Here is a 56,259-nt window from a genome sequence, read left to right as displayed (position 1 = left end):
CCTCGACCAGCCCGCGCAACCGGCGCGACGCGACCCATGCCTGGGTGCGTGCCACGCGGCCCGCGGTGCGGCCGGCGGTGGCGCGGCCCGCGCCGCCGACCCCGTCGAAGACCGCGACGAGGCCCCGCCCGGTCGGCCGGTGCAACAGCACGAGCGGGTCCGCGTCCTCGCCGTGCTCGGCGACGCGTTCGGTCCACACCGACAGGCACTGGAGTCCGGGCTCGTCGTGCTGCCACCGGCGCGCCCGGCCGACGCGAAACGGGTACACCTCCATCAGGTCACGCGTCCTCGCGGCGCAGCACACCGCGTACCCGGCTCGGCCGGGCCGGTTTCGGCCCGTCGTCGTTCGGCCCGTCGTTCCTCGCGTCGGCGGGGGCTGGCCTCGACGGCTCGGCCGGCTCCGGCGGCGCGGCGTCGGCCGGCTTGCCCGGCACGACCTCGGCCTCTATGGCGGTGGCGTCCCCGGCCTCGATGGCCTTGCGTTTGCTGCCGATACGGTCCCGGATGCCCGGTCGCTTGCCACCGAACAGTGGTTCGGCGCCGGGAAAGAACTCGCCCATCACCTTGTCGGTGATCCGCGACGCGTTGAACTCCTCCACCTTCTCCGAGTTCATGAGCGCGCTGAGCGCCAGCAGGCTGGCCTTGGTGTTGTTCTCCCGCTCCTCCTGCTCGCGGTCGAGTATCGGTGTCGGGTCGCCGCCCGTGGTGGCCATGACGTGGGCGAGCATCTCCTCGCGGCCGCCGTGTGCCACGGGCCGCATTCCTTCGCGCTTCATCTCCAGCACCCGCAGCTCCCGGTGTGCCGTCACGATCTCGGCCACGTCCTGGGTCGTCACGGTGACGGCGAACCCGGAGAGACGTACGCCGTCCGGCGAGTACGCGCGTTGCAGCGCCGAGGAGATCGCCACCTCGGCGTCGGCGGGGTGGAGGGCGTCGTAGCGCATGCTGATCGGCCTGATTTGCCCGACCAGCCAGCTCCGCAGGGCATCGGCCATGTCCCGTATCCCGTCTCGCACGGTGGCGACGGGATCGGTGACCTGGCACCCGCATGTGACCGTCACGGTGAAGGGGAACGAGGCGTCGGCACTGGGCGTGGTGAAAGTGCACCCGATCCCGCGGTTGGCCACGTCCACGCGGTGCAGGAGCGTGTAGTTGCCGGTGTGCGCGTCGGGAATCCGCTGTCCGGCCGTGACCACCACCGGCTCGCCGTGTGCGCGTTCCAGCACGATCGCGGTGCCCATGACGGGCCCACGCGGCGCGGAGGCACGCAGACGCTTGAGGGAGAGGGACTCCAGGATCGGGTTGTAGGTCTGGTTCACGAGACGAGTTCGCCTTCCTCGACGAGTTCGGAGTGGAAGTGGCGGGCGGAGCTGGACGGCTCGTCCTGGTCCTCGGCCCATTTGTCGAGCAGGTGGCACAGGCGGCGGTAGTCCTGGTCGCCGCGGTCGGCGATGCCGGCGAGCAGGTCGAGCACGTCTTCGGTGAGTGCCGGATCGCGGTCCGTGGCCCGGACCCAGCTCCGCAGCGCCTCGGCCGCCATGTCCCGCACCGGCTCGCAGTCGAGCGCCCGGCCCCAGAGCTCCGGCAGCTCGTCCCGGAGGTCCGCCATCGAGTGCATCAGCACGGGCCGGTCATGGGCGGGCGTACCGGCGGGGCCTTCTTCGCCCGCCACGAAGGCGAACACGGTGAGCGCCTTGACCATCGGGTCGTCGGTGAGCCGCCCGTCGGTCCATTCGAGCAGGGCCTCGATGACGGGGCCGGCACGGCCTGCGGCCAGCAGCTGGTGGGTACTCACCGCGACGGGTTCGAGCAGGTCCCAGCCGCCCTCGTCGACGAGCGTGTGGAACACCCGCAGCGCCCGCGCCGGGTCGGCGACGCCGAGCGCGCCGCCCGCCGCGGTCGCCGCGGTCGCGGGCAGCGCCGGTTCGTCGTCGTAGCGAACCTGTTCGGCCCACAGCTCGACGTACCGCCAGAACTGGTCCGGCCTGCCGCTCACACTGCCCGCCACGTTGAGCCCGGTCGCGGCGCTCTGGCGCAGGATCGGGGAGTTGTTCGCGGCCCAGGGCAGGAAGAAGTGATGGAGGCCGTGCTGGAGGTCACGGGCCGCGAGCAGGCCGGCCGTGGTCGCCGCGCGGGTCCGCACCTCGAGATCGGGGTGGTGGGCGAGTTCGTCGAGCCAGCCGAGGATCTGCTCGCGTGCGCCGTCCAGCTCGTACCAGGTGAGCGCGAGGACCGCGGCACGCAGGCCCGCCTGCCGGAAGTGCACCACGCGCGGCCCGTCGTCGGGCTGCACGACCTCGATCCAGGACCGTTCGGCCAGCAGGCCGCGTAGGTAGCGTGGGGCCTTGGCGGTTCCGGAGCCGCCGAGCCTGCGGTAGAGCGACACCGCGGCGTCGGAAACGGAGAGGTAGCCACAACCTTCGAGTGCCGCGGTGGCCAGCGCGAGTGCGATGTCGGCCGCGTCCGGATCGGCGCCGAGCCATTCACGCACCCGTTCCTCCGGGTCGCGGAACCGGGCGACCACCGTGGACAGCTCCGCGCCGGTACGCAGTGCCTCCCCGATCGCCTTCGCGGCCCGGACGGCGAAGTACGGGTCACCCCGCTCGTCCAGGAGCTCGTCGAGACCGGTGCCGGTCAGGCGCTCGTCCAGCTCGGCCTCGGTCAGCCAGCCGTGTTCTGCGAGCGACCATCGGCGCATGACCTCGCCCGGTGCGGGGAGGTCCAGGTCGGTGATCACGAAGTCCGACCGGTTGGTCGCCGTGGCGAGGCTGCCGCGCACCGGACCGGTCACGATCACCAGATAGCTGCCGTGGGCGCGTGCCTGTTCCGCGGCGTGGGCCAGCCATTTCTCGTCGAGCGACTCGGCCGCGCACCTGCCGCTCGGGCCGGGCAGGTCCCGCACGAGGTAGGCGCTCTCGCGTTGTGGTGGCTGCCAGGCCATGTTGCCGAGCGCCGCGCCGCTCAGCTCGATGAAGGCCGGGGCCATGTTGTTGCGCCGCAACACTTCCACCATCGTGGCGTGTGCGCGTGCGTCGCGACCGGTGCGCGCCCGGTCCGCGATCACGAGCAGGTGGTGGAGGTCGAGCCGCTCGACTCCGGACTCGAAGTCGAGCGGAGGCACATAGCGTTCGTACTCCGCGACGAACTCGCCGGGGTCGCGCCGGATCTTCGCTGACCGCCGGGCCGCGCCCGTGCGGGTTCCCGGCCCGGACGTGAAGTCGCCCGCGACCGTGAAGTCACCGCTGAACAGGTTGACGTGGGTCACGCCGGACGTCCGGGAGATCGCCTCGGCGATGATCTGCTCGACGCGCTTGCTCTGCTCGGCGGCGTCGCCGTGCCGCAGCTTGTTGACCGCCTCGTCCCGGGTCGGCGGTGTCGCCGGTTCCGCGGAGGACGGTTTCGGGCCTGCCGGCGGCTCGTCCGCGCCCTTCGCCTTCTCCTCACTCACTGGGAGTCTCCTGTCCCCAGCGGCCATCCGGGCCCGTGAAAGCTCGGGCCGGCGTGGAAGGTGTCGACGGTGAGGTCACGGATGTCGTAGTGGCTGGCGTGGTCCCGGTAGGTGGCGGTCCGCGTCGGCTCGTTCGCGGGCGCCGGCGGGGTGAGGTCGGCGAGCGCGGGGATGAGCCTGCGCAGCTTGGTCTCCAGCCGGTCCAGATCCGGTCCCGCGGTGCGGAACCGAAGCTCGATGTCCTGGCGCGTGGCGAGCACCCGCAACTCGGGGGGCAGGTCGTCCACGGCGGGGCGCGGAACGCCAAGGCGTACCGGGATGACGTCCTTGCCGAGCCCCAACGCCAGCAGGATCTCGCGCCGGACGTAGTCCTGCGGATCGTCGATCCGCCGCCGGCCCGTTCCGTCCACGGCGGACAGCCAGTGCCGTCCCATGATCACCAGTAGGGCGGTCGAGCGTTCGACGGCGTCCAGCATCTCCTGTTCCCACGCCGCGCCCAACTGAATGGACTTGGAGGCGAAGAACACCGCCTCGGGACCGAATCTGGCCGACAGTTCGTGGTCCAGCATCGCCACCCCGAAGGGTTCGTCGGCGCTCCGGTAGTTGAGAAAGACATGCGTCACTGGCTGTGCACCTCGCGCGGAAGTAATTCATTGGATCGGAGTATTGACTTCGTCACCCATCGATGGGGTGTGACAACGCGTCATCTTTGGCGTGGCGGTCCGGTCTTGGCAACCGCTACTCGGAAGTAATTAGGTGTTTCCTGTTTCCTTCTCACGCTGTCCCGTGAATGTCCCGCGTGCTGTCCCGCGAGACATTCACGGGACAGTCGCACTCCGGATTTCCGGCGCGTACGCGGGTGATTAGTCTTGTCGTCACTCCGGGCCGGCCTGTTTCACTTTTCGTGTCACGCCTCCGACGATGAGCGGCGTCCGGTGACTGGGTGGGAACAAAAGGAACGGACGCAGGCCCGGGTTATCGGTCGTGCGGTGGAAAGGGGGAGTCCGATGGTGCGCGCGCCGGATCTGTTCGGACCTCGGTTGCGGGCGTTGCGTGTCGCGAGACAGCTTTCGTTGACCGAGTTCGCCAGGAGGCTCTACTACAGCAAGGGATATGTGAGCCGGATCGAGACCGGTAAGGCGCGGCCGTCCGTCGAGTTCGCCCGGCGCTGCGACATGGAGCTCGACACCGACGGCGCGCTCGCCACGCTCGTGGCCGCGTCCGCGGCGCAGGAACCCGAACCCGAGCCCGAGGACGACGAAGCCCTGCTCATGACGATGGCGCCCGACTGCGTACGCCCGGTGGGACCGCGGAACACGGTGGCCGGTGCGGCGGAGGTGTTGGCAGGCCGGCCACCGGGCACCTCGTCGGCCGAGACCGGCGCCGAGCAGCTCACCTACCTCACACAGCTCCTCGCCACGATGCGCGGGCTCGGCCAGGTGGCTCGGCCGGAGACGGTTCTGCCCGTGTTGGCGGGGCAGGCGCAGGCACTGCGGCTGCTCGCGAACCGGGCGCGTGGCGTGGACGCCCGCAGGGTCGTCGCACTGTTCGCGCGAACCGCCGAGTTCGCCGGGTGGATGGCCCAGGAAGCCGGGGACGACCGGACGGCGATGTGGTGGACCGGACTGGCGGCAGGCGCCGCGGACGCCGTGGACGACCAGCACACGGCGACCTACGCGTTGGTGCGCAGAGCCTCGATCACTCTCTACCGGGGGGACGCGCGGGCCACCGTCGCTCTTGCCCGTCAGGCACAGGCCGGTTCCGGGATCGCGCCCCGGGTGCGGGGCCTCGCCGCACAACGAGAGGCGCAGGGGCATGCGCTCGCCGGTGACCGTTCCTCGTGCCTCCGTGCGCTCGACGTGGCGCGGCGCCATCTCCTCGCCGCGGACACCGTGGACGACCGGGCGATGGTGATCGGCACCTCGTTCGTGCTGGATCCGGTGACCGCGGTGACCGGGTGGTGCCTCCTCGACCTCGGGCGCCCGGCCGAGGCCGTCGCCGTGCTCGACGAGCAGGTGGCCAGGATCGCGCCCGGTGCGTTTCGGGCACGGGCACGGTTCGGTGTTCGGCTGGCGCTCGCACACGCGGCGACGGGCGAGGTGGAACGGGCCTGCGGTGTCGCGGGAACGATGCTCGAGCACGCCACGGCGATCCGCTCGGCCACCGTGCGCGCGGACGTGGCCCGCCTCTCGACCACGTTGCGGCGTTTCTCACGCCATCCCGCTGTCCGTGCCGTCGCGCCGGCCTTGGCGGTGGTGCTGCACCCGGAGGCCGGCTGAGCCGGCGATGCGTGGTGTGGCCGGTCAGCCCGCCGCGGGGCCGAGCGGCAGGCGGACCGACCGCGCGCCCCGCAGGTCCAGCCACGCGTCGGTCGGCGTGCGGACCAGCCTGGCCAGCACCGCCTCGCAGGTGGCACAGCGGGCCACCACACCGGGTCCCTGGTCGTACACCTGGGCCTGTGCGAACGGGCCGCTGTCGCCGCAGCCCGCGCACGTCAGCACGGCCGTCGTGATGTCGACACCCAGTGCCTCGGCGAACATGCCGGCCGCCCCGTTTCCGTCGATGTGCATCTCATCCTCCGGTCGGGCCGAAACGTTCCGTGCGGATGCTGGCCGGATCCTGGCCCCGGGCCAGCAGCAGGTCCGCCACCGTTTCCACGAAACCCGTCGGGCCACAGACGAACACGCGTGCGCCGGTCGTGTCCGGCAGGTCGGCCGCGGTGATCCGGCCCGCGGGCCGTGTCGAGGTGCCGGCCCTCGTGTACAGCAGCCGGACCGGCACGTCGGAGGCCGCCAGCTCGGCCTCGTAGTACACGTCGGCCGGGCCGCGAACCGAGTACACCAACGTGAACGGGGCGGTGCTGCCCACCCGGGCCCGTTCGCGGAGCATCGCCATCAGCGGGACGATGCCCGAGCCGCCCGCGACCAGCACCACCGGCGCGGTCTCCGCCGCGCGCCAGGTGAACCAGCCGCCGACGGGACCGCGGACCTCCAGCTCGTCGGTCGGCAGCAGCTCGTCGACCAGGTACGGCGAAACCTCACCGTCGATGACGCGCTGCACGGTCAGTTCGATGCGTTCCCCGGACGGGGGAGCCGCGATCGAGTAGCTGCGGTACGCGCTGTACCCGTCGGGCGCCGTGAGCTTCACGTCCACGTGCTGGCCCGCCTCGTGCCCCGGCCAGCCCGGCACGTCGAGGACGATCGTCCTGGCCACCGAGGTCTCCGAGCGCACCGCGAACACCCGGGCGGCCAGCCACGGCGAGCGGCGCCGGACGAGGGGCTCAGTCATCCGTGTAACGCTGCTCGCGCCACGGGTCGCCGTAGTTGTGGTACCCGAGGGTCTCCCAGAAGCCGGGCTCGTCGTCGTGGCGCAGGTCAATGCCGGTCACCCACTTGGCTGACTTCCAGAAGTACAGGTGCGGCACCAGCAACCGGGCCGGGCCGCCGTGCTCGCCGGGCAGATCCTCGCCGTCGTAGCGGTAGGCGAGCCACGCCTTGCCGTCCAGCAGGTCCTCCAGCGGCAGGTTCGTCGTGTAGCCGCCGTAGGACCGGACATACGCGTAGTCCGCGGCCGTCTCGACGCCGGAGAACAAGGTGTCGAGCGAGACGCCCTGCCACGTGGTCGCCAGCTTCGACCATCTCGTGACGCAGTGGATATCCACGGTGGGTCGTTCGCTCGGCAGGGCGAGCATTTCGCGCCACGTCCAGGTGTATTCCGCGCCGACCTCATTGCTGATCGTGAACTTCCACCGGTCGAGATCGATCCGTGGGGTGGGCCCGGCCTGCAGAACGGGAAAGTCCCGGGTCAGGTACTGCCCGGGCGGCAGCTCAGCGGCGGCCGGCTCGCGGCGGCCGTGGAATCCCCTGCTCACGATCACCGCAACGACGCTACCCGGCCGGGGGCGAGGCCACCATATCCAACATCAAGGCGGCATTATGGGCTCGTGCGTACCGTCGACAGGGGTTACCCCAAGGGCCGGATCCGCCGGGAGGACATCCTCACCGCGGCGGTCGCCGTCTACGGCGAGGCCGGGTACCACGGGTCGTCGCTGCGGGAGGTGGCCAAGCGGGCCGGCATCACCCACGCCGGGCTCCTGTACTACTTCCCGACCAAGGAGGCCCTGCTCGCGGCCGTCCTGGAACGGCGGGACGCGGACGACGCCGTGCGGCTGCGGCTCAACGAGCCGCCCGGCCGCGAGGTCCTCCGGCACTGGATCGCGCTGGCGGAGTACAACGTCGCCAACCCCGCCATCGTCGAGCTGTACTCGCGGCTGGCCGCCGAGGCGGTGGCGCCGGACCATCCCGCGCACGACTACTTCGTGCGCCACTACCGGATCGCCCGCCGCTCCGCGTACGAGTCGTTCCGGGTGCTGGCCGAGCGCGGCGAGCTGCGGCAGGGGGTCGACCCGGCCGTCGCCGCGCTGACCTACATGTCGCTGTCGGACGGTCTGCAGGTGCAGTGGCTGACGAAGCCCGACGAGGTGGACCTCGTCGGGGCACTTCGCCACTATCTCGACAGCGTGCTCGTCCAGCCGCTCTAAAGCGTGCTGGCGCGCGGGTCCCAGCCGGCGGGGATCGCCGGTGGGATCGCCACCGTGCTCTCCACCGTGACCCGCTCGCCCGTGTCGATCGACTCGTCGATGGCCAGCATCGCGTCGAGCACGTGGTAGGCCAGCTCACCCGACGCCCGCTCCGGCACCCCGGCCCGGATGGCCCTGGCCAGCTCCACCACGCCGGTGCCACGGGACGACACGTGACCGTCCGCCGGCACCTCCACCAGCTCGTCCGCCCCGATCCGGTGCACGAGCGTCGTCCCGTCGAAGGTGTTCGGGTCCGGCAGCACGGCCGCGCCCTGCGCGCCGGTCACCTCCAGCATGGTCCGCCGTAGCGCCGAGTCGAAGCTCAGCACCAGCTGCGCCGACCCGCCCCGCTCGAAGTCGATCAGCGCGGTCACCGTGGTCGGGACCGTCACGGGGAACTCGGTGCCGGCCCGCGGCCCCGAGCCGATGACCCGGGTCTCGCGGGCCCGGCCACCCGCCCCCGTCACCCGGCGGATCGGGCCGAGCAGCTGCACGAGCGCGGTCAGGTAGTACGGACCCATGTCCAGCAGCGGCCCGCCGCCGGTCTGGAACAGGAACTCCGGCGCGGGATGCCAGCTCTCCGGGCCCGGGGTCTGGAAGATCGCGAGCGCGGTCCGCGCGTCGCCGATCAGGCCGTCCTCGATGGCCCGCCGCGCGGTCTGCATGCCCGGCCCGAGCACCGTGTCCGGCGCGCTCGCGACCCGCAGGCCCTTCTCCGCGGCGGCGGCGAGCAGCTTGCGGCCGCTCTCCCGGTCCAGCGCCAGCGGCTTCTCCGCCCACACGTGCTTGCCGGCGTCGAGCGCCGCGAGCCCGACGTCGACGTGGGCGGCCGGGATCGTCAGGTTCACCACCAGCTCGACCTCCGGGTCGGCCAGCAGCTCGGCAACCGAGCCCGTACTCGGCACGCCGTGCTTCTCGGCCTGTGCCGCCGCCCGTGTCAGGTCCAGGTCGGCGATCCGCAGTACCCGCAGGTCGGGGAACGAGGTGAGGTTGCGCAGGTACTCGTCGCTGATCACGCCCGCGCCGATGAGGCCGACGCCGACCGGCCCCGCGCTCATCGGGCCGCCCCGTTCAGGTAGGCGTAGCTCGCGGCGAGGCCGTCGAAGATGTCGCCGGCGTAGGCGTCGAACTCGATGATCCGCAACGCGTCCGGCGCCGCGGCCAGCACGTCGGCGACCGGCACCCGGCCCTGCCCGGCGGGCACCTGGCCCGACGCGTCAGTGGCGAGGTCGCCGTCCTTGACGTGCAACGCGACCACGCGCTTGCCGAGCCGCTCCAGCAGGGCCGGTGCGTCGGCGCCACCCGCGGCGGCCCAGTACGTGTCGACCTCGATCACGAGCTCGGGGTCGAGCTGGTCGGCGAACGCCTCCAGCGCGGTGCGTCCGCCGATCGTGTTCTTGGCCTCCCACCAGTGGTTGTGGTAGCCGACGGTCAGGCCGTGGTCGGCGGCCTTCCTGGCGGCGGCGTTGAGCGCGGTCGCGATGGCCGCGATGTCCGCCTCGTCCTCCCACTGCTCCGGCGGGGTGAACGGGTCGATGACGGTGCCGACGCCACACGCGACCGCGGCGGCGAACACCTCCTCCTGGTCGACGCCGACCAGCTTGGCGTGGGCGGTCGGCGCGGTCAGCCCGTGGTCGGGCAGCGCCGACCGCAGGACGGCGGCGTGCTCGGCGAGCCCGAACGGTTCGACCTGGGTGAACCCGATGTCTACGAGGCGCGCGAGCGTGCCGGTGGGGTCGGCGGCGAACGCCTCTCGGACGGAGTAAAGCTGCACGGACGTTGTGCTCATGGCCATCTTCTCCCCTGAACGAGTGGACAGCGTGGAAGCGCTCCCACAGAGATTTCTACCATGTGGTAGAAATTGTCGCTACCCTGCCGCCACAGCCGTGCCATGGCTTCGATGATGGACTCCGCCAAGCTCCTCGGCAGAAGGGTCGACCCAAGGCGGACGCATGGGCATGGCAAAGCAGCCGTGCCGGCGGCGTACGCGACTGATAGCGCGCTACGCGGTCATCGACCTGCGCGGGGAAACCCGACCCGGTCGGCGGTGAGGGCGCGGCAGCAGAGCCGGGCCGACGGCGACCAGGGGTGAACGGCGACCAGGGGTGAAGCCCCGCCCGGGCGGGGTGTGGGGGTGAGAAGACCGAGGGAACTCGTGCGAACAAGGCCTCCCCGGCGGCGTGCCCTACCGACGCCAGGAGGTGCGCTGGCGGACGCGGGTGCCGATGAGCACGATGATCAGCAGCGCGCTGATGCCGAGCAGCCACAGGCGCTCGGTCTCGGCGACGTGGTTGCCGACGAACGCCATCGCGACGAACGCGATCACGGTGATCCAACCGCCGATCTCGCGGCCCCGGGGGAAGCGGCCGTGCCAGCCCCATGCCGCCGACGGCTCCTCGTGCGGGTCGACCGCGTTGCTGGGTCGCTTCTCGAGCGCTCCGCCTGCCACGTCCCCTCCTCAACATCAGCTCGGGCCGGGGCTCATGCTCCCACACGCCCCGGAACGGCGTGGTCGAGGGCACTCGGGAACAATGTGCCCCGATGACCAAACGCACCGTGCTCGTACTGGGCTCCACGGGCTCGGTCGGCGTCCAGGCGTTGGACGTCGTCGCGGCCAACCCGGACAGGTTCGACGTCGTCGGCGTGGCCGCCGGGGGCGCCGACCCTGAGGCGCTGGCCGCGCAGGCACTCACCCACCGCGTCCGCGCGCTCGCCGTGTCCAGGGCCACCGCCGCCGAGGACGTGCAGCTCGCGCTGTACGCCGAGGCCCAGCGGCGCGGCTACGACCGGGGTGACTTCGAGCTGCCCCGCATCCTCGCCGGGCCCGAGGCGGTGACCACGCTCATCGCCGAGACCCCGGCCGACATCGTGCTCAACGCCATCACCGGCTCCCGTGGCCTCGCGCCGACGCTGACCGCGCTCGACACCGGCGCCACGCTCGCGCTGGCCAACAAGGAGTCGCTGATCGCGGGCGGCTCGCTCGTGCTCAGGGCCGCCAAGCCGGGCCAGATCGTGCCGGTCGACTCGGAACACTCCGCGATCGCGCAGTGCCTGCGTGGAGGTCACCCACACGAGGTTGCGCGGCTGGTGCTGACCGCGTCCGGCGGGCCGTTCCGCGGCCGGCGGCGGGATGAGCTGGCGAATGTGGGCGTCGAGGCCGCCATGGCGCACCCGACCTGGGACATGGGCCCGGTCATCACGATCAACTCGGCGACGCTCGTCAACAAGGGGCTCGAGCTGATCGAGGCGCACCTGCTGTTCGCCGTCCCGTACGAGCGGATCGACGTGGTCGTGCACCCCCAGTCGATCATTCACTCGATGGTGACGTTCACCGACGGGTCGACGCTTGCCCAGGCCAGCCCGCCGGACATGCGGCTGCCGATCTCGCTGGCGCTCGGGTGGCCGGACCGGGTCCCCGGCGCCGCCCGCCCGTCGACCTTCGGCGAGCCGGCCGCGTGGACGTTCGAACCGCTGGACGACGACACCTTTCCCGCCGTGCGGCTCGCGCGCGCGGCAGGCACGGCGGGCGGTTGCCTGCCGGCGATCTACAACGCCGCGAACGAGGAGGCCGTCACGGCCTTCACGGAAGGACACACGGCCTTCACCAGGATTGTGGACACTGTTCAAGACGTCCTCGACGACGCAGACGGCTGGCGCCATGAGCCGGGCGGCGTCGACGAGGTGCTCGCGGCTGAGGAGTGGGCCCGCGCCCACGCGCGTGAGCTGCTCGCCACAGGAAGGAACTGAACGTCAGTGCTCGCTTGGTTGTTGGGCGTCGTGCTGTTCGCGCTGGGGATCTGCGCGTCCGTGGCACTACACGAGGCTGGGCACATGGTCGCCGCCAAGGCCTTCGGCATGAAGGTGCGGCGGTACTTCATCGGCTTCGGCCCGAAGATCTGGTCCTTCCGGCGCGGCGAGACGGAGTACGGCCTCAAGGCCATCCCGGCCGGCGGCTTCTGCGACATCGCCGGCATGACGGCACTCGACGAGGTGACCCCCGAGGAGGCGCCGCGGGCGATGTGGCGGTTCCCGACGTGGAAGCGCTTCGTCGTGATGGTCGCCGGCTCGGTGACGCACTTCATCCTCGGCTTCATCATCCTGTACCTGCTCGCCGCGACCATGGGCCTGCCGAACGTGGCCGGCACCCCGGTGATCAGCGGCACGAACTGCGCGGCATCGACCCAGAACCCGAAGACCGGGGAGTACGCCGAGTGCGGCTCGAACGACCCGGCGCCGGCCCGCGACGCCGGCCTGCGGCCGGGTGACGAGATCATCAGCGTCGACGGCAAGGCCACCCCGACCTGGTCGGACGTGGTGACGCGGGTGCAGAAGCTGCGGGGCGACCACAGGTTCGTGATCCTGCGGGACGGCGTCGAGCGCACGGTCACCATCGACATCCCGACCGTCAAGCGGCTGGCCCCGGACGCCAAGATCGGCGCGAACGACAACAAGCTGGTCGACGTGGGCGCCATCGGCGTGACCAGCACCCCGATGTACCACTACAACGCGGCCACCGCATTCGGCGGCTCGATCGAGTTCACCGGCACCATGTTCGCCCGCACCTGGGAGGGCATCATCGCCTTCCCACAGAAGATCCCGAAGGTCATCCAGGCCATCGGCGGCGGGGAGCGCGACCCGGACACCCCGGTCAGCGTGGTCGGCGCGAGCATCATCGGCGGCGACGCGGTCGAGCAGGGCGTGTGGGAGCTGTTCCTGCTCCTGCTCGCGACGCTGAACTTCTTCGTCGGCGTGTTCAACCTGCTGCCGCTGCTGCCGCTGGACGGCGGGCACATCGCGATCCTGTTCTACGAGAAGATCCGCGACTGGCTGCGCAGGCTGCGGGGGAAGCCGGCCGGCGGCCCGGTCGACTACACCAAGCTGTCGGCGGTGACCATGGTGGTGATCTTCCTCGGCGGGGCCGTGGTGTTGCTCACTGTGACCGCGGACATCGTGAATCCGATCCGAATAGGGCAGTAGCCGCACCTGAACAGGCCATCGAGGTCACACCCGTGCGTCGGATGGCCAACGATGTGATGGGTAGCCTGGTGTCATGAGCGAAGTGATGCTGGGCATGCCCGACACCCCGCCTCCCGTGCTGGCGGAGCGGCGCAGGACCAGGCAGTTGATGGTCGGTCGGGTGGGCGTCGGCAGTGACTTCCCGATCTCGGTCCAGTCGATGACCACGACGCTGACCGCGGACGTGAACGCGACCCTGCAGCAGATCGCGGAACTGACCGCGGCGGGGTGCGACATCGTGCGGGTGGCGTGCCCGTCCGCCGACGACGCCGAGGCCCTGCCCGCGATCGCCGCGAAGTCGCAGATCCCGGTGATCGCGGACATCCACTTCCAGCCCAGGTATGTGTTCGCCGCGATCGAGGCCGGTTGTGCGGCGGTGCGGGTGAACCCGGGCAACATCAAGAAGTTCGACGACAAGGTCAAGGAGATCGCGGAGGCCGCCCGCGACCACGGCACCCCGATCCGCATCGGGGTGAACGCGGGCTCGCTCGACCCGCGGCTGCTCAAGAAGTACGGCAAGGCGACCCCGGAGGCACTGGCCGAGTCGGCGTTGTGGGAGGCGTCGCTGTTCGCCGAGCACGACTTCCACGACATCAAGATCTCGGTGAAGCACAACGACCCGGTGGTCATGGTGCGGGCGTACGAGCTCCTGGCCGAGCAGTGTGACTATCCGCTGCACCTCGGGGTGACCGAGGCGGGTCCGGCGTTCCAGGGCACGATCAAGTCGGCGGTGGCCTTCGGTGCGCTGTTGCGGCAGGGGATCGGTGACACGATCCGGGTGTCGCTGTCCGCGCCGCCGGTCGAGGAGGTCAAGGTCGGCGCGCAGATCCTGCAGTCGCTGAACCTGCGGCCCCGCAAGCTGGAGATCGTGTCGTGTCCGTCGTGCGGGCGTGCGCAGGTGGACGTGTACAAACTGGCCGACGAGGTGACCGCGGGCCTGGAGGGCATGGAGGTCCCGCTGCGTGTCGCGGTGATGGGCTGTGTGGTGAACGGTCCTGGCGAGGCCCGCGAGGCCGACCTCGGGGTGGCGTCGGGCAACGGCAAGGGCCAGATCTTCGTGCGGGGCCAGGTCATCAAGACCGTGCCGGAGCACCAGATCGTGGAGACCCTCATCGAGGAGGCCATGCGCATCGCCGAGGAGGCCGGCGAGACGGACGGGGCGGGCTCGCCGACCGTCACGGTCGGCTGACCGCACACGGGCATGGCCGACACGCCATCACCCTGACCGGCCGAGCCTCACGACCTCAGGACCGCGTACCGGAGGAGGACCGCGCCGGACGGGAAGGTGCGGTTCTCCGCCAGCTCCAACCTGATCCACCTGTCCAGCGTGGGGAAGTACGGCGTCCCGCCGCCGACGGCGGTCGGGGTGACCACCACGTGGAACTCGTCGACCAGGCCCGCCCGCACCAGCGGCGCCGCCAGCGTCGCGCCGCCGACCTCGATCGGGCCGTCGGTCTCGGCCTTGATCCGGCGTGCGACCTCGACCACGTCACCGCGCTCCAGCCGCGAGTTCCAGTCGACCTTGTCGAGGGTCTTCGAGAACACGACCTTCGGCAGCGCCCGCCACAGCCCGGCGAACTCGGCCTCGACCGGTGCCGCGTCCGGGTCCTGGTCGGCGGTCGGCCAGTACGCCGACATCAGCTCGTACAGCTTGCGCCCGTACAGCGACACCGCGACCTCGCGCGCGCGGTCGTTCCAGTACCGGTGCAGCTCGGGATCGGGTTCGCTCCAGGCGATCCCGCCGTCCTTGTCGGCGACGTAGCCGTCCACCGACACACCGAAGCCGTAGATCAGTCGTCCCATGGCGGTACAGCCTGCCGGACCGACCGGAACTCGTCATGGACCTCGCGGATCTCCACCGTGTCGCTCGGCGCCCGCCTGCCCCACTCCGCGGCGGTCGCGGGGGAGTCGACCTCCACCAGCCAGAAGCCCGCGGTCAGGTCGCCGGACAGCAGCACCCCGGCCCGCACCAGCTCCTCGTGGTAGCGGCCCATGGCCGGGACCTCGGCGGGATCGGCGGGTTCGGTGAGGATGAGGAAGCGCATGGCGTGCTCCGTTCCGGCGAAGAGGACCTCCACCGGCACGTCGAGCCAGATCACGGCATATCGACAGGTCGGGAGCGAATTCCGCGTGTCACGGCCCTCGGCTGTCTTGGCGGGCGCTCATCTGGCACGCTGGTACCCGTGTTGCGGCTTGCGGGTGCACGGCTGCTCGATGAGCGGGATCGGTTGGCCGTGCGTGCGATGCTCATGGCGGATCCCGTCGCGTCCTGCATGGTGGCGTCGCGGATCGAGAACCTCGGCATGGACCCGTGGCGGCTCGGTGGCGAGCTGTGGGGCTGCGAGCCCCGGAGCTTCCGCGGCGGTCGCCTCGACTCGCTGTGCTTCGCAGGTTCGAACCTGATCCCGTTGCAGGGCAGCCGGTCCGCGCTGCGTGCCTTCGCCGACCGGGCGTTGCGCCGGCGGCGCATGTGCTCGTCGGTCGTCGGGCCCGCCGAGCAGGTGCTCGGGCTGTGGTCGGAGCTGGAGCTGGACTGGGGACCCGCCCGCGAGGTCAGGGACGACCAGCCGCTGATGGCCACCGCCAAGGCGCCGGTCATCGAGCCCGACCAGCTGGTGCGGCCGGTGCGTCCCGACGAGCTGGACCGGTACCTCCCGGCCGCGATCGCCATGTTCATCGAGGAGGTCGGCGTCGACCCCCGGGCGGGTGACGGCGGGGCCAGCTACCGGGCCCGCGTCGCCGAGCTGATCGCCGCCGGGCGCGCGTTCGCCCGGTTCGAGGGCGGGGACGTGGTGTTCAAGGCCGAGATCGGCGCGCTGTCGTCGGCCGTCGGGCAGATCCAGGGCGTGTGGGTGCACCCGGACCGGCGCGGGCACGGCCTCGGCTCGACGGGCACGGCCGCGGTGGTCGACCGGCTGGTGCGTGGGCTGGGCCGCACGGCCAGCCTGTACGTGAACGCGTACAACGTGGTCGCCCAGTCCGCCTACAAACGCATCGGATTCACACAGGTCGGGCAGTACGCCACGGTCCTCTTCTAGTTTGCGGCATACTCGCCGCCGTGCGCGTCACCCGTTTGCTCACAGCCCTGACCCTGCTCGTGCCGCTCGCCGCATGTAGCTCCGAGCCGGAACCGGGGGACGCCGCGAACGCGTTCGCCGCCGCGTTCGCGAAGGGCGACCTCAAGGCCGCGTCCGGTCAGACCGACTCACCGGACGCCGCCAGCAAGCAGCTGTCCGCGGTGCGCAAGGCACTCGAGCCGAAGTCGGTGTCGGCCGAGGTCAAGGGCGTCACCCAGGGCGACGGCTCGTCGACGGCCAACGCGACGTACCGGGTCAGCTGGGACCTCGGCGGGAACCGCACCTGGTCCTACGACAGCCATTTCGAGCTGCGCGACGACGACGGCTCGTGGAAGGTGCACTGGAGCCCGACCGTCATCCACCCGAAGCTGGCGCAGCAGCAGGCGATCGCCGTGCAGGGACAGCAGCCGGAGCTCGCGCCCGTGCTCGACCGCGACGGCGGTGCCGTGCTCTCGCCGAGCCGGGTCGTCTCGGTGCTGCTGGACAAGGCCAAGGCGGGCGACGTGAACGCGGTGGCCGGCGCGCTCGCGACCGCGCTGTCCGGCATCGACAACACGATCACCCAGCAGGCGATCCTCGACGGGGCGAACAAGACGCCGGCCGGTCAGCCGTACCAGGTGGCCGCGCTGCGGCAGAGCAACTACGAGACGGTCAAGCCGGCCATCTACGACCTGCCGGGTGTCCGGTTCACGTCCTCGCCCCGGCTGCTGGCCGACGACAAGGCGTTCGCGCCGACCGTGCTCCCGGGGATCCGCAAGGTCGTCGAGGCGGACCTGACCGGCAAGGCCGGCTGGCGGGTGATCACGACCGACTCGACCGGTGCGGAGGTCGAGGAGCTGTACTCGAAGGCCCCCCAGCCGGCGACGGCGGCGACCACGACGTTGAGCATCGGCGTGCAGAACGCGGCGCAGGCGGCGGTCAACACCGAGGCGACGCCGTCGATGATCGTCGCGATGCAGCCGTCGACGGGGGAGCTGCTGGCGGTGGCCCAGAACGCGCCCGCGGACGCGCAGGGCCCGGTCGCGCTGATGGGCCGGTACCCGCCGGGCTCGACGTTCAAGATCGTGACCGCGACGGCGGCGCTGTCGGCGGGCAAGGTCACCGGCGCGTCGCCGGTCGGCTGCCCGGCCACGATCACCATCGACGGCCGGGAGATCCCGAACGCCGGCAAGTTCGACAAGGGCACCATTCCGCTGTCGACGGCGTTCGCGGTCTCGTGCAACACGACGTTCGCGCAGCTGGCGTCGGAGATGGGACCGTCGGACCTGACGAACGCGGCGAAGAACTACGGGCTGGGCGTGGACTTCGTGATGCCGGGCGCCACGACGGTGACGGGCTCGGTGCCGGCGGCGTCCGGGATCGTCGAGCGCGCGGAGGACGGGTTCGGCCAGGGCAAGGTCGTCGCGAGCCCGTTCGGCATGGCGCTGGTGGTGTCGGCCGTGGCGTCGGGCAAGATGCCGGCGCCGTCGCTGCTGCGCGGCTCGTCGACGAAGGCGGACGCCACGGTGCAGCCCGTGTCGCCGCAGGTCCTGGACGGCGTGCGGGCGATGATGCTGGAGATGGCCCGGTCGACGCCGGCGCTGGCGGGGTTCCCGGAGGTGCGGGGCAAGACCGGCACGGCGCAGTTCGGCGACGGGACGCACTCGCACGGGTGGTTTGTCGGGTACCAGGGCGATCTGGCGTTCGCGGTGCTGCTGACCGACGTCGGCACGTCGGCGAAGGCGGTGGCAGCCGCGACCCGGTTCCTTGGCGGGCTGTCCTAGGGTGGAGGCATGCCTGTTCGTGCCCCGTTGAAGCCCGGCGTCCAGTCGCCGCGCCGTCCCGTACCGGCCTCCATCCCGCGGCCGGAGTACGTGGACAAGCCGGCGCCCGTCCGCAACGTCGAGCCGTGGGTGCAGACGGACGAGACGATCGAGGCCATGCGGGTGGCCGGCCGGATCGCGGCGCAGGCACTGGCCGTGGGTGGCGAGGCGGTCAAGCCGGGCGCGGCGACCGACGACATCGACGCGATCGTGCACGAGTTCCTGCTGGACCACCACGCGTACCCGTCGACGCTGGGTTACCGGCACTTCCCCAAGTCGTGCTGCACGTCCCTCAATGAGGTGATCTGTCACGGCATCCCCGACACGACCCGCATCGAAGACGGCGACATCGTGAACATCGACGTGACGGCGTTCATCGGCGGCGTCCACGGCGACACGAACGCGACGTTCCTGGCCGGTGACGTCGACGAGGAGGTCCGCCTCCTGGTCGACCGCACCCGCGAGGCGACGATGCGCGCGATCAAGGCGGTGCGCCCTGGTCGCGCGCTGAACGTGATCGGCCGGGTTATCGAGTCCTACGCGAAGCGGTTCGACTACGGCGTGGTCCGCGACTTCACCGGCCACGGCATAGCCAGGTCCTTCCACAGCGGCCTGGTGATCCTCCACTACGAGGAGCCGAAGGTCGAAACCGTGATCGAAAAAGGCATGACCTTCACGATCGAGCCCATGATCACCCTGGGCGGCATCGACTACGACATCTGGAACGACGGCTGGACCGTCACCACCAAAGACAAAAGCTGGACCGCCCAGTTCGAACACACCCTGGTGGTAACCGACACAGGCGCCGAAATCCTAACCCTCCCCTAACCACCCCAACCCCCGCGAGTCCCGCGAGTCCCGCGTTCAAACACCCCGAGTCCCGCGTTCACGCACCCTGAGTCGCGAGTCCCGCGTTCGTGCATCGCGAGTCCCGCGTTCGCACATACCGAGTCGCGCGTTCGGACATACCGAGTCGCGCGTTCGGACATCGCGTCGCGTTTGAACACCGCGAGTCCCGCGTTCAACCATCGCGAGTCCCGCGTTCGCGCACACCGAGTCGCGCGTTCGCGCATAACGAACTGCGGTTTCGTGCCGATCTTGGCCCGGGCTGGACCGGCCAACCCCCCTCCAGCTCAGCCCAGCCCGGGCTGAGCTGAGCGTGATCGTTGTTCACGGCCGGGCGGTGCTGCGGGCAGCGGACTTCGCCGACGTCCAGGTGACCGTCGAACCAGACTTCGCCACCGAACCAGACTTCGCCACCGAACCAGACTTCGCGGACGCTGACACGCATTCCGTCGAACGAGAGCCGTCCAGCGGGGAACCGTGCACGAAACCGCAGCTCGGTATGCGCGAACGCGGGACTCGGTGTGTTTGGACGCGGGACTCGCGGGTGGTCAGAGGAGGGTGGTTAGGACTTCCAGGATGGCGGTTGCTACGGGGGTCGGGTCGGTGGCTGGGGCCAGGTGGTGGGTGTTGAGGCGGCGGGTTGGCCAGCCTCTTGACTCGGCTTCTGCGGCGTCTTCGGCGTACGGGGGTGAGAGTTGGACGTATCCTGCCGGTCCTGTCCACTCGACCTCGGGGCGTTCCTCCTTCAGGAAGGCGATTGGGACCTCTGGGGCCTCGTCCGCTATCTCTGCCCGTAGGGCCGGGTCCGCAACCAGGGTCTCCAGTGGGTCCGGGTCGAACCAGCGTTGCCACCGCGGCAGCTGGCCCTCGCGGGACGACGCCCGTAGCCCGGCGTACAGCGAGGCCGGCACGGTGTCGCGCCATGAGCGGCCGGGGGTGGGTAGGCCCGCGTCCACGAATACCAACCCGGTGACCACGTCCTCCAGCGAGTCCGCGAAGGCCGGCAGCAGCGGTCCCGCCCCGCTGTGACCGATCAGCACCACCGGGCCCTCCAACAGCTCCTCACCCATCGCGTCCGCGAACGCACCCAGCAGCACCTGGTGCACGGGTGGCGCCACCACCGACGGCCGCAGGTCCAGGAGTACCGCCGGGTGCCCGAGTGCCGCCAGTGCGTCGGCCAGCGGGCGCAGGCTCGCCGGGCCGAGGAACGGGCTGTGCACCAGGACTGCGGTGACGGGGGTGGCGGGCATGACCAGGATGATTGCAGGTAACGGAAGGGGCAATCATGCGGGGAGCGTTGCTCGTCGCCGGCACGTCGTCGGACGCCGGCAAGAGCGTGCTTGTCGCCGGGATCTGCCGGTGGCTCGCGCGCGAGGGGGTGAGGGTCGCGCCGTTCAAGGCGCAGAACATGTCCAACAACTCGGCCGTCACCCCGTCGGGTGGCGAGATCGGGCGCGCACAGGCCATGCAGGCCCGCGCCGCCGGGCTGGAGCCCAGCACCCGCTTCAACCCCGTCCTGCTCAAGCCCGGCTCCGACCACAGCTCCCAGGTCGTCATCCACGGCAAGCCCGCGGGCACCCTGCGTGACTACCGCGAGCGGAACTTCGCGGACACCGTCCTGTCCACTCTGGACGAGCTGCGACGGGACTTCGACGTCGTCATCTGCGAGGGGGCCGGGTCACCCGCCGAGGTCAACCTGCGGGACCGGGACATCGCCAACCTGGGGCTCGCGCGCGCCGCCGACCTGCCCGTCCTCGTCGTCGGGGACATCGACCGCGGCGGCGTGCTCGCCCACCTCTTCGGCACGCTCGCCGTCCTCGACCCCGCCGACCAGGCCATGATCCAGGCCTTCGTCATCAACAAGTTCCGCGGCGACCAGGCCCTCCTGCAACCCGGACTCGACTGGCTCACCGCGCGGACGGGACGTCCCGTCCTCGGTGTCCTGCCCTGGCACGAGGATCTCTGGCTCGACACCGAGGACTCGCTGTCCTACACGGCCGACGGCGCCATCGGCCGGCCGCTGCCGCCCCACGGCGACCAGTGGCTCCGCGTCGCCGTCGTGCGGCTGCCCCGCATCTCCAACGCGACCGACGTCGAGGCGCTCGCCTGTGAACCCGGTGTCGCCGTCCGGTTCGTCACCGAGCCGTCCCGGCTCGCGGACGCCGACCTCATCGTGCTGCCCGGCTCGAAGTCCACTGTGGACGATCTGGAATGGTTGCGGGACAGGGGACTTGCCGACGCGATTGTCAACACGAGCACTCCGGTCCTCGGGATCTGCGGCGGCTACCAGATGCTCGGGCGCAGGATCGTCGACCACGTCGAGTCCCGGCGGGGCGAGGTCGCGGGGCTCGGGCTGGTCGACCTGGAGGTCGAGTTCGCCGTCGAGAAGACCCTGACTCGCCCCACCGGGACCGCCCTCGGTCGTCCCGTGTCCGGGTACGAGATCCATCACGGCCGGGTGGTCCGTCAGCCGCGGTCGCACCTCATCGAGCCGCTCGAAGGAGTGCACACCGATCGAGTGATTGGCACGCACTGGCACGGACTGCTCGACAACGACGACTTTCGCCGGGCGTTCCTGCGCTGGGTCGCGGAGCGCGCCGGCCGCGAGGGATTCCTCCCCGCTCCCGACACCGACGTCGTCGAGGCCCGTGCCGCTCAGCTCGACACCCTCGGCGACCTTGTATCTCGGCACCTGGATCTCGCCGCGATCGAGGCACTGATCGTGGACGGTCCCCGGCGCCGCCCAACCCTCCGAATTGCCGCCAGGTAAGGCCATTCCTGAGAAATTCCATCATTCCACCGACCCGGGCCGGCCATTGATGGTACAGGTCCGACCTGAACTGGGTGTGGTGTGGAAATATCTCTCTGTTACGGTTCCTCCGAACGGGCGATGCCGCTATAGTGCGCCGAGTGTCGCGATCTAGTCACGCTGCGCTGTCGGGGACGAAGGTCAAGTTAGGTTTCGTGAAGCGTGCCGTGTCGACGCTGTCCGGCCTGCGCCATTGGCGTGTGCAATGGAAGCTCGTCGTGGTGGTTCTCGGACCGACCCTCGTCGCGGTCGTCCTCGCGGTGAACAGTGCCTTCAGCTCATGGTCCTCCGTTGCCGACTACGGCAGGGCCTCGGACCTCGTGCGGGTCCACCAGCAGATCGACAACCTGGTCGACGGGCTCCAGCAGGAGCGGGACGTCACGGCGGTCTACGTCTCCTCAGGCCGCGCCCTCAACGAGGACGAGGTCAACGCCGCGCGAGCCGACGTGGACACGGCGATCGACCAGTACCGCGCAGCCATCGGCGGCCTCGACGTCAGCGAGTCGCCCACGCTGGCCGGCGACGTGCGCAGAGCGGACGACGCACTGGACGGCATCGCCTTCGTGCGCAACGCGGTGACCTCCGTGAGCCTCACCGAGGGCGCCATCCGCGCGACCTACACCGACACCATCGGCAAGCTGTTCGCCCTCGTCACGTTCGACCCGGCCGGCACGAACTCGCGGCTGGCCGGCGACCTGCGGGTGCTCGGCGACATCTTCCAGGTCAAGGAGTACGCCAGCCAGTCCCGAGCCGAGCTGGCCGCCATCCTGACCACCGGCGGGTTCGCGGTCGGGCAGCTCCAGAGCTTCACCAGCATCCTGGCCCGCCAGCAGGCCGCGGTCGACGCGTTCCAGGCCGACGCGGCCGACGAGCAGCGCACCCGCTTCGCCAACGCGGTCCAGGGTGTCGCGGTCTCCCAGGTGCAGACCGACCAGACCACGGCCATCGACCAGGCCACCGCGGACCAGCTCCAGATCAACCCGACCGAGTCGTTCACCGCGGCCTCCGAGAAGCTGAAGCTGTTGCGGGACGCGCAGAACCAGCTGCTCAACGGCGCCATCTCGGACCTCGACGCCTTCCACGACGACGCGCTGCTGTCCGCGTGGCTCGCCGTCGGCACGCTCGCGCTGGTCGTGCTGCTCGCGATCGTCGTGTCCACCGCGGTCGCCAGGTCCATGTCCCGCTCGCTGCGCCGCCTGCGGTCCTCCGCGCTGCACGTCGCCGAGAACTGGCTGCCCGAGATCACCCAGCGCCTGCGGTACACGAACGTCGAACAGATGGCCGAGGTGCACGTCGCCAAGGTCGACCTGGACGCCGAGGACGAGATCGGCGAGGTGGCGCGCGCGTTCGACTCGATTGCCGCGGCCTGCGCCCGGCTGGTCCGCGACCAGGTCGAGCTGCGTGTCTCGATGAACTCCGGCTTCATCAACCTGGCCCGCCGCAACCAGCTGTGCGCCGAGCGCATCCTGCGTGCGCTGGACGAGTGGGAACAGGACGAGCTGGACACCGAGCGGCTGCAGAAGCTGTTCGTCATCGACCACCTCGCGACCCGCATGCGCCGCACGGACGACAGCCTCATGGTCATCGCCGGCGCGCAGACGATCACCAAGCGGACCGGGCCGCGGCAGCTCGACGAGGTCGTCGGCGCCGCACTGTCCGAAGTGGAGCACTACACGCGGGTCGTGCGCCGGGTCGCGGGCGAGAACGTGGTCGTGGTCGGGCACGCGGTGCCGGACGTCGTGCACCTGCTGAGCGAGCTGCTGGACAACGCCACGACGTTCTCCCCGCCGACGAGCCAGGTCACCGTCGGGTTCATGCGGACACCGACCTACCCGGGCTCGGTCGTCGTGCTGATCCGCGACCACGGCGTCGGCCTGTCGCCGGAGCGGTTGGCGGAGCTGAACCAGCGGATCACCTCGCCGGAGGCCATCGACGGCTCGATGGTCCGCAGCATGGGCCTGTTCGTGGTCGGCCGGTTGGCCGCGCGGCACAACATCATCGTGCGGCTCGGACCCACCGACGGTGGCGGCGTCACCGCGAGCGTCGTGCTGCCGCAGGGACTCCTGGTCGGCGAGGGACAGCCGGCGCAGGGCTACCAGCAGATGCCGAGGACGGCGCCGGCCAGCCAGTCCCAGCCGCCCCGGAACCAGTCCCAGCAGGTGTCCGAGTACCGGCAGGCCGTGCCACTACCGCCAGGCCATCAGTCACAACCGGGCCAGCAGCCGCCGCCGGCCGGACCGCCGAAGCTTCCCGTGCGCCAGCCGGGGCAGGCCGGCCAGCAGGCGTCGGCGCGAGTCGTGCCGCCACAGCTCACCGGCGGTCAAGCGACACCGGAGCTGACCGGCACCGCCGAGATCGCGCCCCTCGTACCGGGCAAGCCGCTCACCCTCGGTGACGCGATGATCATGCGCCGGCAGCGGCGCCGGCGGTCCGACCTCACCGACAACTGAGCCACATCCACACAGAACTAGGAGACCCTGTGTTTCAGCGTGTGCCGGTCACAAGTCGCCGCGTCCTCGCCGCGGTGGTCGCCGCCGCGATGGTCGCGGTGCCCGCCTGCTCCCCGTCCGACGCGGACTCGGGTGCCTCGGACGTCAGGGAGATCAGGATCGGCACGCCGCTGCCGCTGTCCGGGCCCGACGCCGCGCTCGGCAAGGACGCGTTGCAGGGCGCCGAGTTGGCCGCCGACATCATCAACAACGGCCTGCCCGGCCTGAAGCTGCCGCTCGCCGGCGACAGGGGCGTCCCGAGCCTCGGCCACGCCAAGTTCCGGATCGTCCCGGCGGACACGCAGGGCAAGCCGGAGAACGGTGCCAGCGCGGTCAACCACCTCGTGAACGACGAGAAGGTGGACATCCTGGCCGGCGCGCTCGAGTCCGGCGTCACCAGGACGGCGGCACAGCAGGCCGAGCGGCTCCAGGTTCCGTTCGTCACCAGCATCTCCTCCTCGCCGGCGCTGACCCAGCAGGGCCTGAAGTGGTTCTTCCGCACCGGTCCCACGGACGTCACCTACGCGCAGGCGTTCTTCGGCCTGCTCGACGAGGAGAAGAAGAAGAACGTCTCCGCCGACCGGATAGCCCTGCTGTACATGAACAACACGTTCGGCACGGACGCCGCGACCGTGGGGAAGAACCTGGCGCAGGCCAACGGAAGGCAGATCGTCGCGGACGTGCCGTTCGACCCGGCCGCGACCGACCTGACCTCGCAGGTGCAGCAGGTCCGCGCGGCCAACCCGGACACCGTCTTCGTGGTGGCCTACCCGCCGACGGCGACACTGTTCGTCAACGCGACCGAGCAGCTCGACTACCTGCCGCCGGCCGTGATGGCGTTCGGCGCCGGCTTCATCAACGACGCCTTCATCCAGTCGGCGGGTGACAAGCTCGAGGGCGTGTCCCGGCGGGTGGCGTGGTCGGAGGACCTCGGCAACCGCAACCCGGCGTCGAAGCTCGTCTCGGACGAGTTCAGGAAGCGCAACAAGGCTCCGCTGACCGAGAACTCGGCCCGCGTGTTCACCACGATCATGGCGCTCGCGCAGGTGTTCGACAACGCGAAGTCGGTCGACCCGGAGGCGGTCCGCTCCGCGCTGGTCTCGCTGGACATCCCCGGCCGCGACACGATCATGCCGTGGGACGGCATCAAGTTCGACGACCAGCACCAGAACACCGGCGCCCGCGCGGTCGTGGAGCAGCGGCTCAACGGGCAGTGGAAGGTCGTGTACCCCAAGGACATCCGTTCCCAGGAGATCGTCTGGCCGGCGAGCGACGCCCGTAAGAAGAAGTGACCGACCTGCTCCAGGCGCTGACCAACGGCGTGTTCCTCGGCGCGGTGTTCGCCCTGGCCGCCGTCGGTCTCTCGCTGGTCTTCGGCGTCACCAACATGGTGAACTTCGCGCACGGCGACCTCATCATGGTGGCGATGTACGTCGGGTTCCTGTGCTGGTCGCTGGCCGGGCTGGACCCGCTCCTCGCCATCCCGGTCGCCGCGGTGACGCTGGCACTGGTGGCGTTGCTGATCTACGGCGGGATCATCCGGCCGGTGCTCGGCTCGACCCAGCTCGCGCAGATGGTGGTGACCTTCGGGTTGCTGACGTTCCTGCGCGGGACGGTGCAGTTCGCGTTCACGGCCGACCCGCGGCGGGTCCAGGACCCGATCGTCGGTGACGTCCGGATCGCGGTCGGCGGCGTGGCGGTCACCGGCGCGCAGCTCGCGTCGGCCGCCGGCGCGCTGGTCGCGACCGGCGCGCTCGCCTGGTTCGTGCACCGCACCGAGACCGGTCGCGCGTTGCAGGCGGTGGGGGAGGACCCGGGCGGGGCGTCGCTGATGGGCATCGACGCCGGCCGCATGTACGCGCTCGCGTGGGCGCTGGCCGGGGTGTCCACGGGCGTCGCGGGTTCGTTGCTCATCAACAGCTTCGGCATCGACCCGCTCGCCGGCGCGACGTTCGGGATCATGTCGTTCATCGCGGTGGCGCTGGGCGGGTTCGGCAGCATCCTGGGCGCGGCGCTCGCCGGGCTGCTGCTCGGGGTCGTGCAGGGCGTGGTCGGGCTGTACCTGTCCGGGTACACGCTGACCGCCGCGCTCGGGATCTACCTGCTGGTGCTCGTGGTCCGGCCACAGGGTCTGCGGGGCACGCGGTGAGCGGGGTCGAGGTGCCGGCGAAGAGCGTGCGGTGGGGGCGGTACGCGGGCCTGGTGGTCGTGGCTCTCGTGCTGCTCGTCTACCCGCTGGTTCTCGAGACCTCCTTCCTGCAGACGATCGGCGTGCTGGCGCTGACGATGGCGATCGCGGCGACCGGGTGGAACGTGCTCGGCGGGTACGCGGGACAGATCTCCTTCGGCCACGCCGTCTTCTTCGGCACCGGCATGTACGGCACGACGCTGCTGGTGACCGCCGGCTGGTCGCCGTGGCTGACGATGGTGCCGATCGCGCTGCTGGCCGCGTTGTTCGGTGTCCTCATCGGACTGCCGACGTTCCGGTTGCGTGGCCACTACTTCTCGATCGCGACGCTGGCGATCGGCATGATGGTGATGTCGGTCCTGCCGAACGTCAAACCGCTGGGGGCGACGGACGGGCTGTCGGTGCCGTTCCTCGACGAGGGGTTCTGGAACCTGACGTTCTCGTTGCGGGACAAGAGCGCGTACTACTACACCGCGCTCGGCCTGTTCGCGGTCGCGACGCTGGTGACGTGGCTGTTCCTGCGCGGGAGGACCGGCAGCTACCTGGAGGCCATCCGTGACGACGAGTTCGCCGCGGCCGCGGTCGGGGTGCCGGTGTGGCGGTACAAGATGTACGCGGTGGCGATGTCGGCGGCGCTGACGTCGGTCGCGGGCAGCTTCCACGTCATGTTCGTGACGTTCGTGGACCCGGCGTCCAGCTCGGACCTGTCGCTGTCGACGGCGATCGCGTTGATCGCGGTCGTCGGCGGGGCGGGGTCGAGGTGGGGACCGCTGCTGGGGGCGTGGCTGGTGATCGCGTTGCAGGAGTACACGAGGACGTACCTGTCGGCGACCGGGCGGACCGTCGACCTGATGATGTTCGGCGCGCTGATCATCCTGGTGGTGCTCGTCGACCCACGTGGGCTCGTCCACCTCGCCGGCCGGCCGTTCGCGAGGCGGTCATGACGCTGCTTTCCGTGTCCGGCCTGACGAAGCGGTTCGGCGGCCTCGCGGCGGTCGACGAGGTGTCGTTCGACGTCGAGGAGGGCACGGTCACCGGCCTGATCGGGCCGAACGGCGCCGGCAAGAGCACGCTGTTCTCGATGATCGCGGGCGCACAGCGGCCGACGTCGGGCCGGCTTCTGTTCGACGGCAGGGAGGTCACGGGCTGGCAGCCACACCAGGCCGCGGCGGCCGGGGTGGGGCGGACGTTCCAGCTGATGCGGGTGTTCGGCTCGATGACGGTGCTGGAGAACCTGAGGACGGCCGCGTATCTGCGACACCGCTCGAAGCCGGCGGCGCGGTCCCACGCCGCCGAGATCTGCGCGTTCGCCGGCCTGGAGGAGGTGGCACACCGCCCGGCCGCGACACTGACCGGCGCGACGAAGAAGCGGCTGGAGCTGGCCCGGGCGCTGGCGACGTCCCCGAGGCTGCTGTTGCTGGACGAGGTCCTGTCCGGCCTGACCCCGACGGAGACGGCGGCGGCGATCGAGCTGATCGGGAGCGTGCACGGGCAGGGGATCACGATCGTGTTGGTGGAGCACGTGATGCAGGTGGTGATGAGCCTGTGCCCTCGCCTGGTGGTGCTGGACTTCGGCAAGCTGATCTTCGACGGCTCACCCGAGGACGCGGTCCGGGACCATGCCGTGCTCGACGCGTACCTGGGGGCGTGATGCTGACGGTGACGGACCTTCGGGTGTCCTATCAGGACGCACCGGCGGTGGACGGGGTGTCGCTCTCCCTGTCGGAAGGGGAGCTGGTCAGCCTGGTCGGCTCGAACGGCGCGGGCAAGTCGAGCGTACTGGCGGCGATCGCGGGGCTGCACCGTCCGATCGGCGGGACGGTCGTCTTCGACGGCAAGGACGTCTCCCGGCTGCCGGCGCACAAGATCGCCCGGCTGGGGTTGGCGCTGGTGCCGGAGGGGCGGCGGCTGTTCGCGCACCAGACGGTGCGGGCGAACCTGATCCTGGGTGCGTACGTGCAACGGGACGCGGCCGTTCGAGAGTCCACCCTGGAGCGGGTGTTCGAGCTGTTTCCCGTGCTGGGACAGCGGTTGAGCCAGCGGGCCGGCATGCTGTCGGGCGGGGAGCAGCAGATGCTGGCACTCGGCCGGGCGCTGATGAGCCGGCCGAGGCTGCTGGTCCTGGACGAGCCGTCCCTGGGAATCGCGCCGCGGACCGCGAACCTGATCTTCGAGGCCATCTCCCGGGTACGCGCCGAGGGCATGACGGTCCTGCTGGTGGAACAGAACCTACGCGCGGCGTTGCGGTTGTCGGACCGGCTGTACGTGTTGCAGACCGGCTCACTGGTCCTCAGTGGAACGGCGGAGGAACTGGCGGAGTCCCCGCTGATCCGCCAGGCGTACCTGGGTTTGTGAGCCCCGCGTCACAGCGGCAGTTTCAGCAGCGCGTTCTCCACGAGCTCCGGCATCGCCGGGTGGATCCAGTACTGCCCCCGCGCCATCGTCCGCGCGTCCAGACCGAAGCTCATCGCCTGGATCAACGGCTGGATCAGGGTCGACGCCTGCGGGCCGATGATGTGCGCGCCGAGCAGCCGCCCCGACGCCGGGTCGGCCAGCAGCTTCGCGAAACCGGTCGTGTCCTCCATCGCCCAGCCGTACGCGATGCCGGCGTAGTCATGCTTCGCCGTCACGTACCGGATGCCCTGCTGGACCGCCTGCTCCTCCGTCAGCCCCACCGACGCCACCTGCGGGGAGGTGAACACCGCGTGCGGCACGAACCGGTGGTCGGCCGCCACGGGCGACGACGGGTTCAGCAGGTTGTGCTGGACGACCCGTGCCTCGTGGTTCGCCACGTGTTTCAGCTCGAACGGTGAGCTGATGTCACCCAGCGCCCACACGCCCTCGGCGGTCGCGCGCTGGTAGTCGTCCACGACCACGTACCCGTCGTCCGTGACCTCGATGCCCGCCGCCGGCAGGTTCAGCAGGTCCGAGTTCGGTGTCCGGCCGATCGCCACCAGGACCAGGTCGGTGCTCAGCGGCTCACCGTCCAGGTCCAGCACGATGCCCGGCGACGCCCGCAGCACCTTCTTCTCCAGCCGGACGTCCCACCTGCCCCTGGCCAGCTCGGTGAACCGGGCGCTGATGTCGCCGTCCTCCTGCCGCAGCAGCCCGTCCGACCGCGCGACGACCGTCACCTCGACACCGAACGACGAGAACACGTGGGCGAACTCCGCCGAGATGAACCCGCTGCCGATGATCGTCAGGTGCCTCGGCAGCTCGTCGAGCCGCATGATCGAGTCGGACGTGTGGTAGCCGACCTCGTCGAGGCCCGGCACGTCCGGCAGGACCGGCCGCCCACCCGCCGCGAGCACGATCCGGTCGGCGGTCACCGTGGCACCGTCGATGTCGAGTGTCCGGGGCCCGGTGAAGCGGGCCGTGCCCTCGTAGAGGGTGACGTTCGCGTTGTCGGGATGGTGGCGGCGGTACTCCCGCCCGCCCTCGGCGATCGGGTCGATCCGGCCGAAGATCCGGTCCCGGATGTCGGTCCAGCGGACCCCGTCCAGCGTGAGGTCCACCCCGAGCCGTGCCCCCGCGCCCGGCGTCGCGGCCAGGTCAGCGGGGTGCACGAACATCTTGGTCGGGATGCAGCCCACGTTGAGGCAGGTGCCCCCGAACACGCCCTTCTCGACGATCGCGACGCGCCAGTCCACGAACCGCTCGTCGAGGATCGAGTTGCCGGAGCCCGTGCCGATGATGACCAGGTCGAAATGTGTCACGGGGCCCATTGAACAGGAACTAGTGTCCTGAGTCGGGAGTTGGTGTGCTTATCGGCGGATCCAGGTTTCCGCTGGCAAGGCGCCGGAAGGCCCTCGTACCGGGTTGTACTCGGGCCTTTCGGCAACGCCGCCAGCGGGAAGCTGGGCCGCCGAGAAGTGCGCCGAACTCCCGACTCAGGACACTAGTGCTGGTAGGTCGGTGTGATGACGGCCCTGGCCAGGGTGTGGAAGGCGAGGTTGAAGCTCACGAACGCGGCGGAGGCGTTCTCGTCGACCTCGAGCTTCTCGACGTCCACGGCGTGCACCACGAAGTAGTAGCGGTGGGGCACGTCACCCTGCGGCGGGGCGGCGCCGCCGTACTCGCGGGTCGAGAAGTCGCTGCGGACGTGGAACGCGTCGCCGGGCAGGCTGTCGTCGTCCTTGCCGGCGCCGGCCGGCAGCTCGGTGACCGAGGCCGGCAGGTCGACCGCGATCCAGTGCCAGAACCCGCCGGGGATGGGCGCGTCCGGGTCGAAGCACGTGACCACGTAGCTCTTGGTCCCCTCCGGGGCGCCCGACCACGACAGCTGCGGTGAGACGTTCTCACCGCCGGCCATGCCGTGCGCGGCGGAGAGCGGCAGCTGCTGCCCGTCGGCCACGTCGGTGGAGGTGACCGTGAACGAGCCGACGGCCGGCAGCAGCGAGTACGGATCGGGCGCGGTGGGGCGCTCCAGGCTCATCGTTTCTCCCAGTCTGATGATCACTTTCGGGGGGCGGATCCACCCTAGTCCCGCCAAGGTTGCCCCGCCGTCCGCGATGTGCCCGTACGGGCCAACCGGATCGGAACTGACCCTCCGCTCACGTCTTCGGGCCTATGGTGGCCTCACGGACCGAGGGAGGCCACCGTGACAGAGAACAACGACATCCAGCAGAGTGGCTCCACCCGGGTGCGCTTCCGCGGCATCAGCCCGCGTGCGTACGAGCACCCGGCCGACCGCGCGGCCATGGCGACCCTGCGGGCCGTGCCCGGCGTCTCGTCGGTGCTGAAGGCCGTCGCCGGGATGTGGAACGAGCGGGCCGAGCGGCTGTTCACGCTGGCGTCCGCGATCCGCGTGGGGGACAAGCAGTACCCAAGGCTCAACGAGCTGCGCAACGACTGCGCCGAGACGCTCGACCTGGACACCGTGCCGGACATGTTCGTCGCGCGGCACCCGGTGGCCAACGCGTACGCGATCGGCATCGACAAGCCGTTCATCGTGGTCACCACCGGGATCGTCGAGGCACTCGACCACGACAGCATGCGGGTGGTGGTCGGGCACGAGGTCGGGCACATCCTCTCCGGCCACAACGTGCTGCGCACGCTGCTCATGCGGTTGCTGCGCCTGCAGTCCAGCGTTCAGTGGATGGCGCTCGGCGCGCTCGGCCTGCGTGCGGTGATCGCCGCGCTGATGGAGTGGTACCGCAAGGCCGAGCTGACCGGTGACCGCGCGGGGCTGCTCTGCGCCCAGGACCCGGCGGCCGCGCTGCGCCAGCACGTGTACATGGCGGGCGGCATCTCGATGTCCGACATCGACATCCCCGAGTTCATGCGGCAGGCCAAGGAGTACGAGGAGGTCGACGACGTCCGGGACAGCATCCTGAAGCTGATGACCGTCGAGAACATGAGCCACCCGTTCGCCGTCGTGCGGGCCGCGCAGCTACAGCGGTGGGCCGCGTCCGAGGAGTACCGCGCGATCCTCGCCGGCGACTACCTCCGCCGCGACGACGACCAGCCCTCCGCCGACCTGATGGACGACGTCAAGGCGGCCGGCCGGTCGTACAAGGAGTCCTGGTCCAGCTCGACCGACCCGCTGGCCAAGGTGCTCAACGAGGTCGGCGAGGCCGTCTCCGGCGCCGCCGGCAAGGTGTTCAGCAAATTCGGCGGCCGCGGTGGCGACGAGACCGGCGGCGACAACGACGCCACCTCGAACTAGCGTCCTGAGTCGGAAGTGGATCCGCCAACAAGCGCACCAGCTTCCGACTCTAGCCTCGCCTGACCGGCGACAGGTTCAGCAAGTCGTCGACCGACCACTGGTCGTAGACGTGCGTGCCGTGGTGGCTTGCGAGCACGCGGCCGTCCGGCGCGATGAGGAAGTCCGCGGGCAGACCCAGGCGGCCGCCCTCCGGTTTCCGAGGGGGCGTCGGCCTGCGCTCGTGCAGGACGTCCGGCAGCCCGGCCGCGATCGCCCGGACGATCCACGGCCATGCCTTCGGGTGCAGCAGCGACCGCGGCGAGGACTCGACACCGAACTCGCGGTACAGGTCCTTGGCCGGGTCGGCGACCACGTCGAACGGCAGGTCGGCCACGTGTGGCAGCAGGGCGGCGGTGTTCGTGTGGAACAGCACCACCTCGTGGACGCCCGCGGCCTGGACCTCCGCGTGCCGTGCCACGAAGGACCGCAGGTGCAGGTTGCACACCGGGCATCCCGCGAACCGGCGGAACTGCATGTGCACCAGGCGATCCGGGTCCGGTAACCGCACCGTAGCGCCGTGGACGTCGACCAGCTGCCTGGCCGGCACGTAATCCATGAGAAGCCCTCCGAGTTAGGCGTACGACGTACATCTACGAATGTACGCGTATCGCGTACGCTGTCAACTCGTGCCCCGCCCCCGCTCGCTGACCACCGGAAGCCTCGCGTCCGCCACGCTCGCCGTGATCGACCGGGACGGCCTCGACGCGCTGACCATGCGCGTCGTCGCGAAGGAGCTGGGCATGGCGACGATGTCCCTGTACCGCTACGTCGCCGACAAGGACGAGTTGGAGACGCTCGTCGTCGACCACGTGCTCGCCGGCGTCGACCTGGCCGTCCCGCCCGGTGACTGGCGGACGCGGATCAGCGAGATGCTGTCCCGCGTCCGCGATGCGGTGGTCACGCACCCGGCGGCGGTCCCGCTCCTGTTGCGGCACAGGCACGTCGTGCCCGCGTCGCTGACCCACATCGAGGCGATGCTGGCCATCCTCGCCGACGCCGGCTTCACGGGGGAGTCGCGCGTCGTCGCGCAGCGGACGATCATCGCGTACTTCTTCGGGGCGCTGCAGAACGAGCACTACGGCCCGCTGAAGGGCGCCGGCACCACGGCCATGGCAGTACAGGAGCGGTTCCCTCTGCTGGCCGAGACCGCCGCCATGGCGGGGAAGATCGACGACGAGTTCCACAGTGGACTGGAGATCGTGCTGCGTGGCCTCAGTCACCCGTCGCGGTGAAGTGCTGCAGGTCCTTGGGGGACTTCCACTCCGCGCCCCACGACCAGCCGATCGCCGCGAACGACCGGACGACGACGTCGCCGGGCTCGACCATGCCGGGTCGCACGTACCCTCTGTCCAAATAGGACGTCGCGAGCTCGGGGAGCACGAGATCCCCGCGTAGGTAGGGGTTGCAGAACGGGTTCACGTCCACCGCCAGCCCGTACGCGTGCGCGGACCACCGGGTCTGCCCGATCGCGCTGCGGCACACGAACGACGTCGTGTTGTTGCCGTCCCCGGTCGGTGGCGCGGACAGCTCGGCCGGCGCCACGACACGCATCTCCTCGAGCGGGAACCCGGCCTCGTACACGTGCTGGAACACGCGGGTGACCGCGGCGGCCACCCGCGCGTTGACGATCATCTCGCCGGTGTGCGCGCGGTTGTCGAAGCCCCGGAACGACATCGTGAGGTAGCGCAGGTCCCCGGCGGCCACCGGGCACGACGGCGACCACGTGCTCCTGGCGAGCACGTCCGCCGGCACCGCGGACGCGGTCGACCTGTACGGCCCGTCGCCCGGCGGCGGCAGCAGGTCGGCGGTCGGCAGGGCCCGGTTCACGAGCACCGCGGGTGTCGGCAGCACCTGACCGAACCCGTCCGGCCGCAGCGGCAGCGGCGTGGCCCCGACCGTCCACTGTGGAGCAACGGGTGTGGCCGGGGTCGCCGGCGCGGTGGAAGTCGTTGGCGTGACGGACGAAACGGACGTCTCGGACGAGGTGGCCGGCGGCTTCGCCGGCGTGCTCGAACAGCCCCCCAGCAGGAGGGCGACGAACACCAGAACTCTCAGCACGCCCCACAGGATGCCCGATGGCCGACTTCACCCGGTTGAGCTACATGGTCAAGTTGCTTCGGCACACGTCGAACAGGAAGGGTCGCAGGGACGCCAAACAGTGAGGAGATCGACACATGGGGGCGACCTCGCGGTTCACCCGGCTCGTGCTCGCCATCGCGCTGGCCATGACCGGCGCGGTGATCGGGCTCGCGCGGGCGGGCGCGGCACCGGACATCGTGGGGGGAGGGCGGGTGAGCATCGCGGACCACCCGTACGTCGTGTACCTCACGACCGCCCACGGCTTCCAGTTCTGCGGCGGCACGCTCGTCGCCGACGACAAGGTCGTCACCGCCGCGCACTGCTCGGTGGGCAGGAACCCGGCGGACATCGTGGTGGTCGCCGGCCGCGAGGACAAGGAGAGCAAGTCGGGCATCGCCAGCCCGGTCCGCTCGATCTGGGTGCACCCGCGGTTCACCGACGTGCGCGCGGGGTGGGACGTCTCGGTGCTGACACTGCGCATCCGGCTCCCGTACGAGCCGCTGCGGCTGCCGAGGAAGGACGACGCCGGCCTGTACGCCGCCGGCCGGCCCGGCATGATCCTGGGCTGGGGCCGCACCACCGCCGCTGGCCAGCCGTCCCGGTACCTGATGCGGGCGAGTGTCCCGCTGACGAGCGACGCGGACTGCACGAAGGCGTACCCGGCGTACAAGCCCGAGGCGATGGTCTGCGCGGGCGTGCCACAGGGCGGCGTCGACTCCTGCCAGGGTGACTCCGGCGGCCCGCTGGTCGTGAACGGCCGGCTCGCGGGCGTCACGTCGTGGGGCGAGGGCTGTGCGGAGCCGGGCAGGCCGGGCGTGTACACGAGGCTCGCGGCGTACCTGGACGTGCTGGCAGACCACGTGTGATATCCAGTGGACGTGCTGTACTCCGCGTCCGGCGACGAGGTCACCGTCGCCCAGCTGTACCCGCTGCTCGCGCTGCGGTCGGCCGTGTTCGTCATCGAGCAGGCGTCCCTGTACCAGGACCTGGACGGCCGCGACCTCCTGGCGTCGACGGTCCACATCTGGTGGCAGCCCGCCGACGAGCCGCAGGGGTACCTGCGGCTGCTGCGGGACCCGGACGGCACCCATCGCATCGGCCGCGTCTGCACGGTGAAGGCGGCCCGGGGGACCGGCCTGGGCGCCCTGCTGATGAAGGCGGCGATGGAACGCGTCGGCGACGAGGCCGCGGTGCTGGAGGCGCAGACGTACGCCCAGAAGTTCTACGCCCGCTTCGGCTTCGAGCAGGCCGGCACCCCGTACGACGAGGACGGCATAGAGCACATCACGATGCGCCGCCCGGCCCACCTGCCCTGACCGGCGCGTGCCGGGTGATCACCTCGACCGCTCGGTTCAGCTCGGCCTCCGTCAGGTCCGCGCGGGCCGTCAGCCGCAGCCGTGACACGCCGTCCGGCACGGACGGGGGGCGGAAGCAGCCCACCCACACGCCCGACGCCCGGCAGTCCTCCGCCCACGCGAACGCCTGCTCCGGACCCGGTGCCAGCACCGACACCACCGCCGCGTCCGGGTCCGTCACCGTCAGCCCGGCCTCGCGCAGCCGGATCGCCAGCGTCTGCGCGTTCGTGCGCACCCGCTCCGGCAGGTCCGGCTCGTCCTTCAGGATGTGCAGCGCCGTCAGCGCCGCCGCCGTGCTCGACGGCGCCAACCCCGTGTCGAAGATGAAACTGCGTGCCGAGTCGACCAGGTGCCTGATCACCCGTCTCGGCCCCAGCACCGCACCGCCCTGCGCGCCGAGGGACTTCGACAGCGTCACCGTCGTCACCACGTCCGGTTCGCCGATCAGGCCCGCCTCCGCCACCGCCCCGCGGCCACCCTCGCCGCGGATGCCGAGGCCGTGGGCGTCGTCGACGACCAGCGCGGCGCCGTGCTCGCGGCAGGCGCGGTGCAACTCCCGCAGCGCCACCAGGTCGCCGTCCACGGAGAACACCGAGTCGGTCACGACCAGCGCGCGCTCGGTTCGCCGGGTCTTCAGCGCGTTCGCGATGGCCGCGACGTCGCCGTGCGGCATCACCGCGACGTCGGCCCGCGACAGCCGGCAGCCGTCGATCAGCGAGGCGTGCAGGTAGGCGTCGGTCACGATGGCCGAGCCCTTGCCGGACAGCGCGGTCACCGCGCCCAGGTTCGCCATGAACCCCGACGAGAACACGAGCGCGGCCTGTGCGCCGCAGAACGCGGCCAGCTCGTGCTCCAGCTCGGTGTGCAGCTCGATCGTGCCGGTGACGAGCCGGGACGCGTTCGCACCGGCACCCCACCGCAGGGTCGCCGCCGCGGACGCGCCGGTCACCCGCTTGTCGCGGGACAGGCCGAGATAGTCGTTGCCGGCGAGGTCGAGATGGTCCGCGTCGACGAGGCGCGGCCGCAGCTGCCGGGCGAGGCCGGCGCGGCGCCGCTCGTCCGCGTGGGTGTCGAGCCAGTCGAAAACCGAGGTCACGGCGACGAGTCTGACATCTCTCGGGTCGCGCGCCGGTGGAGACCTGCCGGGGACCAATCTGCCCGGCCGGTAACGGTTCGGCTTGATCCTTGCCCGCTGATCGCACAGGGGACTACGGTCCGTGTTTGGCGTGATCGACGTCACGTGGGAGTTCGCCAATGCCGGTGCCCGTCCTGTCGGTCAACAACATCGAGGTCGTGTACGACGACGTCGTCCTCGTCCTCCGCGGCCTGTCCCTCGACGTGCCGGACGGCGCGATCGTGGCGCTGCTCGGCGCGAACGGCGCCGGCAAGACCACGCTGCTGCGCGCGGTCACCGGCCTGCTCATCGCCCACCGCGGCAAGATCACCAAGGGCTCCGTGCAGGTCGCGGGGCACGACCTGACCGGAGCGGATCCGGCGGAGGTGGTGCGCCGCGGCGTCGCGCAGGTCATGGAGGGCAGGCGGATCTTCGCCGAGATGACGGTCGAGGAGAACCTCCGCGCCGGCGCCCACTCACGTCGGCGCGCCGAGTACCGCGACGACGTGACCAGGGTGTACGACCTGTTCCCGATCCTCGCCCAGCGCCGCCGCGGGACGGCCGGCTACCTCTCCGGTGGCGAGCAGCAGATGCTCGCGATCGGCCGGGCGCTCATGGCCCGCCCCAAGCTCCTGCTGCTCGACGAGCCGTCGCTCGGCCTCGCGCCCCGGCTGGTCGAGCAGGTGCGCGACATCGTCGTGCAGATCAACGGGCAGGGCACGAGCGTGCTGCTGGTCGAGCAGAACGCGGTGATGGCGCTGTCGATCGCGAGCTACGGCTACGTGCTGGAGGTCGGCAAGGTCGTGCGTGACGGCCCGGCGGCCGACCTGCTGGACGACGAGGACATCCGCGAGTTCTACCTGGGGGCCGCCCCGGATCGCTCGTTCGCGACGGTCAAGAGCTACCGGAGGAAGAAGCGCTGGAGCACGTGAGCGGAGCTTGCGGAGCGAACCATCACCACGGAACGACGAGCGGAGTGAGCCGGGCGTGACCCTGTTGGAGGTGCGGGACCTGACGCTCCGCTTCGGCGGGGTCACGGCGCTGGACGGCGTCAGCTTCACGGTCGACGAGGGCGAGCTGTTCGCGGTCATCGGCCCCAACGGCGCCGGCAAGACGTCGATCTTCAACTGCCTCAACGGCGTCTACCGCCCGCAGCGCGGCACGATCACGTTGGCGGGCAAGCGAGTCAACGGCCGCTCACCGGCGACCATCGCGGGCATGGGCGTGGCGCGGACGTTCCAGAACCTGGGCCTGTTCGAGCAGCTGACGCTCGTCGAGAACCTGATGCTGGGCCGCCATCACCTGATGCGCACCGGAATCCTCGCCGGCATGTTCTGGTGGGGCCGCGCCAAGAACGAGGAGGTCACGCACCGGGCGGCGGTCGAGGAGATCGTCGAGTTGCTGGAGCTGGAGCCGTACCGGCACACCCCGGCCGGACTGCTGCCCTACGGCGTGGCGAAACGCGCGGAGCTGGGCCGCGCGCTGGCGATGGACCCGACGTTGCTGCTGCTTGACGAGCCGGTGGCCGGCATGAACGTCGAGGAGACCGAGGACATGGCGCGGTACCTCGTGGAGGTCCGCCGCGAGCTGAACCTGGCGATGATCCTGGTGGAGCACGACACGCGGCTGGTGATGGACCTCGCGGACCGGGTGCTGGCACTGGACTTCGGCACGCCGATCGCCACCGGCACGCCGGACGAGGTCCAGCACGACCCGAAGGTGGTCGAGGCGTACCTGGGCGGTGCCGCATGAGCCTGTGCGCGCGGTTGCTGGAGAACGCCGCCGAACGCCCGGACGACGTGGCGATCCGCGAGAAGCACCGAGGCGTCTGGCGTGAATGGACGTGGTCGGAGTACGCCGGGCGGGTCGCCGCGGTGGCGGGCGGGCTGCGTGCGCTGGGGGTCGGCCCCGGTGACCGGGTGGCGATCCACGCGGAGAACCGCCCGGAGTGGGTGATCGCGGACCTGGCCGTGCAGGGCCTCGGCGCGTGCACGGTGGGGATCTACCCGACCTCGCCGGCCGCCGAGGTCGAGTACCTGCTGTCCCATTCCGAGGCGTCGGTGCTGATCGCCGAGGACGAGGAGCAGCTGGACAAGGCGCTGGAGGTGCGTGACCGCCTCCCGTTGCTGCGCCATGTGGTGGTGATCGACCCCCGGGGCGTGACCGCGGACGTGCCGACGTTCGCGTCCCTGGAGCGGGACGGTTCCCTTGCCGCGTACGAGGAGTCGGTGGAGGCACTGGACCAGGACGCGACGGCGATCCTGGTGTACACGTCCGGCACGACGGGCCCGCCGAAGGGCGCGATGATCTCCCACGCGAACCTGGTGGCGGCGGGCAGGACGTCGGTGGTGCTGGGCGCACAACGGGGCGACGAGGTGCTGAGCTACCTGCCGCTGTGCCACGTGGCGGAACGCCTGATCTCGGTGATCGACGGCGTGTGGGCGGGCCTGGTGGTGAACTTCGGCGAGGGCGGCCCGTCGTTCCCGCAGGATCTCCGGGACGTGCAGCCGACGCTCTTCCTCGGCGTGCCAAGGGTGTGGGAGAAGATGCTGGCGACCGTCGAGATCAGGATGGCTGACGCGTCACGCCTGAAACGGTTGCTGTACAAGGCATGCGTGCGACAGGGCCAGCGGATTGCCCCACGCCGCATGGCGCGCGGGATGACCGTGGCCGACCGCGTGGTGCTGTTCCTCTGCGAGATCCTGGTCTTCCGCGCACTGCGTGAGAAGCTGGGCATGTCCCGGGTCCGCTCCGCGATTTCCGGCGCCGCCCCGATCGCTCCGCAGGTGCTGGAGTACCTGTGGGCCATCGGGATCCCGGTCCGCGAGGGCTACGGGCAGACGGAGAACACGGCCATCTGCACGCTGACCCCGGAGGGCGACATCCGCCTTGGCGCGGTGGGCACGGCGTTGCCGTCGGTGGAGGTCCGCATCGCCACGGACGGCGAGATCCTGACCAGGTCGGCGGGGGTGTTCCAGGGCTACCTGAACGATCCGGTGGCGACGAAGGCGGCCGTGGACGAGGAGGGCTGGCTGCACACGGGCGACGTGGGCGAGCTGACGGAGGACGGGTTCCTCCGCATCACCGACCGCAAGAAGGACATCATCATCACGGCGGGCGGCAAGAACATCTCGCCGTCCGAGATCGAGAACAGCCTGAAGGTGTCCCCGTACATCCGCGAGGCGGTGGTGATCGGCGACCGCCGCAGGTACCTCACCGCGCTGATCGGCATCGAGCTGGACACGGTGGGCAACTGGGCGTCCCGCAGGGGCCTGGCGTACACGACCTACGCGGACCTCTCGGCGAAGCCCGAGGTCCACCAGCTGATCGACGGGGTGGTCCAGGAGGTCAACGAGAACCTGGCGCAGGTGGAACGCGTCAAGCGGTTCACCCTGATCACGAAGGAGCTGGACCACGAGGACGGCGAGCTGACCGCGACCCAGAAGGTCAAGCGACGAGCGATGGAACAACGCTTCGAACAGCAGATCGAGGCGATGTACACATGACCACCTTTCTCACCAACGTGTTCGCCGGGCTCGCGCTCGGGTCCACCTACGCGCTCGTCGCCCTCGGGTTCGTCGTCATCTACAAGTCCACCGGGGTCATCAACTTCGCCCAGGGCGGCCTGCTCGCGCTCGGCGCCTACCTCGGCTACACCTTCTCCAACAACCTCGTCATCGCGTTCGGGTTCGCGATCCTCCTGGCCTGCCTGGCCGCCGCCGTCGTCGGGGCCAGCGTCGAGCGCATGGTGCTGCGCCGCATGGTCGGCCAGCCGCCGTTCGCCGTCATCATGATCACGATCGGGCTGCTCTTCGTGCTCGAACCGCTGATCACCGCCATCTGGGGGTTCGACAACCTGCCCGTCCGCAACCCCTGGAACATCCAGACCGTCCAGGTCGGACAGCTCGTCCTCGGCGTGCGCGACCTCTGGACCATCGGCATCACCGCGGCCGTCGTCGTCGGCTTCTTCCTGTTCTTCCGCTACACGCGCATGGGACTCGCCATGCGGGCGACCGCCTTCGACCCGGAAGCGGCACTCGCGCAGGGGATCAGCGCCCGCCGCGTCTACGCGACCAGCTGGGCCATCGCCGCCGCGCTCGCCGCCCTCGCCGGCATCACGCTCGCCGCGGGCCCCGGTGGGCTCCAGCCGTCGATCAGCTCCATCGCGCTCGCCGCGTTCCCCGCCATGATCCTCGGCGGCCTCGACTCGCCGGCCGGCGCGGTGCTCGGCGGCGTGATCATCGGCCTCGCCGAGGCGCTCACCCGCGGCTACCAGGACCAGCTGTTCTCCTGGGCAGGCGACAACGTCTCGGTCATCGTGCCGTACGTGCTCATGATCCTGATCCTGTTGATACGACCGTACGGACTGCTCGGGACCAAGGACGTGAGGCGAATATGAGGCCCCATCGCAACCTCGTCCGCGGCTACGCGCAGGACCTGCGCCTGTTCGGCTCGCCCATGGCCAGGGTCGGCCTCGCGCTCATGCTCGGCACCCTGCTCGTCCTCCCGACCGTCGTGCAGGACGACTTCTGGCTGTCCGTCCTCATCTACTCCGGCATCACCGCGATCGGCGCGATCGGGCTCAACCTGCTCACCGGCTACACCGGACAGATCTCCCTCGGCCACGCGTTCTTCATCGGCGCGGGCGCCTACGCGGCCGCCGTCTTCGGCGGCGACCTCGGGCTGCCGCTGCCCGTCTGGCTCCTCGCCGCCGCCGCGACCGGGGCCGTGCTCGGCGGCGTGATCGGGCCGTTCGCGTTGCGGCTGCGCGGCCACTACCTCGCGATCGTCACGCTCGGGCTGATCTTCATCGGCGAGCACATCTGGCGGAACCTCCGGGACGTCACGGGCGGCAACAACGGCACGTCCGTCGGCGCGCAGGCCACGCTCGGACCCGTCGACCTCGGCGCGTTGAAGCTCGCCGGGGAGACCTACTCACGCAACCAGGGCTACTTCTGGCTCGTCTGGGGTCTCGTCGCGGTCGTCGCGCTGCTGGCGAAGAACCTCGTCCGCACGCGTCCCGGCCGGGCACTGCGCGCGGTCCGCGACCACGACCAGGCCGCCGAGGTCATCGGCGTCCGCGCCGGCCGGTACAAGATCGGCGCGTTCATGGTGTCCAGCGCGATCGCGGCCGTGGCCGGCGCGTTGTTCGGCTCCTACCAGCAGCACGTCAGCCCCGACGACTGGACGCTCCTGCTGTCCATCCAGTACATCGCGATCATCATCGTCGGCGGTCTCGGCACGGTCTTCGGGTCGATCCTCGGCGCGATCTTCGTCGGCGCGCTGCCGGCGCTCATCGACGAGTACTCCAGCGTCATCCCCGGCGTGGCCACCGAGGCGGGCGGGGACGGCTTCATCTCCGTGTTCGCGCTCAACCAAGCCATCTTCGGGCTGTTGATCGTGCTGTTCCTGGTGTTCGAGCCACGAGGGCTCGCCGGCATCTGGTTTCGGGTCAAGGCCTACTTCAAGGCCTGGCCCTTCTCCTACTGAGGCAAGGAGGCGTCGTATGCGGGTTGTCAAGGTTGCGCTGGCGGTGACCGTGGCGCTGGTCGTCGCGGCCTGCGGGGGAGCGGGCAACGACAAGGGGGGTAGCGGGGGCTCGGCCGGCGCGCCGAACAAGGCGGCCGGCTTCGACGGCAAGACGATCAAGCTGGGCGTGCTCACGCCGCTGACCGGCACGGTGGCGGTGATCGGGCAGCCGCTCACCGCCGGCAACGAGGTGTACTTCAAGGCGCTCAACGCTTCCGGCGGCGTGGCCGGGAAGTACAAGGTCGAGCTGGTACAGGAGGACTCGCAGTACAAGACCGACATCGCGGTCCAGAAGTACAACAAGATCAAGGGCGACGTGGTCGCGTTCACCCAGGTCCTCGGCACCGCGCCGACGCTGGCCGTGCTGCCGCAGCTGCGGACGGACAAGATCCTCGCCGCGCCCGCGTCGCTGGACGCGCTGTGGGTGCGGGAGGACAACCTGCTGCCCGTCGGCGGTCCGTACCAGGTCCAGGCCATCAACGCGATGGACTACTACCTGTCCGACGGCGGCGGGTCCAAGGGCGACACGATCTGCACGATGATCCAGGACGACGTCTACGGCGAGGCCGGCCAGCAGGGCATCGACTTCGCCGCCGAGAAGTACGGTTTCAAGGTCGCGAACACGCAGAAGTTCAAGGTGGGCACCGAGAACTACGCCGGCCAGATCGGCGCACTCGCGGGGGCGCAGTGCCAGATGGTGTTCCTCGTGGCCACACCGTCCGACGCGGCGAAGATCTGGGGCACCGCCGCGCAGGCCCGGTTCGCGCCGCAGTGGATCGGGCAGTCACCGAGCTACACCGGCGCGCTCGCGAAGTCCGCGGTGGCGCCGTACATGAAGCAGTCCGTGCTCATCGTCGCCGAGGGCACCGAGTGGGGCGACGACTCGGTGCCGGGCATGAAGCAGATGGTGGCCGACGCGACGAAGTACGCGCCGGACCAGGAGCCGGACTACTACTTCGCCTTCGGCTACAACCAGGCCCGCGCGATGACCGCGGTGCTGGAGAAGGCCGTCGAGCTGGGCGACCTGTCGCGCGACGGCGTCCTCAAGGCGTCGGGCGCGCTCGGCAACGTGAGCTTCCAGGGACTGACCGGCGACTACCGGTACGGCCCGGCAGCGGACCGGAACCCACCGAGGTCGAGCACGATCTTCGCGGTCGACCCGAGCAAGCCGTTCGGCCTGAAGAAGGTCAAGTACAACTTCACGTCGCCGGCCGCGAAGGAGATCGAGTTCAAGAAGGCGGACCTCTGAGCACCTCCCGCATGGTCGAGCCGACAGTCTGACGGCGCCGGTGACCCCGATCGGGCTCACCGGCGACCAGCGAGGGCAAGCGTTTGCCACGACGTCCGCCGCAAGGCCCGTCCTTTTGGAGGTTCTGGCTTTCCGCTGGTCAACGCCCCGTTCATGAGCCCGAACGCCACGGCCGCCCTTCTTCCAGGTGAACCCCGACCGAACGGTCCACTCACGCGACTCGCGACAGGTTCTCTGTCGGTGCAGATCGATAGGCTGGATTCCGGGGGCCGGAGGCCGCCCAACCGGCGCCGCGCGGGGTGTGGCGAGCATGACCCCACGGCGCGGACCCACGTCAGGCATGCTGTCGGCCATGAGTGAGTCGCACTATCTGGCCGGGTTGGCGCTGGCCGGGCGCCGGGTCGTGGTGGTGGGCGGGGGCACGGTCGCGCAGCGGCGGCTGCCCCGGCTGGTGTCCTCCGGGGCGGTGGTGGAGGTCATCTCGCCGGCCGCCACGCCGTCCGTGGAGGCCCTGGCCGCTTCCGGCGCCGTGGTGTGGCACGAGAGGTCCTATGTAGACGGTGACCTAGACGGCGCCTGGTACGTCCTCTGTTGCACCTCTGACCCGTCCGTCAACGAGGCCGTGTCCGCCGAAGCAGAGCGCAGGCGCGTCTTCTGCGTGCGAGCCGACGCCGGCGAGGCCGGCACCGCCGTGACCCCGGCCACCGGCGACCACGACGGGCTGCTGGTCGGGGTACTGGCCGGCGGCGCGTTCCGACGCTCGGCCACGGTGCGGGACGGACTCCTGGCGACCCTCCGGGCAGGTGCGGTACCGGTGGATCTCGACCGCCCCCACGGAGTGGCGCTGGTCGGCGGCGGGCCAGGCGACCCCGACCTGATCACCGTGCGTGGCCGCCGGCTACTCGGACTCGCCGACGTGGTGGTGGCCGATCACCTGGCCCCAGCCGCCCTGCTCGAGGAGCTGTCACCCTCCGTGACCGTCATCGACGCGGCAAAGCTGCCCTACGGACGAGCCGCCTCACAGGACGCGATCAACGCCCTACTGATCTCACACGCCCGGGACGGCCGTTTCGTCGTCCGGCTGAAAGGCGGCGACCCCTACGTGTTCGGCCGAGGCTTCGAGGAACTCCTGGCCTGCGCCGCGGCGGACGTGCCGGTGACCGTCGTGCCGGGCGTCACCTCGGCATTCGGTGTCCCCGCGATGGCCGGCGTGCCGGTGACCCACCGCGGCGTGGCACACGAGGTCGTCGTGGTGTCCGGCCACCTGGCCCCGGGCAACCCGGCCTCACTGGTGGACTGGACAGCACTAGCCACGCTGCGAGGCACCATCGTCCTACTGATGGCCGTGGAACGAATCGGCGCCATCGCAGACGCACTACTGGCCGGCGGCCGCCCCCAGGACACCCCGGTAGCGATCGTCCAGGAAGGCACGACAGCCCGACAACGAGTCTTAAAGTCCACATTGGACAAAGCGGCGACAGACATAACCGCAAACGAAGTCCGACCACCGGCGATCATCGTGATCGGCCCGGTGGCCGGACTACAGGACTAACTACGCCGGCAGCGCCGGCCAAGGCCAACGAGACCTTCAAAATGCGAACGTCTCAGAAGGCCGGGGCAAGCCCCGTCTCAGAGGCCAGACAAAGCCCGTCTCGGAAGGCCAGCCAAAGCCCCCTGCTACGCCCAACCAGCCAAACCGCCAAGGACCAAGCCCCCCGATGCCAACTCCCCGCACCACACCCCGGCCCCCGCCCGGCCCCCCGGCCCCCCGGCCCCGCCCAGCCAGCCGAGCCAAGCCCAGCCAGCCGAGCCGAAGCCAGAGAACGACCTACCCGCGCCCACGACGCGGAGCGAACCGCCCCCGCCCCTGACCGCGGTAACCACCGCCAGTACGACTCCGAGGCGGACGCTTAGCCTGCTCATGCTCGACGATCGGCTCGCCGCTCGGCTCGCGGGCGCCGGTGATGCGCACGAGGTCGTCGGCACCCGGCCGGACCGTCGTGCTCGTCGGGCGCACGCCGGCCTCCTCGGTCATGCGGAACACCGTGCGGCGCTCCTGGTGCGTCGCCACCGTGACCACGGTGCCCGACTCGCCGGCGCGTGCGGTGCGGCCCGCGCGGTGCAGGTACGCCTTCGGGTCGGCCGGCGGGTCGACGTGCACGACAAGGCTGACGCCGTCCACGTGGATGCCGCGCGCGGCGACGTCCGTCGCGACCAGGACGGGGAGTGAGCCGTCGCGGAAGTTGTCCAGGACGCGGTTGCGGGCGCCCTGCGTCTTGCCGCCGTGGAGCGCGCCGGCGCGGACGCCGAGCGAGCGGAGCTTCGCGGTCAGGCGGTCGACGTGGTGCTTCGTGCGCAGGAACAGGATGGTGCGCCCGTCACGGGCGGCCATCTCCGCGATCACGGCCGGCTTGTCCTCGCGGGACACCAGCAGCACGTGGTGGTCCATCGTGGTCACGCTGGCCTTGGCCGGCTGCACGGAGTGTGTCACCGGGTCGTGCAGGTAGCGCACGACGAGCTGCTGGACGTCACCGTCCAGTGTGGCCGAGAACAGCATGCGCTGGCCGACGGGCGTGAGGTCGAGGATGGCGCGGACCTGCGGCATGAAGCCCATGTCCGCCATCTGGTCGGCCTCGTCGAGCGCGGTGAACTGGACCTCGTCCAGTACGCAGGTGCCCTGGCGGACGTGGTCGGACAGCCGGCCGGGCGTGGCGATCAGCAGGTCGACGCCGCGGCGGAGCTGTTCGGCCTGCTTGGTGAACGACAGGCCGCCCACGACCGTGCGGCACCAGAGGCCGAGTGACCGCGCGAGCGGGCTCAGCGCCTCGCTCACCTGCATGGCGAGCTCACGCGTCGGCACGAGAACGATGGCGCGTGGGTACTTGGGACGCGCCTGGCCGCCTTCGAGGCGGGCCAGCAGCGCGAGCCCGAACGCGAGCGTCTTGCCGGAGCCGGTCTGGGCGCGGCCCAGCACGTCACGGCCGGCCAGCGCGTCGGGCAGGGTCGCGATCTGGATGGGGAACGGCTTGGTGATGCCGGCCTTGGCCAGCTCGGCGGACAGCCTCGCCGGGACGCCCAGCTCGTCGAACGTGTCGACGTCCGGGATCGGGGTGGTCGGGATGTGCTCCAGCTCGGCTGCGTGGCTGACACGCGTACGCGGGTTGGTATTGCCGCTGCCCACGCGGTTGCGCGGCTTGCGGTGGTTGTGGCGGCTGTGACCAGCCGACCGGTCCTGCATGGTCGTCACAAAGGTCCTCTCGGGACATGGCACGTCTCGGAGAACCCCCTGCTCGAGCAGGGGCACGGACGAGCCTGGCGCACGTTGCGCCTGAGTGCGTTAGTTGGGCACCGCTGCCGCCGGGTACTCGCCCGGGCAGGGGAGTGGCACAGGGTCCGCTCGCGGTGCGATCACCAGCCTACTCGAACGGTCCGGCGGGCGGTGCGGCACGGGACTGGTTTGACCTGCCGGATCGCCCCCGGGGGTCTGGCGGCCTACCCCCTGAGCGGGCCGCCAGACCCTTGATCTGAGCACTCGTCCGAGCGAGCGGATCCAGATCATGACGTTCGACACACTGGCCTTTTCTTTTGGGAATCCTCATCGAGGCGGTGCTTCCGAGGCCCCACCGGCCGGAGCGTGTCCGGCCGGTGGGGATACCTCCCCCGGGCTTTCGGGTGCTGGTCAGTCGAGCCCCGCTGTCCTGACCAACTCCTCTGTCAACGTCGTGGGGTCGGCTACTTCTTCCGGGAGGCCCCGCGACCGGAACCAGGTCGACACGTTCGCCACGTCCCGTGCCAGGAACTCCAGGCCTCTCGGGTTGGCCGCCAGGTCCACGACCTGCGGCAGGTCGATCAGCATCAGCGTGCCCTCGTGGACCAGGAGGTTGTACGCCGACAGGTCCCCGTGGGTCAGGCCCTCCGCGGACATCAGGTCCAGGATCGCGGTCAGCTGGTGCCACAGGTCTCTCAGCTCGTCCTCGGCCGGGCGCAGCTCCGCCAGGCGTGGGGCCGTGCCGCCGTCGTCGTCGCCCAGGTACTCCATCAGCAGCTCGGTGCCGCTGCGTTGTACCGGGTAGGGCACCGGGGCGCCCACCGACCACAGCCTGGACAGCGCGGCGAACTCCGCCACCGCCCACTGTTCCGCGATCAGGTTGCGGCCGAAGGAGGTTCGGTTGGCCATCGCACGCATTTCGCGGCTGCGGCGCATTCTCCGGCCCTCCAGGTAGCCGGCGTCCCGGTGGAACAGTCGGTGTTCGTTCGAGCGGTAGCGTTTCGCGGCCATCAGACAGCCACGGTCGGTGTCGGGCACCGCCCGCTGCACCAGGAAGACGTCGGCTTCCTTGCCCGTCTTCAGGATGCCCAGCTCGCTGTCGGCCGCGGCCAGTTCGGTGACCACCCATGCCGGCCTCGGGCTCGGGCCTTGTTCGCCGTCGCCCCAGGTGGACCAGCGGTCGGTGCCTGGTGGCAGGGGAGGACCGGCCAGTGCGTTCTCACGCACGGCGGCCAGCCTGGCTCGTTCCTGCTCGGTCAGCCGGCCGGCACGGGTCGACTGCGGGTCGAACACCTCCTCGGGTTCGTGGAAGGCCGCGGCGAAGCGGTCCGTCGTGTCCTTGCCGCCGCGCTTCGGTTTGCGTGGTCGAGAGCGCACGCCGGCGCCCTCGTCGTCAGGGTCGTCCAGGTAGTCGTCGGAAAAGTCGTGCAGACGCACTGGTGGGTTCTCCTCAAGGGAAAAGGATGTGACGCCCCACCAAGGCGTGTGTCAGCGAACGGCCGAACTCTCAGCGGGGCGGGCGGACGCGGGCGTGCCGCATCCAGGCGACCGTTTTGGCCATCCGGCACCTCCCTCGCGTCCGCCGGCGAAACCCGCCGGCGCGTGTAATCGACAGCGAGCAGGCTCCCAGCACCCGTCGCCGCCACGCAACCGATTTATCCCGGCCCGCCGAGCCCGCGCGTCACCCATGCGTCCCCACACAGAACTCGTTGCCCACCGGGTCGGTCAGGACCGTCCACCGCAGACCGGGTTCCTCGTACCTCTCGTGCGCGGTCGCACCAAGGGAGACCAGGCGGGCGACCTCGGCGTCCGGATCGGTGGTCGTCAGATCGAGGTGCACGCGGTTCTTGCCCGCCTTGGCCTCCGGCACCTTCTGTAAGCCGAGGTACGGCCGGGACCGGTCGGCGCGGGACACGAGCTGCACGAACTCGTCGCCCTTGTACGCGACCTCCAGGTCGAGCGCACGCGTCCAGAACTCGGACAGCGCGTGCGGGTCGGCGCAGTCGAGGGTGACGCCACCAAGGTTCAGGTTCATGGACGCGACGCTACGACCAGGCACCGACAAAAATGGGGGTCGTGCGCACCATTGACTGGCAGGACCACCACATCGTGGCGATCGACCAGACGAAGCTACCCGGCGAGGTCGTCTTCCTGGACATCTTCACCGTCGAGGACCTGGTTGACGCCATCCGGCGACTAGCCATTCGAGGCGCTCCCGCACTGGGAGTAGCCGGGGCCCTCGGCGCGGCCATGGCGGTCCGGGACGAGCCGAGAAACCGCGACCGCGACCTCGCCGCGTTGCGGACCGCCCGGCCCACCGCGGTCAACCTGGTCTGGGGTGTCGACCACGCACTGGCGACGCTGCCGCGGGGCGAGGACGCCGTGCTCGGGAGCGCCCTCGAACTCCTCGAGTCCGACGCGGCACGCAACCACGCCATCGGCGACCGCGGCGCGGACTGGCTGGCGGAGCGGCTCGACGGCCCCGTCGCCGTGCAGACGCACTGCAACGCGGGCGCGCTCGCCTGCGTCGAGTGGGGCACCGCGCTGGGCGTCGTGCGGTCGCTGCACGAGCGGAGACTCCTGCGGCACGTGTACGTCGACGAGACCCGCCCGCTGCTCCAGGGCGCCCGCCTCACCACCTGGGAGCTGGCGGGCATGGGCGTCGACCACACGCTCGTGGTCGACTCCGCCGGCGCGACCGTGCTGGCCAGGGGGCTCGCGGACGCGGTGGTCGTCGGCGCGGACCGGATCACCGCGAACGGCGACGTGGTCAACAAGATCGGCACGTACCCGCTGGCCCTGGCCGCCGCGCGGGCCGGGGTGCCGTTCCTCGTCGCCGCGCCGGAGTCGACCATCGACCCGGCACTGTCCGCCGGCGCGGACGTGGAGATCGAGGTGCGGGACGGCCGTGAGGTCCTCGGCGACCTGCCGGAGACCCGGACGCTCAACCTCGCCTTCGACGTCACGCCGGCGGACCTCGTGACCGCCATCGTGACCGAGGACCGGCTCGTGCGGCCGGCGCTGGGGGAGCGTCCGGCGTAACCCGTTGGAATGCGTGGATGCCTGTTCACTACCCTTGCGGCACGTTTCCTCTACAAGGAGTACTGCCGTGATCACCAGGATGTCGTCGCTGTTCCTGCGCACGCTGCGCGAGGATCCGGCGGACGCCGAGGTGCCCAGCCACAGGCTGCTGGTGCGTGCCGGGTATGTCCGCCGCGTGGCCCCGGGCGGCTTCTCCTGGCTGCCGCTGGGCCTGAAGGTCCTGCGGAACGTCGAGCGCGTCGTCCGTGAGGAGATGGACGCGATGGGCGCGCAGGAGATCCAGTTCCCCGCGCTGCTGCCCCGCGAGCCCTACGAGGCGACCGGCCGGTGGACCGAGTACGGCGACAACATCTTCCGCCTCAAGGACCGCAAGAAGGCCGACTACCTCCTCGGCCCGACGCACGAGGAGCTGTTCACCCTCACGGTGAAGGGCGAGTACAGCTCCTACAAGGACTACCCCGTCTTCCTGTACCAGATCCAGACGAAGTACCGCGACGAGGCGCGGCCCCGCGCGGGCATCCTGCGCGGGCGCGAGTTCCTGATGAAGGACTCGTACTCGTTCGACCTGGACGACGACGGGCTCTCCGCGAGCTACCTCAAGCACCGCGACACCTACATCAGGATCTTCGACCGGCTCGGGCTGAAGTACGTGATCGTGTCGGCCGTGTCCGGCGCGATGGGCGGGTCCGCGTCCGAGGAGTTCCTCGCCGAGGCGGAGACCGGTGAGGACACGTTCGTCCGCAGCACGGAGTCCGGCTTCGCGGCCAACGTCGAGGCGGTCACCACGCCCGCGCCGCCCGCGCAGTCCGTCGAGGACAAGCCCGCCGCGCAGGTGCACCACACCCCCGGCACGCCGACGATCGAGACGCTGGTCGACTTCCTCAACAAGGCGGACCTCGGGCGGACGTTCACCGCGGCGGACACGCTCAAGAACGTGCTGCTGAAGACCCGCGGGCCCGGTGAGGACAAGTGGGACCTGCTCGCGGTCGGCGTGCCCGGCGACCGCGAGATCGACATGAAGCGGCTGGAGGCGGCGCTGGAGCCCCGTGCCGTCGCGATCCTCGAGGAGTCCGACTTCAAGGAGAACCCCTTCCTGGTGAAGGGGTACATCGGGCCGAAGGCGTTGCGGGAGAACGGGGTCAGCTACCTCGTCGACCCCCGCGTGGTGACCGGGACGGCGTGGGTGACCGGCGCCGACAAGCCCGACCACCACGTCGTGGACCTGGTCTGCGGGCGGGACTTCACGCCGGACGGCACGATCGAGGCGGCCGAGGTGCGGGAGGGCGACCCCTCGCCCGACGGTCGCGGGACCCTCGTGGCGGCCCGCGGGATCGAGATCGGGCACATCTTCCAGCTGGGCCGCAAGTACGCGGACGCGTTCCAGCTGGACGCCCTCGGCGCGGACAGCAAGCCGATCCGGATCACGATGGGGTCCTACGGGGTCGGGGTGTCGCGGCTGGTAGCCGCGATCGCCGAGCAGTCCCACGACGACCACGGGCTGATCTGGCCGAACGGCGTCGCGCCCGCGGACGTGCACGTCGTGATCGCGGGCAAGACCGACGACATCCGCGCGGGCGGGGAGAAGCTCGCGGCTGACCTGGACGCGGCCGGGCTGTCGGTCCTGCTGGACGACCGGACGGCCATGCCCGGGGTGAAGTTCGCGGACGCGGACCTCATCGGCGTGCCGACGATCGTGGTCGTCGGGCGTGGGCTCGCGAACGGGGTCGTCGAGGTCAAGGACCGGCGGACCGGCGAGCGCACCGAGGTCGCCGTCGACGACGCGGTACGGCACCTGACCGAGCTGGTCGGCGAGTAGCCGGTTGGCCTCCGGCCCCGGTTTCGACGCTACGGCATGGCACCGACATCGTCGGTGCCATGCCTCGTCGTGGGGTGGAGGGTGGGTCAGGGGAGCAGGGCGCGGGCCACGGCCGGGGTGTCCGACAGGTCGGGGAGGATGACGTGGGCGCCCGACTCCGCCAGCTGGTCGGCGGTGAAGCGGCCCGTGGCGACGCCCACGGTCGTCGTTCCGTGGTGTAGGCCCGCGGCCACGTCGTGGGGGGTGTCGCCGACGACCACCACCGACTCGAACCGGCCGTGCTTCGCCGAGGACTGGGTGATCGCGGCCGCCACCAGGTCGTGGCGGTGCTCGGACAGGGAGCCGTAGCCGCCGGTCTCGAAGTCGATGTGGTGGTGCAGGTCGAACGCGGCCAGCTTGTAGTTCGCCAGCACCGGCAGGTTGCCGGTCACCAGGGACTGGACCACGTCCTCGCGGGCGCCCAGCTCGGACAGGATCTCCGGGGCGCCCGCCAGCGCCCGGCCCAGTGACGGCAGGGCCGGCCGGTCCTGCTCCGCCTGTTCCGTGAGCGCGGCGAAGAAGTGCTCCACCCGCTCGTCCGAGTGCTCGATGCCGTGCGCGGTGAGGAACTCCCGCGCCAGCGACCGCTCGGTCCGGCCCGGGAACGACGGCAGGTGCTTCAGCGGCACCCCGACCACGGTGGCCAGCGCCTCGGCGTACCAGCGCCGGCCGATGCCGGAGTAGTCCACGAGCGTCAGGTCGATGTCCCACAGCACGAGCGTTCTCACCCGGTCATCGTGACATGCGACCCGTAATTCAACACGGGTTGACCCATTGTGCGGGACGGGCGTACCGTACGGTCAATTAATTCTTTGTCCGATGAATTGAGGCAACATGCGTAACCCGGCCACGGTCGCGTTGGGGCTCGGCCTGGTGGGGGCGGTGGTCGCCACCGTGCTCGGCCTGCTCACCTTCGGCGCGCAGGCCACCGTCGCACCCGATCACCTGCCCCTCGCCGTCGCCGCACCGGACGACCCCGCGCTGCGGCAGGCCGCAAACCAGGTCGCCTCGCACGGCGGCGACGCCGTCGACTGGACGGTCACCGACCCCGCGCACGCCCGCGACCTGCTCGACGACAAGGACGTCTACGGCATCCTCGAGATCGGCCGGGGCCCGGCCATCACCATCGTGACCTCGGGCGCGGTCAACCCGCAGGGCACGCAGGTCGCGCAGCAGGTGCTGACCGGCGCCGCCCAGGGCCTCCTCGGCGCGCTCGCCCAGCCGCAGCCCACGATCGAGGTCGCGCCGCCGAAGATGGCGACCGTGCACCCGGTCACCACGGCCGGCCGCACCGCGCCGCTCGCCGCGAGCGCTCTGCTGTGGATCGCCGGCCTGGTCGGCGCGATGGCGTTCGCGCTGCTCGTGGTCCAGCGCGGCCGCCGGCCGACGACCACCGCCCGGCTGACCCTGGTCGTGTCGGTCAGCGTCCTGGCCACCGGGGTGGTCATCGGCCTGCTGAAACTGTGGGACTCGTCGATTCCCGTCAGTACGGAGGTGGTCGGCTTCCTCCTGCTCACCGGCGTCGCGTTCGCGGCCGTCCAGGGCGCCCTGCTGCGCCTCCTCCACCTGCGTGCCGCGGCCATCCTCGGGCCGATGTACCTGCTCGCGCCCGCGGCCGCCGGCACCGTGCCGGAGATGCTGGACCCGGCCTACCGGACACTCCTGTGGTCGTGGACGCCGTTCCGGTTCTCGACCGAGGGGCTGCGCAGCCTCCTGCAGGGCGTGTCCGACGCGCCGGACGTGCGCGACGGCGTGCTCGTCCTCGCGTCGATGGCGGTGGTCGGGCTCGTCGTGCTGCTGTGGCCGGTGCGCGGGCGGCCCGCGGCGGCGCCGACAGAGGCGCGTGAGCTGGTCGGCACGACGAGCGCGGCGACCCCGTTCAGCTCAGGAAGCTGAGGCGGACCGTCCGCGTCGGGTTGTCCACGTTCGTGTCGACCAGGCAGATCGACTGCCAGGTGCCGAGCGCGAGCCGGCCGCCGACGACGGGCACGGTGGTGGACGGCGGGACCAGCCCGGGCAGCACGTGGTCCCGCCCGTGACCGGGTGAGCCGTGCCGGTGCCGCCAGCGGTCGTCGGCCGGCAGCAGGTCACGCAGGGCGGCGAGCAGGTCGTCGTCGCTGCCCGCACCCGTCTCGATGATCGCGAGGCCCGCCGTCGCGTGCGGCACCCACACGTTCAGCAGGCCGTCGCCCGCGTCGACGCCGGACAGGAACTTCTCGCACTCCCGGGTCAGGTCGTGCACGACCTCCCGGCCGCCGGTCCGCACCTGGATCTCGGTGGTCTCCATGCTGTTATTAGCTCATGGTCCAACGCACGGCTCACGGCGAGCGGTTCGACGTCCCCGACGGCTACCTGAACACGGCGAGCATCGGCATCCCCTCGGCCGCCGTCGTCGGCGCGGTGGCCGAGGCCGTCGCGGAGTGGGGGCGTGGGGGCGCGCGGCCGCCCCAGTACGACAGGTACGTCACCGCGGCCAGGGCGGGCTGGGCCGGCCTTGTCGGGGTGACGCCGGACCGCGTCGCGAGCGGGGCGAGCGTGTCCCAGCTGGTCGGGCTCGTCGCGGCGAGCGTGCCGGACGGGACCCGTGTCCTGACCGTCGGCAACGAGTTCACCAGTGTGACCTTCCCCTTCGCCGCGCAACAGAAGAGGGGGGTCACGGTGACCGAGGTGCCACACGACCGGCTGCTCGACGCCGCGGCCGACCACGACCTCGTCGCGGTGAGCGTCGTCCAGTCCGCCGACGGCGCGATCGTGGACCTGGACGCCCTCCGCGAGGCCGGCACACCCGCGCTCCTCGACGTCAGCCAGGCCGCCGGCTGGCTGCCGCTGCGCCTCGACTGGGCCGCCTACGTCGTCGGCGCTAGCTACAAGTGGCTGTTCGCGCCGCGTGGCGCGGCCTGGCTGGCCGTCCACGCGGACGCGCCGGCGCCCGTCCCGCACGACGCCAACTGGTACGCCGGCGAGGACCCATGGACCGCCGTCTACGGCCTGCCGCTGCGCCTCGCGGACGGGCCACGCGGCCTCGACCTCTCGCCCGTGTGGTTCAGCCAGGTCGGCGCCGCCGTGGCCACCGAGTGGCTCGGCACGCTCGACCTGACCCAGGTGCGCGACCACTGCGTCCGCCTGGCCGACCTGGTCCGCGCCGGCCTCGGCCTCCCCGGTACCGGTTCCGCGATCGTCGCCCTCGAACTGACCGATCGGCAGGTCGAACGGCTCGCCCGAGCCGGCGTGGTCAGCAGCGTCCGCGCCGGCCGGACGCGCCTGTCCTGCCATCTCTACAACACCGAGGACGACGTCGACCGCGTGCTCGGCGCGGTGGCTAGCAGATGACGGCGGCGGCGTAACCGGGACCTCGCCTGGTTCGCCGGCGTGTGGGCGGTTACCGTGCCTTCCGTGTCGGCTCCATACCGCCCAGGGCAACAGTGGCCCAACAACGGTCCACAGCGACCGGAACGGCCGCCGCCCATCCAGTTCCGGCAGGGGGACGTGCCACCGCCCCCGCCGAACAAGACCATGCAGTGGGCGCTGCGGGCCGCCGGCCTGGTCGCCGTCGCGGTCGTGTCCGGCCTGATCTGGTTCTACATCACCGACGACTCGGGCTCGACGCCCTCGGACGGCGCCGGCCAGAGCGGCACCCAGGCCCCACCGAGCGTCTACAAGTTCGAGCCGCACAAGGACATGCCCAGACCGGACACAGTCGACGACTGCGCCAAGCACGCGTACGACGCCACCAGGACGTTCCTGACCAACACCCCCTGCGACCACCTGTCCAGGCAGCTGTTCGTCGCCGACTACAAGGGGCGGACGGTCTACACGTCGGTCTCGGTGGTCGTCATGCGGGACGCGGACAAGGCCGACCAGCTGCGTCAGCTCACCGACAAGAACGGCTCCGGCAACGTCAGCGACGTGGTCCGCGACGGCGTCGTCAAGATCGACGGGCTGAAGACGCTGAGCGCGAACGACGGCTACAAGTCCAAGCAGACCGGCAAGGAGGTCGTCATCGTCGAGTCGGACTTCGCCCCGAAGGACAGGAGCGGCGACAAGACCGCCGACCAGGACGCCCTGGACGACGTGTGCGAGGACGCGCTGAGTCTCGCCGGCCAGGTCGACGCCGGGTCGGGCTGACCGAGGCCGACCACGGTCAGCCGGGCTTGCCCGGCATCGGGGGCGTGGCCGGCGACTGGCCCCCGGCGATCCGCCACCGGGTGGCCCACACCGCCGACTCGGTCAGTCCGCCGAGCGCGAGCGCCCGCAGCTGCTTGTCGTCCGTCCGTTCCAGCACGGCACGCCAGGCGACGGTCGCCTCCGCCTCGGCGACCACGATCGCCGCGACCGCAGACGCGGAGTCGGTCACCGGCTGCGGCAGCACATAGGCGGGCTCGGCGGACCTGGGCGCCTGCCCCGCCCCGGAGAGCAGCAGCTCGGTCGCGTCCCGGCGCGCGCGGTGCGTGTTCTTGGCCGTCAGCGCCGAGGCCTTGTACGCGTCCGACAGGAACGCGCTCACCAGCCCGTACACCCACAGCGTGGCGTGCTCGGCGCCGAGCGCGTCCTGGGTGGCCGAGGCCGCGTCGCCGTCCAGTGACGCCGGCCGCTGCGACGGAGAGGTCATGACAGGACCACCCGCAGGCTCGCGCACCCGGCGGCGACCGACCCGAGCATCCCGGCCCGGTACCTGGGCACGGACGGCACGAGGTCCGCGGCCGCCTGCTCCGCCGCGGTGAGCGCGTCGATCAGTGCCCTGGCGCCGTCCGCCGGCACCTCTGGCTTCGTCGAGGGCGGGACCGAGGACGACGACGAGACCGGTGGC

55 protein-coding genes and 1 pseudogene (1 of these 56 only partly in view) are annotated in these 56,259 nt (G+C 70.8%); 31 read left to right on the top strand and 25 right to left on the bottom strand.

The genetic code is table 11. The features are described 5' to 3' along the window. The 4 genes in view from VET29_RS04170 to VET29_RS04155 are tightly spaced (at most 4 nt apart) and all read right to left on the bottom strand, a layout consistent with a single transcriptional unit that may run on beyond the window. Positions 1-274: the beginning of a serine/threonine protein phosphatase gene (locus VET29_RS04170; RefSeq protein WP_324914856.1), read on the bottom strand. Its footprint begins 740 nt before the window's first position; 274 of the gene's 1,014 nt are visible here — the first part of the coding sequence; it begins with the start codon at positions 272-274; its stop codon lies off the left edge, out of view. Between the two features lie 4 nt (positions 275-278). Then, positions 279-1,319, bottom strand: a complete 1,041-nt coding sequence (locus VET29_RS04165; RefSeq protein WP_324914854.1) for a hypothetical protein — start codon at positions 1,317-1,319, stop codon at positions 279-281. After that, positions 1,316-3,448, bottom strand: a complete 2,133-nt coding sequence (locus VET29_RS04160; RefSeq protein ID WP_324914852.1) for a hypothetical protein — start codon at positions 3,446-3,448, stop codon at positions 1,316-1,318. Before VET29_RS04160 ends, VET29_RS04165 begins: the two co-directional genes overlap by 4 nt. Continuing rightward, positions 3,445-4,071: a toll/interleukin-1 receptor domain-containing protein gene (locus VET29_RS04155; protein WP_324914850.1), complete on the bottom strand. Its 627-nt coding sequence runs from the start codon at positions 4,069-4,071 to the stop codon at positions 3,445-3,447. The genes VET29_RS04160 and VET29_RS04155 overlap by 4 nt, the downstream gene beginning before the upstream one ends. Positions 4,072-4,455: 384 nt before the next feature. Here VET29_RS04155 and VET29_RS04150 point away from each other — a divergent pair, with 384 nt between their 5' ends. After that, on the top strand, positions 4,456-5,727 hold the full coding sequence (locus VET29_RS04150) for a helix-turn-helix transcriptional regulator (protein ID WP_324914848.1): 1,272 nt from the start codon (positions 4,456-4,458) through the stop codon (positions 5,725-5,727). Positions 5,728-5,751: 24 nt separating this feature from the next. On the opposite strand, the gene VET29_RS04145 is transcribed toward VET29_RS04150, so the two are convergent. The 3 genes from VET29_RS04145 to VET29_RS04135 are packed head-to-tail and all read right to left on the bottom strand — an operon-like array spanning position 5,752 to position 7,322. Next, complete coding sequence (locus VET29_RS04145; protein ID WP_324914846.1) at positions 5,752-6,018, bottom strand: DUF6510 family protein; 267 nt, start codon at positions 6,016-6,018, stop codon at positions 5,752-5,754. Position 6,019: 1 nt separating this feature from the next. After that, complete coding sequence (locus tag VET29_RS04140; RefSeq protein WP_324914844.1) at positions 6,020-6,736, bottom strand: ferredoxin reductase; 717 nt, start codon at positions 6,734-6,736, stop codon at positions 6,020-6,022. Next, entirely contained in the window at positions 6,729-7,322 is a 594-nt protein-coding gene (locus VET29_RS04135) for a sulfite oxidase-like oxidoreductase (RefSeq protein WP_349256441.1), read from the bottom strand. The genes VET29_RS04140 and VET29_RS04135 overlap by 8 nt, the downstream gene beginning before the upstream one ends. Positions 7,323-7,391: 69 nt before the next feature. On the opposite strand from VET29_RS04135, the gene VET29_RS04130 reads away from it, so the two are divergent. Further along, complete coding sequence (locus VET29_RS04130) at positions 7,392-7,988, top strand: TetR/AcrR family transcriptional regulator (RefSeq protein WP_324914840.1); 597 nt, start codon at positions 7,392-7,394, stop codon at positions 7,986-7,988. On the opposite strand, the gene VET29_RS04125 is transcribed toward VET29_RS04130, so the two are convergent. The 3 genes from VET29_RS04125 to VET29_RS04115 form a co-directional block, all read right to left on the bottom strand. Continuing rightward, positions 7,985-9,085: a Gfo/Idh/MocA family oxidoreductase gene (locus VET29_RS04125; RefSeq protein ID WP_324914837.1), complete on the bottom strand. Its 1,101-nt coding sequence runs from the start codon at positions 9,083-9,085 to the stop codon at positions 7,985-7,987. The two genes, VET29_RS04130 and VET29_RS04125, sit on opposite strands and share 4 nt — an antisense overlap. After that, positions 9,082-9,816 (bottom strand): sugar phosphate isomerase/epimerase family protein, encoded by a 735-nt coding sequence (locus VET29_RS04120; protein WP_324914835.1) that lies wholly within the window; start codon positions 9,814-9,816, stop codon positions 9,082-9,084. The genes VET29_RS04125 and VET29_RS04120 overlap by 4 nt, the downstream gene beginning before the upstream one ends. Before the next feature lie 396 nt (positions 9,817-10,212). Continuing rightward, positions 10,213-10,476 carry a DUF2631 domain-containing protein gene (locus VET29_RS04115; RefSeq protein ID WP_324914832.1) on the bottom strand — a complete coding sequence of 88 codons (264 nt, stop codon included), beginning with the start codon at positions 10,474-10,476 and terminating at the stop codon, positions 10,213-10,215. Between the two features lie 92 nt (positions 10,477-10,568). Between VET29_RS04115 and dxr the strand changes: the two genes are divergently transcribed. The 3 genes from dxr to ispG all read left to right on the top strand — a co-directional run bounded on the left by dxr (position 10,569) and on the right by ispG (position 14,232). Beyond that, positions 10,569-11,774 (top strand): 1-deoxy-D-xylulose-5-phosphate reductoisomerase, encoded by a 1,206-nt coding sequence (dxr, locus tag VET29_RS04110; RefSeq protein WP_324914830.1) that lies wholly within the window; start codon positions 10,569-10,571, stop codon positions 11,772-11,774. A 6-nt stretch (positions 11,775-11,780) separates the two neighbouring features. Beyond that, positions 11,781-13,004 carry a site-2 protease family protein gene (locus VET29_RS04105; RefSeq protein WP_324914828.1) on the top strand — a complete coding sequence of 408 codons (1,224 nt, stop codon included), beginning with the start codon at positions 11,781-11,783 and terminating at the stop codon, positions 13,002-13,004. Positions 13,005-13,077: 73 nt separating this feature from the next. Next, a complete protein-coding gene (ispG, locus tag VET29_RS04100) occupies positions 13,078-14,232 on the top strand; it encodes a flavodoxin-dependent (E)-4-hydroxy-3-methylbut-2-enyl-diphosphate synthase (RefSeq protein WP_324914826.1) in 1,155 nt (384 codons plus the stop codon). A gap of 47 nt (positions 14,233-14,279) precedes the next feature. On the opposite strand, the gene VET29_RS04095 is transcribed toward ispG, so the two are convergent. After that, the gene (locus VET29_RS04095) at positions 14,280-14,846 is read right to left on the bottom strand and encodes a dihydrofolate reductase family protein (RefSeq protein ID WP_324914823.1); all 567 of its coding nucleotides are present in this window, start codon (positions 14,844-14,846) and stop codon (positions 14,280-14,282) included. Then, on the bottom strand, positions 14,834-15,142 hold the full coding sequence (locus VET29_RS04090; RefSeq protein ID WP_324914821.1) for a hypothetical protein: 309 nt from the start codon (positions 15,140-15,142) through the stop codon (positions 14,834-14,836). Before VET29_RS04090 ends, VET29_RS04095 begins: the two co-directional genes overlap by 13 nt. Before the next feature lie 84 nt (positions 15,143-15,226). Here VET29_RS04090 and VET29_RS04085 point away from each other — a divergent pair, with 84 nt between their 5' ends. From VET29_RS04085 to map, 3 genes are read left to right on the top strand one after another with little or no spacing between them, the layout of a single operon-like run. After that, complete coding sequence (locus VET29_RS04085; protein ID WP_324914819.1) at positions 15,227-16,081, top strand: GNAT family N-acetyltransferase; 855 nt, start codon at positions 15,227-15,229, stop codon at positions 16,079-16,081. A gap of 20 nt (positions 16,082-16,101) precedes the next feature. Further along, positions 16,102-17,883, top strand: coding sequence for a penicillin-binding transpeptidase domain-containing protein (locus tag VET29_RS04080; protein ID WP_324914816.1), 1,782 nt, complete (start codon positions 16,102-16,104; stop codon positions 17,881-17,883). A 9-nt stretch (positions 17,884-17,892) separates the two neighbouring features. Next, on the top strand, positions 17,893-18,750 hold the full coding sequence (gene map, locus VET29_RS04075; protein WP_324914814.1) for a type I methionyl aminopeptidase: 858 nt from the start codon (positions 17,893-17,895) through the stop codon (positions 18,748-18,750). A gap of 566 nt (positions 18,751-19,316) precedes the next feature. On the opposite strand, the gene VET29_RS04070 is transcribed toward map, so the two are convergent. Then, entirely contained in the window at positions 19,317-20,018 is a 702-nt protein-coding gene (locus tag VET29_RS04070; RefSeq protein ID WP_324914812.1) for a hypothetical protein, read from the bottom strand. 35 nt (positions 20,019-20,053) lie between these two features. Here VET29_RS04070 and VET29_RS04065 point away from each other — a divergent pair, with 35 nt between their 5' ends. From VET29_RS04065 to VET29_RS04035, 7 genes are all read left to right on the top strand, one after another. Beyond that, complete coding sequence (locus VET29_RS04065) at positions 20,054-21,538, top strand: cobyric acid synthase (protein ID WP_324914810.1); 1,485 nt, start codon at positions 20,054-20,056, stop codon at positions 21,536-21,538. A 194-nt stretch (positions 21,539-21,732) separates the two neighbouring features. Continuing rightward, entirely contained in the window at positions 21,733-24,027 is a 2,295-nt protein-coding gene (locus VET29_RS04060) for a nitrate- and nitrite sensing domain-containing protein (protein WP_324914808.1), read from the top strand. A 41-nt stretch (positions 24,028-24,068) separates the two neighbouring features. Then, the gene (locus tag VET29_RS04055; protein ID WP_324914806.1) at positions 24,069-25,358 is read left to right on the top strand and encodes an ABC transporter substrate-binding protein; all 1,290 of its coding nucleotides are present in this window, start codon (positions 24,069-24,071) and stop codon (positions 25,356-25,358) included. After that, positions 25,355-26,215, top strand: a complete 861-nt coding sequence (locus VET29_RS04050) for a branched-chain amino acid ABC transporter permease (RefSeq protein ID WP_324914804.1) — start codon at positions 25,355-25,357, stop codon at positions 26,213-26,215. Before VET29_RS04055 ends, VET29_RS04050 begins: the two co-directional genes overlap by 4 nt. Beyond that, positions 26,212-27,198, top strand: a complete 987-nt coding sequence (locus VET29_RS04045) for a branched-chain amino acid ABC transporter permease (protein ID WP_324914801.1) — start codon at positions 26,212-26,214, stop codon at positions 27,196-27,198. The genes VET29_RS04050 and VET29_RS04045 overlap by 4 nt, the downstream gene beginning before the upstream one ends. Continuing rightward, positions 27,195-27,905, top strand: coding sequence for an ABC transporter ATP-binding protein (locus VET29_RS04040; protein WP_324914799.1), 711 nt, complete (start codon positions 27,195-27,197; stop codon positions 27,903-27,905). The genes VET29_RS04045 and VET29_RS04040 overlap by 4 nt, the downstream gene beginning before the upstream one ends. After that, the gene (locus VET29_RS04035) at positions 27,905-28,609 is read left to right on the top strand and encodes an ABC transporter ATP-binding protein (protein WP_324914797.1); all 705 of its coding nucleotides are present in this window, start codon (positions 27,905-27,907) and stop codon (positions 28,607-28,609) included. The genes VET29_RS04040 and VET29_RS04035 overlap by 1 nt, the downstream gene beginning before the upstream one ends. A gap of 8 nt (positions 28,610-28,617) precedes the next feature. Here VET29_RS04035 and VET29_RS04030 read toward each other — a convergent pair whose 3' ends face one another. Continuing rightward, positions 28,618-29,970, bottom strand: a complete 1,353-nt coding sequence (locus tag VET29_RS04030) for a mycothione reductase (protein WP_324914795.1) — start codon at positions 29,968-29,970, stop codon at positions 28,618-28,620. 182 nt (positions 29,971-30,152) lie between these two features. Beyond that, positions 30,153-30,689 (bottom strand): YbhB/YbcL family Raf kinase inhibitor-like protein, encoded by a 537-nt coding sequence (locus VET29_RS04025; protein WP_324914793.1) that lies wholly within the window; start codon positions 30,687-30,689, stop codon positions 30,153-30,155. A 165-nt stretch (positions 30,690-30,854) separates the two neighbouring features. Here VET29_RS04025 and VET29_RS04020 point away from each other — a divergent pair, with 165 nt between their 5' ends. Beyond that, a complete protein-coding gene (locus VET29_RS04020) occupies positions 30,855-31,922 on the top strand; it encodes a M48 family metallopeptidase (RefSeq protein WP_324914791.1) in 1,068 nt (355 codons plus the stop codon). A gap of 49 nt (positions 31,923-31,971) precedes the next feature. Here VET29_RS04020 and VET29_RS04015 read toward each other — a convergent pair whose 3' ends face one another. Next, positions 31,972-32,517, bottom strand: a complete 546-nt coding sequence (locus VET29_RS04015; protein WP_324914789.1) for a peroxiredoxin-like family protein — start codon at positions 32,515-32,517, stop codon at positions 31,972-31,974. Between the two features lie 70 nt (positions 32,518-32,587). Here VET29_RS04015 and VET29_RS04010 point away from each other — a divergent pair, with 70 nt between their 5' ends. Continuing rightward, positions 32,588-33,193 (top strand): TetR/AcrR family transcriptional regulator, encoded by a 606-nt coding sequence (locus tag VET29_RS04010; protein ID WP_324914787.1) that lies wholly within the window; start codon positions 32,588-32,590, stop codon positions 33,191-33,193. On the opposite strand, the gene VET29_RS04005 is transcribed toward VET29_RS04010, so the two are convergent. Further along, the gene (locus VET29_RS04005) at positions 33,174-34,019 is read right to left on the bottom strand and encodes a M15 family metallopeptidase (protein ID WP_414636444.1); all 846 of its coding nucleotides are present in this window, start codon (positions 34,017-34,019) and stop codon (positions 33,174-33,176) included. The genes VET29_RS04010 and VET29_RS04005 overlap by 20 nt on opposite strands. Positions 34,020-34,135: 116 nt before the next feature. Here VET29_RS04005 and VET29_RS04000 point away from each other — a divergent pair, with 116 nt between their 5' ends. Both VET29_RS04000 and VET29_RS03995 read left to right on the top strand, forming a co-directional pair. Next, the gene (locus tag VET29_RS04000) at positions 34,136-34,906 is read left to right on the top strand and encodes a serine protease (protein WP_324914785.1); all 771 of its coding nucleotides are present in this window, start codon (positions 34,136-34,138) and stop codon (positions 34,904-34,906) included. A 12-nt stretch (positions 34,907-34,918) separates the two neighbouring features. Beyond that, positions 34,919-35,356, top strand: a complete 438-nt coding sequence (locus tag VET29_RS03995) for a GNAT family N-acetyltransferase (RefSeq protein ID WP_324914783.1) — start codon at positions 34,919-34,921, stop codon at positions 35,354-35,356. On the opposite strand, the gene VET29_RS03990 is transcribed toward VET29_RS03995, so the two are convergent. Further along, complete coding sequence (locus VET29_RS03990) at positions 35,325-36,491, bottom strand: 8-amino-7-oxononanoate synthase (RefSeq protein WP_324914781.1); 1,167 nt, start codon at positions 36,489-36,491, stop codon at positions 35,325-35,327. The genes VET29_RS03995 and VET29_RS03990 overlap by 32 nt on opposite strands. A 158-nt stretch (positions 36,492-36,649) precedes the next feature. Between VET29_RS03990 and VET29_RS03985 the strand changes: the two genes are divergently transcribed. The 7 genes from VET29_RS03985 (at position 36,650) to cobA (ending at position 44,839) form a co-directional block, all read left to right on the top strand. Then, positions 36,650-37,441 carry an ABC transporter ATP-binding protein gene (locus tag VET29_RS03985; RefSeq protein WP_324914779.1) on the top strand — a complete coding sequence of 264 codons (792 nt, stop codon included), beginning with the start codon at positions 36,650-36,652 and terminating at the stop codon, positions 37,439-37,441. A gap of 55 nt (positions 37,442-37,496) precedes the next feature. Continuing rightward, positions 37,497-38,261: an ABC transporter ATP-binding protein gene (locus VET29_RS03980; RefSeq protein ID WP_324914776.1), complete on the top strand. Its 765-nt coding sequence runs from the start codon at positions 37,497-37,499 to the stop codon at positions 38,259-38,261. Next, entirely contained in the window at positions 38,258-40,015 is a 1,758-nt protein-coding gene (locus tag VET29_RS03975; RefSeq protein WP_324914774.1) for an AMP-dependent synthetase/ligase, read from the top strand. Before VET29_RS03980 ends, VET29_RS03975 begins: the two co-directional genes overlap by 4 nt. Then, positions 40,012-40,908 carry a branched-chain amino acid ABC transporter permease gene (locus VET29_RS03970; RefSeq protein ID WP_324914772.1) on the top strand — a complete coding sequence of 299 codons (897 nt, stop codon included), beginning with the start codon at positions 40,012-40,014 and terminating at the stop codon, positions 40,906-40,908. The genes VET29_RS03975 and VET29_RS03970 overlap by 4 nt, the downstream gene beginning before the upstream one ends. After that, the gene (locus VET29_RS03965; RefSeq protein WP_324914770.1) at positions 40,905-41,999 is read left to right on the top strand and encodes a branched-chain amino acid ABC transporter permease; all 1,095 of its coding nucleotides are present in this window, start codon (positions 40,905-40,907) and stop codon (positions 41,997-41,999) included. The genes VET29_RS03970 and VET29_RS03965 overlap by 4 nt, the downstream gene beginning before the upstream one ends. A gap of 16 nt (positions 42,000-42,015) precedes the next feature. Next, on the top strand, positions 42,016-43,287 hold the full coding sequence (locus tag VET29_RS03960; protein ID WP_324914768.1) for an ABC transporter substrate-binding protein: 1,272 nt from the start codon (positions 42,016-42,018) through the stop codon (positions 43,285-43,287). Positions 43,288-43,639: 352 nt separating this feature from the next. After that, a complete protein-coding gene (gene cobA, locus VET29_RS03955) occupies positions 43,640-44,839 on the top strand; it encodes a uroporphyrinogen-III C-methyltransferase (protein WP_324914766.1) in 1,200 nt (399 codons plus the stop codon). A 276-nt stretch (positions 44,840-45,115) separates the two neighbouring features. On the opposite strand, the gene VET29_RS03950 is transcribed toward cobA, so the two are convergent. From VET29_RS03950 to VET29_RS03940, 3 genes are all read right to left on the bottom strand, one after another. Further along, complete coding sequence (locus VET29_RS03950; RefSeq protein ID WP_324914889.1) at positions 45,116-46,525, bottom strand: DEAD/DEAH box helicase; 1,410 nt, start codon at positions 46,523-46,525, stop codon at positions 45,116-45,118. Positions 46,526-46,966: 441 nt separating this feature from the next. Continuing rightward, positions 46,967-47,992 (bottom strand): serine protein kinase RIO, encoded by a 1,026-nt coding sequence (locus VET29_RS03945; protein ID WP_414636443.1) that lies wholly within the window; start codon positions 47,990-47,992, stop codon positions 46,967-46,969. A gap of 244 nt (positions 47,993-48,236) precedes the next feature. After that, positions 48,237-48,590: a VOC family protein gene (locus VET29_RS03940; RefSeq protein WP_324914764.1), complete on the bottom strand. Its 354-nt coding sequence runs from the start codon at positions 48,588-48,590 to the stop codon at positions 48,237-48,239. Between the two features lie 32 nt (positions 48,591-48,622). On the opposite strand from VET29_RS03940, the gene mtnA reads away from it, so the two are divergent. Then, complete coding sequence (gene mtnA / locus VET29_RS03935; RefSeq protein WP_324914762.1) at positions 48,623-49,597, top strand: S-methyl-5-thioribose-1-phosphate isomerase; 975 nt, start codon at positions 48,623-48,625, stop codon at positions 49,595-49,597. 67 nt (positions 49,598-49,664) lie between these two features. Beyond that, positions 49,665-51,413 (top strand): proline--tRNA ligase, encoded by a 1,749-nt coding sequence (locus tag VET29_RS03930; RefSeq protein WP_324914760.1) that lies wholly within the window; start codon positions 49,665-49,667, stop codon positions 51,411-51,413. Between the two features lie 86 nt (positions 51,414-51,499). Here the strand turns inward: VET29_RS03930 and VET29_RS03925 are convergent, their stop codons facing one another. After that, the gene (locus VET29_RS03925) at positions 51,500-52,180 is read right to left on the bottom strand and encodes an HAD family hydrolase (protein ID WP_324914758.1); all 681 of its coding nucleotides are present in this window, start codon (positions 52,178-52,180) and stop codon (positions 51,500-51,502) included. 106 nt (positions 52,181-52,286) lie between these two features. Between VET29_RS03925 and VET29_RS03920 the strand changes: the two genes are divergently transcribed. Then, complete coding sequence (locus tag VET29_RS03920) at positions 52,287-53,348, top strand: ABC transporter permease (protein WP_324914756.1); 1,062 nt, start codon at positions 52,287-52,289, stop codon at positions 53,346-53,348. Here the strand turns inward: VET29_RS03920 and VET29_RS03915 are convergent. Continuing rightward, entirely contained in the window at positions 53,332-53,739 is a 408-nt protein-coding gene (locus tag VET29_RS03915) for a secondary thiamine-phosphate synthase enzyme YjbQ (protein WP_324914754.1), read from the bottom strand. The two genes, VET29_RS03920 and VET29_RS03915, sit on opposite strands and share 17 nt — an antisense overlap. 14 nt (positions 53,740-53,753) lie before the next feature. Here VET29_RS03915 and VET29_RS03910 point away from each other — a divergent pair, with 14 nt between their 5' ends. After that, on the top strand, positions 53,754-54,782 hold the full coding sequence (locus VET29_RS03910; protein WP_324914752.1) for an aminotransferase: 1,029 nt from the start codon (positions 53,754-53,756) through the stop codon (positions 54,780-54,782). Between the two features lie 63 nt (positions 54,783-54,845). Beyond that, positions 54,846-55,577 (top strand): hypothetical protein, encoded by a 732-nt coding sequence (locus VET29_RS03905; protein WP_324914750.1) that lies wholly within the window; start codon positions 54,846-54,848, stop codon positions 55,575-55,577. A gap of 16 nt (positions 55,578-55,593) precedes the next feature. Here the strand turns inward: VET29_RS03905 and VET29_RS03900 are convergent, their stop codons facing one another. Then, entirely contained in the window at positions 55,594-56,061 is a 468-nt protein-coding gene (locus VET29_RS03900) for a ferritin-like domain-containing protein (protein ID WP_324914748.1), read from the bottom strand. Then, a pseudogene (locus VET29_RS03895) lies at positions 56,058-56,259 on the bottom strand (hypothetical protein); the annotation flags it as partial. The pseudogene VET29_RS03895 and the gene VET29_RS03900, both read right to left, overlap by 4 nt.

The sequence above is a fragment of the Actinophytocola sp. genome (assembly GCF_035634895.1).
GTDB lineage: Bacteria > Actinomycetota > Actinomycetes > Mycobacteriales > Pseudonocardiaceae > Actinophytocola.
This window is presented reverse-complemented; position numbering and strand designations above follow the sequence as displayed.

Coding starts and splice junctions, on each gene's coding strand:
- VET29_RS04095 (WP_324914823.1), bottom strand. CDS start 14,846: ATGGGACGACTGATCTACGGCTTCGGTGTGTCGGTGGACGGCTACGTC.
- VET29_RS04035 (WP_324914797.1), top strand. CDS start 27,905: ATGCTGACGGTGACGGACCTTCGGGTGTCCTATCAGGACGCACCGGCG.
- VET29_RS03920 (WP_324914756.1), top strand. CDS start 52,287: ATGCGTAACCCGGCCACGGTCGCGTTGGGGCTCGGCCTGGTGGGGGCG.
- VET29_RS03975 (WP_324914774.1), top strand. CDS start 38,258: ATGAGCCTGTGCGCGCGGTTGCTGGAGAACGCCGCCGAACGCCCGGAC.
- VET29_RS04140 (WP_324914844.1), bottom strand. CDS start 6,736: ATGACTGAGCCCCTCGTCCGGCGCCGCTCGCCGTGGCTGGCCGCCCGG.
- mtnA (WP_324914762.1), top strand. CDS start 48,623: ATGGGGGTCGTGCGCACCATTGACTGGCAGGACCACCACATCGTGGCG.
- VET29_RS04000 (WP_324914785.1), top strand. CDS start 34,136: ATGGGGGCGACCTCGCGGTTCACCCGGCTCGTGCTCGCCATCGCGCTG.
- cobA (WP_324914766.1), top strand. CDS start 43,640: ATGAGTGAGTCGCACTATCTGGCCGGGTTGGCGCTGGCCGGGCGCCGG.
- VET29_RS03965 (WP_324914770.1), top strand. CDS start 40,905: ATGAGGCCCCATCGCAACCTCGTCCGCGGCTACGCGCAGGACCTGCGC.
- map (WP_324914814.1), top strand. CDS start 17,893: ATGCCTGTTCGTGCCCCGTTGAAGCCCGGCGTCCAGTCGCCGCGCCGT.
- dxr (WP_324914830.1), top strand. CDS start 10,569: ATGACCAAACGCACCGTGCTCGTACTGGGCTCCACGGGCTCGGTCGGC.
- VET29_RS04120 (WP_324914835.1), bottom strand. CDS start 9,816: ATGAGCACAACGTCCGTGCAGCTTTACTCCGTCCGAGAGGCGTTCGCC.
- VET29_RS04125 (WP_324914837.1), bottom strand. CDS start 9,085: ATGAGCGCGGGGCCGGTCGGCGTCGGCCTCATCGGCGCGGGCGTGATC.
- VET29_RS03940 (WP_324914764.1), bottom strand. CDS start 48,590: ATGAACCTGAACCTTGGTGGCGTCACCCTCGACTGCGCCGACCCGCAC.
- VET29_RS04070 (WP_324914812.1), bottom strand. CDS start 20,018: ATGCCCGCCACCCCCGTCACCGCAGTCCTGGTGCACAGCCCGTTCCTC.
- VET29_RS04025 (WP_324914793.1), bottom strand. CDS start 30,689: ATGAGCCTGGAGCGCCCCACCGCGCCCGATCCGTACTCGCTGCTGCCG.
- VET29_RS03960 (WP_324914768.1), top strand. CDS start 42,016: ATGCGGGTTGTCAAGGTTGCGCTGGCGGTGACCGTGGCGCTGGTCGTC.
- VET29_RS03900 (WP_324914748.1), bottom strand. CDS start 56,061: ATGACCTCTCCGTCGCAGCGGCCGGCGTCACTGGACGGCGACGCGGCC.
- VET29_RS03915 (WP_324914754.1), bottom strand. CDS start 53,739: ATGGAGACCACCGAGATCCAGGTGCGGACCGGCGGCCGGGAGGTCGTG.
- VET29_RS03985 (WP_324914779.1), top strand. CDS start 36,650: ATGCCGGTGCCCGTCCTGTCGGTCAACAACATCGAGGTCGTGTACGAC.
- VET29_RS03950 (WP_324914889.1), bottom strand. CDS start 46,525: ATGCAGGACCGGTCGGCTGGTCACAGCCGCCACAACCACCGCAAGCCG.
- VET29_RS04150 (WP_324914848.1), top strand. CDS start 4,456: ATGGTGCGCGCGCCGGATCTGTTCGGACCTCGGTTGCGGGCGTTGCGT.
- VET29_RS03910 (WP_324914752.1), top strand. CDS start 53,754: ATGGTCCAACGCACGGCTCACGGCGAGCGGTTCGACGTCCCCGACGGC.
- VET29_RS04015 (WP_324914789.1), bottom strand. CDS start 32,517: ATGGATTACGTGCCGGCCAGGCAGCTGGTCGACGTCCACGGCGCTACG.
- VET29_RS04065 (WP_324914810.1), top strand. CDS start 20,054: ATGCGGGGAGCGTTGCTCGTCGCCGGCACGTCGTCGGACGCCGGCAAG.
- VET29_RS04145 (WP_324914846.1), bottom strand. CDS start 6,018: ATGCACATCGACGGAAACGGGGCGGCCGGCATGTTCGCCGAGGCACTG.
- VET29_RS03970 (WP_324914772.1), top strand. CDS start 40,012: ATGACCACCTTTCTCACCAACGTGTTCGCCGGGCTCGCGCTCGGGTCC.
- ispG (WP_324914826.1), top strand. CDS start 13,078: ATGAGCGAAGTGATGCTGGGCATGCCCGACACCCCGCCTCCCGTGCTG.
- VET29_RS04040 (WP_324914799.1), top strand. CDS start 27,195: ATGACGCTGCTTTCCGTGTCCGGCCTGACGAAGCGGTTCGGCGGCCTC.